Source organism: Daejeonella sp., from assembly GCF_036405355.1.
In the GTDB taxonomy this organism is placed as follows: Bacteria; Bacteroidota; Bacteroidia; order Sphingobacteriales; family Sphingobacteriaceae; genus Daejeonella.
Genome location: NZ_DASWXT010000023.1, coordinates 1 through 51,005, shown reverse-complemented (window position 1 = coordinate 51,005; position 51,005 = coordinate 1). Strand labels below are relative to the sequence as shown.

The following is a 51,005-nucleotide window of genomic DNA, read 5'->3' as shown; positions in this document are numbered from 1 at the left end:
GACAGTTGACAGTTGACAGTTGACAGTTGACAGTTGACAGTTGACAGTTGACAGTTGACAGTTGACAGTTGACAGTTGACAGTTGACAGTGAAAAATGCGTACTCAATATAACACATTTTACTCGAAAACGAAAATCCCTGCTTTTAGCTTTCCACTTTTAGCTTAAAGTTCCGTTTGGTTCAAAAACAAGGCTTTCAACTCCGTGGCATCATGGGCTTTCATCTTTCCAGCAAGGATCAGTCTGAGCTGACGACGTCTCAGGGCTCCGTCAAATAGTTTTTTTTCAGTATCAGTTTCCGGTTCAATTTCGGGAACGGAAATTGGTTTTCCCTCTTTATTAAGCGCAACGAAGGTATAAAAGGCATCATTTGAACGTACTCTTGTTCCGGATGGGATGTTCTCAGCCCAAACGTCCAGACGTACTTCCATGGAGGTGCTGAATGCCCGGGTAACCTTGGCTTCAATGGTGATTACATCGCCCAGTTTTATCGCATGCCTGAAGGATACATTATCAACCGATGCGGTAACGACAATATTATTGCAATGTTTCTGCGCTGAGATGGCTGCTGCGATGTCCATCCAGTGCAATAAACGGCCACCCATCAGGTTGTTTAAGGGATTGGTATCATTTGGAAGTACCAGTTCATTCATGATGGTGAACGACTCTTTAGGGCTTTTGGTAATTGTGCTCATGAGGCAAAGGTAGTGTTTCCGGATCATTCCGGAATGACAATCGGATCGAGTCTGGAATGACTTTATTTAAGTTTTTAGCGTTTTACAGTATTAATCTGACTAAAACCGATCAGTTCTTCCCATCGGCCACCGGGTTTGCGGTAATAGAAAAAGATCTGATAATCGTTTTCGGTTTCATAATGTGAGCCATCGAAGACCACATCATCCCTGGTTTTACCATCTGCACTTACCCAGATGTAATGGTAATCGGTCAATCCCTGCTTAACAAAGATCATCCCGGTAAAGCGCTTACGAACTTCATCGTATTCCAGCTTGTCGCTAAGGCGGTAATCGTTAAACTGCCCGACCACATAGGCATTTCCTCCATCAGATGGTTTCGGAGCATTCAGGGATAAATAGACTGAGGCATAATCTCCATCGGTGCGGTTATCCCTGCCATCGGTATTTCGGATGAAAAAGGCACCGTTCTCATCATAGTTAAACGTATATCCTGGTCTGTTTTCCTCAATATCCTGCTGAAGAATAACTGTATTTGCAGTATCCTGAATAATACGGGCAACTTCCTCGGTTCTGAATCGAAGACTGCGGATATCAAAGCGTCTGAATTCATTGCCACCCTTAAAATCCAATGTCCTCAGGTCATTATAAACCAGCTGGCTTGGACGGATGAAGGTAGGGCGCTTAAGGGTTTGTTCATTGTCAAACCTTCCGTTTTGGAGTACCTTGATCTTCGCATCCAGATAAGGGTTATTGATCTGCACCTGACCGTGGTTGACCAAAACATTTAGTTTCTGCATCTGATCGCGATTAGCCACAGTATTGGATCTGTTGAGTTCTGCCGCAATGCCTACAACCGGGGCAACGACAAAGAATCTTTTGGTGATCAGTATTTTACGCGGATCATTATCTTCATAAACCTTCAGCAGATAATTACCAGAGATCTTGGGCTTGATGGTCAGGTTGGGCAGGCTCAGCTCATAATGAGTGAACTTCTGCAGGGTATTGAATGAATTGCGGTAATCAATGATCCGGTCTTCACTGAATCCGTCTGCAAAATCAAGCGGAGAAAGGCGGCTGCTGTTCCATTCTGAATCACAATGCTCTATGGAATAACTGATATTACGGCTTCCCGTACGCAGGTCGTCAAAGCCAAGGATCAGATTATCCTGACTCCCCAGAATGTAAACAGGAATGGATTGTTCCTTGTTCCGGTTATAAAACTCTACGGATTTAATTTCAGGGATATAAGTGTAATTCTCATACCGGATTGTATTTTGAGGAGCTTCTGCAGGGCGTACACGCACTTTTTTTTGTGCCTGTATGCCAAATGATACCAGTAAAAGATATAGCAGAAACGATAATTTCTTCATACAATGATTTATAATGTCCCTGACTTGAGATGGATGAGGGGTTTTTTATTTCCCCTCAAGCTCCATAATCTCTTCGGCCATGCGTTCCCATTCAGCCTGAGCCTTTAATAAACGCGGACTCAATTGCTGATAACGCCTGTTTGCTTCAGATAGTTTCTCAGGATCGCTATAAATTTCTTCTTTGGATAGTTCTGCTTCAGCATCCTTTACAGATTTTTCAAGTTCAGCAATATCCTCTTCCAGCTTTTGAAGGGTCTGGTTTAGCTTTTTAAGTTCATTTCCCTTATTCTCGATTTGAACTTTAGGCTTTTCTTCCTTTTTCTCTTCTTTTTTAGGAGCCGGGGCTATAACTTTTGGAACATAAACTCTTTTGGAATTCCATTCTTCATATTCAGCATAGGTGCCAGGATATTCTTTAATCTCCTGATCCTCGATAAACCAGATCTTATTGGCAACATTATCCAGTAAATAACGGTCGTGGGAAACTACGATGAAAGTACCTTCATATTGTTTCAAGGCCTGAATCAGAATGTTTACAGATGCAATATCCAGGTGATTGGTGGGCTCATCCAGAATGAGGAAATTCGCGTCTGCGGTTAAGGCTTTAGCCAGTGCAACCCGTGATTTTTCTCCTCCTGAAAGGACCTTGATCTTTTTGAAAACATCATCTCCGGTAAAGAGAAAACATCCCAGAATAGAACGCAGTTCAGTTTCAGTATGCTTGGGAGCAAATGCCTGCAGTTCTTGAATGATGGAATTTTCAAGGTGTAATGCTTCTAACTGATGCTGAGCAAAAAAGGTTTGAGTCACATTATGCCCTGTTTCGCACATACCTGTAAAGTTCTTATCAGCTCCGGCTATGATTCTTAATACTGTTGATTTACCACGCCCGTTGGCACCGATCAGTGCAATTTTATCACCTTTTTCAATCGTTGCGGTTGCATTATGTACGATGGGTACACCCGGATAAGCTTTGGTCAGATCCTCGATTCTGATTACATGCCGTCCTGATTGCTTGCTGAATTTGAAACTGAAATTTACAGATGGATTATCGTCATCCACATCATCCACGCGTTCCATTTTCTCGAGTGCTTTAATACGGGACTGGGCCATCTTGGCTTTACTTGCCTTGGCTCTGAACCGTTCGATTAAACGCTCTTCCTGTTTGATTTTGGCCTGCTGGTTTTTGAACTGACCACTCTGAATCTCTTCCCTTAGTCCTTTTTCCTCTACATAAAAGCTGTAATTTCCGGCATAAGGGATTAATTTACCTTTTCTTGATTCAACGATTTTCTTGACTACCCGATCCAGGAAATACCTGTCGTGAGAAACAATTACAATCGCACCTTCAAAGGCCTGGAGATAGGTTTCCAGCCATTTGATTGAAGGAAGATCCAGGTGGTTGGTAGGCTCATCCAGTAAAAGTATATCAGGACTTTGAAGTAAGATCCGTGCAAGCATAACCCGCATTCTCCATCCCCCAGAAAATTCTGAAAGGGTACGATGGGTATCCGTTTCACTGAAACCGAGTCCGGCCATAATCTCATGGGCACGATATTCAATATTATATCCGTCGAGGGCCTCAAACTCATGCTGTTTGTCGCTTAATTTATTGATTAAGTCGTCGGTATATTCTGTTTCTAATTTCTTTAAAATTGCTTCGATTTCTGTATGCAATTGATTCTGGCGTTCAAATGCCTCCATTGCAACGTGCAAAATACTCTTGTCAGACTGGTAGGAAAGCAGATCCTGATTAAGGTATCCGATCTTGATATCCTTAGCCATTGAAATTGTACCACGGGTTGGTGCATAGTCGCCAACAATTATTTTTAGCAGTGTTGTTTTTCCGGTACCATTCGCACCAATTAAGCCAATTTTTTCTCCTGGCTTTATATGCCAGTTTGCTTCGTCGTATAATGCCCTTGCACCGATCTCGAACGTTAAGTTGTTTATTGCAATCATTTGCCGCAAAAGTACGGAATTATAGATTATATTTATTAAAGCACATACTATCCCTGATAAAATCCTGAATTTTCATTTGAATTAATTAATGGCTTGCCTTTTGATAAGATTATCTGATTACGATTGTTTATATGAAATTAAATTCTGATTGATGTCGCGCTGGTTAAAAATTACTTTAAAAATAGGTGGGCTGATTTTGGGCCTTTTTCTGGTTGCATGGATCGTCCTTGCGGCATATGTTTATACCCATAAGAAAGAAATCCTGACTGCAATTACAACTCAGCTCAATGAGGATCTGAGTGGCAAGCTTACAATAGACCGTATGGAACCCTCTCTGATAAGGGGTTTTCCCGGAATTTCAGTCGCTCTGGAGGATGTACTATTAAGAGATAGTTTATGGTCAGTTCATAAACACGATCTTTTGAAGGCAAAAAATGTATATGTGGCTATCAATGCATTCTCTATCCTTTCGGGTTCAATAAAGATCAGCGATATAGAGCTTAAAAATGCTGAAATTTATCTTCTGACAGATAGTACTGGCTTAAGAAATACCGAAATCTTCAAAAAGAAGAGCGCATCGGATGATAAGGGAGGGCTTAGTAAAAAGATTAGCAGGGTAAATTTAAAGGATGTAAAATTTACAATTGATGATCAGCAAAAGCATAAGTTATTTAAGTTCAGTATCATAAATTTCAAGGGCAGGATTAATCAGAAAATTGGGGGTTGGGAAGGGAATTTGAAATCACTTACACAAGTTGATTTTTTTGCATTCAATTTAAAAAGAGGAAGCTTTCTGAAAGGGAAATTGCTTGAGCTTGACCTCGATATGAAATATACCGATAAAACAGGGCAGTTGGCTATCCCAATGCAGGAGATCATGATCGATAAGGATGATCTTTTAATCGGCGGAAATCTTAATTTCTCATCAGATAATAAAGAATATCTGATTGAAATACAGGCGCCATCCATTCTGTTTAAGGATGCAAAGAGTTTATTATCATCGCATATAATTTCAAAATTACAGCCCTATGATGTTAAGAAGCCTTTAGAAGTTCATGCTTATTTGTCCGGGAAATTTAAGCAAGGTGGAGATCCACTGATTAAGGTGAATTTTAAAGCAAACAATAATATTCTTAGTACACGTGGAGAGACTATAACGGATTGCAGTTTTACAGGGATTTATACCAATGAATGGAAAAAGGGGCTTCCACGAAAAGATCCCAATTCAATGATTGCATTTTATAATTTGGCAGGAAATTTTTATGATATCCCGTTCAAAGCAGATTCAATTCAGATAACTGACTTGAGAAATCCGGTGTTTACAGGAAAGTTTAAGTCTAATTTTCAGCTTGAAAAGCTCAATAAGATATTTGGAGGAAACACTTTTGAATTTACTGCGGGAACAGCAGATTTGAATTTGGTTTATAAGGCTCCTTTCAATCAATTGGATACGGGCAGGCGATACATCTATGGTACGGTCAATGTAGACAAGGGAGCAGCAGCCTATAATCCGAGAAATTTGCTTTTTAAGGATATTAAAATGCTGATGAATTTTAAAGGAGAGGATTTGTTTTTAGAGAACCTGAAGGTTAAAAGCGGAACAACATCATTAGCAATGGAGGCTGTGCTGAAGAATTTCTCAAACTTTTATTATACCGACCCCCAGAAGATTCTGATTGACTGGAAGATTAAGAGTCCGAATGTTAATTTAAATGAATTCCTGGCTTTTCTGGGCAAGAGAAAACGGGGTTCAAATGCTAAAGGTAAACGATTTACAGGCAATCTGGATAAAATGCTCGAACAGGCGAGTATGGTTATGGAAATTGAGGTTGACAGATTGGTTTATAAAAATTTTCAGGGTAAGGATCTGAGATCAAATATTACGCTTAAGCAATCAGGTATTTTGATCAACAGGATGAGTATCAAACAAGGTGGTGGGAGTATGAATATTAATGGCAATATTGATCAAAGTGGCAAGGTGAATCGATTCAATGTGAATTCAAGGATCAATAATGTTAATGTGCAGAATTTGTTTCATGCCTTTGAGAATTTCGGACAGGATGCGATTACCGATAAGAATTTAAGAGGAACATTTTTTGGAAATGCATCGGTCTCTGGTTCTATGCTTCCGACAGGGAAGATTGTTCCACGTTCATTAATCGGGAAAGTTAGCTTTGATATCCGGAATGGTTCTCTTGTTAACTTCGAGCCGATGTACAAAATCGGGAATTTTGCATTTCCGAATCGTGATTTCTCGAATATCACATTTATGAATCTGAAAAATACTTTGAGTATTTCGAGGGACAAAGTGAATATCCCTCCAATGGAGATCAGATCCAGTGTTTTGAATATTTATCTTTCGGGGGTTTATAGCTTCGGAAAAGGTACAGACATCGGAATGCTAATTCCGCTGCGAAATCCCCGCAGGGATGAATTAATAACAGATGCTGATGAGAAAAGGGAGCGGTCATTGAAGGGGATAGTCCTCAACCTCCGGGCGGTAGATGGTGAAGACGGTAAAGTGAAAATTCGCCTGGGGAAAAAATCAGATAAGGCAGAAGAATAAATGCAGGGGAATTTAACCAGGGTCCTGAAGGAGCTTTGTTCTGTATTTTATAAATTTCAAAATGAAATAGGTCAGGACAGAAAATATGCCTAAATATTGAAGGGTTTCATTGATATCAGGTTGTTTTTTGACCAGTTCACCGGCTGCATCAAACAGACAGAAGATGATCAAGAGGGCAGCAAATCCATTTTTTTCCTGACGTAATACTTTTTTCCAGTTAAAACTATATTCAGATTTGACAAATGAGCCGAATCTTGGGACAATTATTGGCGTTTTTTTTGTCCAGTTCAGGTAGGCATCTCCGAATTTATTCTTCAGGAATTCTTCTTCTGTAAAAATAATTCGTTCATAATAGAGAAAATAAAATAGCGTAAAAGCAATAATAAACCAGAAATTACCTGTTAGCATGGCAATTCCAAGCCACATAAAGAAGTTACCGACATAGAGCGGATTTCTGACGACCGAATAAATGCCGGTTGTGTTGAGCTCATCGGCCACTTGTTGTTTTGTGTTCCTTCCCGAAGTGTTTGGGCGGCTATAACCTACTGTGTATATCCGAATAAAGAAACCTATAAACGATACAATGAGGCAGCATAATTCATAAAGATAGTGCTGGATCTCTTCCTTTAGAATCCAGTTCTCCGGACTGGATTCATTCTTTAAAAACAGACCAGCTCCAATCACAAAAACGATAAGTGGTAATACTCCCCGGTGTTTGAATAGCCATGTTCCCTGGCCTTGCATTTGTTCAGTTAAAGCCATCTTTTCTCTGCTATTGCTATAGTGTCATGGTAATGTAAATTATATATGTAGAAATTGCAAGTCTATGTTAAGATTTTGTTAAGTAATTTAATTGTTACAAAGAGTTTTTTACCTAATAGAATTTTTCAGATAGGATTTTTATCAGAAGTACAAGCGTGTTTTTTCGAAGGCCCGAAATGAAAATATAAATCAAACCTGTAACTTCGCTGCATGTACAAGCTGATCAAACCCATTTTATTTCAATTTGACCCTGAAAGTATTCACCATCTGGTGACCGGGGGATTGCGAAGAGTGAATCGAATATGGGGAGTTAAGTCCTTATTGAAATCATCCTTCCGGCTTGAAGATAAGCGTCTGGAAAGAGAGGTAATGGGTTTGAAATTTAAAAATCCGCTTGGATTGGCAGCCGGTTTTGATAAAAATGCTTCCATGGTAGAGGACCTTGCAGAATTTGGTTTTGGTTTTATTGAGATTGGAACAGTAACGCCTTTGCCACAACCAGGTAATGACAAGCCGAGAATGTTCAGATTGCCATCGGATGATGCTCTTATAAACCGGATGGGCTTTAATAATCAAGGGGTTGATGTGGCAGCCGACCGCCTGAAGAGGATTGATAAGAAGGGAATGATTATCGGTGGAAATATCGGGAAGAATAAGCATACGCCCAATGAAGATGCGGTTAATGATTATATAAAATGTTTCGACCGTTTATTCGATGTGGTCGATTATTTTGTTGTCAATGTAAGTTCCCCTAATACACCTGGTTTACGCGAATTACAGGAGAAGGAACCACTTAAAAACATACTGAACACCCTGCAGCAGCGGAACAGAAAGAACGATATATCACGTCCTATTCTGTTAAAAATAGCACCTGATCTTACAAATTCTCAGCTGGATGATATTATTGAGATTGTTAAAGAAACTAAAATTGCGGGTGTGATTGCAACTAACACAACTCTTTCTAGAGATGGATTATCAGCGCCTGAAAGCCTTAAGAATGAAAGTGGAGGACTAAGTGGTAAGCCTTTAACTAAACGATCTACAGAGGTTATACGCTACTTGTCTGAACAATCTGGTAAAAGCTTTGTAATTATTGGAGTAGGGGGGATTCATAGTCCGGAGGATGCTCAGGAAAAGATCAGGGCAGGTGCATCTTTGATTCAGATCTATACTGGGTTTATTTATGAAGGCCCCGGTCTGATTAAAAGGATCCTCAGGAGCTTGTTAACGCAGACAGGGTTCTAATAACGCTGACAGGGTTCAAAACCCTGTCAGCGTTTGACTAATAATAGTTAAAAGGTATAATCGAACCAAAATCAATCTTTTATAAATAACGCTGATAGGGGCCAAAACCCTGTCAGCGTTTCACTAATCAAAATCAAAAGTCATTTTCGAACTAAAATCCAGTGTTTCACACCAGTTATTATGAAAACTGCTGAATAGTTGCGGCCCGCCGAACCAATTCATGACAGTATCGGTTTCCAGAATTTTGCTTTTACCCTGAAGCAATAAATGATATGATGAGTAGAGGTAATTAATATAATCTTTAGTAAAACCGTGTTTAAACGGATTGAGATGGATGTAAGCGATTAGTTGAATTAAGTAGTACTCTTCACTTACTTCGATTCTCCTGAACGGGGTTTCGAATAATCCACCCGTTCTTGAATACCTTTTATTAATAGCCTGCGCATAGCTATTAAATAGGTGACTGAATTGTAAGCTGATTATTTTTTCAGTTGGATACCCTTTTTCTTCAGGGATAATTTTCTTCAATGTTTCTTCCGATCGGGTACGAATCAGAAAATGAAAATGATTTTTTAAAAGACAAAAAGCATAGGTATGGGCAATAGGACTTATAAATTTTAAGTATTTATTCAGGAAATAGGTATAGTTTCTTTTTTCTTTAAAAATAGTCTCCTTATTTATACCCCGGTTGAATATGTGGTAAAAGGTATCAGGTGCCAGAGGTGCGGTATTTTTTTTCATGATGATCCGAATTTATTCCAAAATGTTGTTACTAAAACGCTGACAGGGTTCTAAACCCTGTCAGCGTTAATAGTTTAATTTAACCAGAAAACGGACCGGATTTTGATTTGCTTTGGAAGAATTAGTTAACGGTATAATTGGGCAGATTTACGGATAAATTGAATCCTGAAATGAGTGACCCTATTTTAATTTTTCAAAAAAATTCCCCAAGGCGGACATCCCCAAAAAAAGCAAAACGCTGACAGGGTTTTAAACCCTGTCAGCGTTTAATGAATTTAAACAGAAAAAAAACTGGAGCCTGATTATGCCCGGAAAAATTATTTAACGGTATGATTTTAAAAATTACCGGACAAAAAAAATCCTGATCTGTAAAGACCAGGATTGAATATTTAAAATAAAGCTAATTATTTCTTAGCAGCAGCTTCAATAGCAGCTAGAACCGCATTGTTTTTAGCTATTTGTCCGGTAGCAGATTCTGCTGAACGGCTTCCGGTTTCAATATTCCGGCCTAATTTCAAAAACTGAACTTCTAAACGTGAAGTAGTTTTATTTTTTCTGTCTTTTCTCTTTAAACGTGTAACACCCATGGTTTTAAATTTAATATTTTAATTGAGGTCAGGAGCGGGTTCGAACCGCTGTAAAAGGTTTTGCAGACCTCTGCCTAGCCACTCGGCCACCCGACCTTATGTATTAAGGAATGCAAAAGTAGCAATTAATTATTGCTACCCAACAAAATTTATGATTTTCTTCTTAATTCTGAACAAAATATAGATGCAGAAATAGCAACATTCAGAGATTCAGCTTTCCCATACCTTGGAATCGTAACCGGATAATTAATTTTGCTTTGAAGTTTATCACTAATTCCATTCCCTTCATTCCCTAGTAATATAATTCCTTCCTGTCCGAAATTGGTTTCGTAAATTGACTTCCCATCGAGTAAAGCTCCGTAAACCGGAAGATTGGTCTGATCCAAAAAATCTTCAAGTGCTGTATAGATAATATTCACCCGCGATAATGATCCCATACTGGCCTGCACTACTTTAGGATTATATGCTTCAGCAGTATCCATTGAACATAAAATCGTGTTTAATCCAAACCAATCTGCAGTCCGGATAATCGTACCCAAATTACCCGGATCTTGTATACCATCCAGGGCTATAAGGAATGAGTCAACAAGTTTTTTCGGGTTTAAATCACTTTGTTTGGGTATCTGAACAACTGCAAGTATTGCTTGTGGAGTGCTTAATGCACTTATTCTGGATAGTTCTGATTCAGTAATTTCAACTGACTTTATATTTCGTGATAAATTACCCAACTTTGGCATCAAATTTTCTGTGTAATAGACAGAATCAACAACATAATCAGAATTTATAAATTCCTGAATTGATTTTAGGCCTTCAACAATGAAAAGGCCCTGTTCTTTTCGGATTTTTTTTTGATGTAAAGATTTTATAAAACTTATTTGAGACTTTGAAATCATACTTTATCTACCCTAGTTCCTTACTTACAAGTATACTGCTTTTGATTATATTAATCTTAGGCTCGTGTAATGCAACGCGCTATCTTGCCGAAGATCAGGCTCTTGTGAAAAAGGTTGAACTGACAGGGGTAGATAAGCAATTTAAAGAAACTGCCCTGACTTTTGTGCAAAGTGATATTCGCACAAACTCACGATTGAATCTGGCTCTATATAATACCTTCAATACAAGAAAAGGTAAATACAGAACTGACAAGGTTAAGGCCATTGGAGAAGCCCCGCACCTGCTTGACAGTTCTCTGGTAGAGATATCCAGGGTTCAGATTGAAAAATTTCTTGCAACCAAGGGATTTTTCAATGCCAAAGTTAAGAGTGAAATAGAAGTAAAGGATAAGCATGCAATTATCAAATTTGCAGCTACTCAGGGGCCTGAATTCAAAATCAGAAAAATTGAGTATCAAATTGCGGATTCTGCCGTTTTAGCGATCTATGAAAAAAATCGGGAGAGTTTCAGCCGATTGAGGGAGGGTAATAGGTTCGATTCAGACTCCCTTGCACTGGAACGTGAACAGATCTACCGGATGATGAAGAAAAACGGGTATTTCGACTACGTTCGTCAGTATGTAAGATTTGATGTGGACAGTAATTTATCCGACAGTCAGGCAGATTTGAAGTTATTTCTTAGCAATCCCGAAGGAAAGCAGGCGCACCAGGTTTATACTATTAATAACAGCCAGGTAACCATCCGGACCAGTGAAGGTAAGTTTGAAGGATTAAAGGCAGATACCCTGCAGGTGGACTCACAGTTTCGTTTTATCGATTACTCCGGCAAATTCAACCCGAAACCGATTAAGAAATATATCTTTTTGAAAAAGGATGATATTTATAATATTGAAAATGAAGAGCTTACATACGACAGACTTTATGACCTGAACGTTTTCAGAAATCTTAAAATTGATTATACTAAAGCCAGCGACAGTACTAATAAGCTTAATCCAAGATATGATATTTCACCTCTGAAGCGGATGAGCAATAGAATTGAGGGGGAATATACATTCAACTCGGGGCGGAATGGATTTAATATTGGAAATACCTATACAAACCGAAACCTTTTCGGAGGAGCCGAGCTTCTTGAGGTAAAAGCAAAATACGGGGTTTTATTTGATGCCACCTCAGATAGAAAAATATTAGATCGGGTTTTTAGCAGAGACCTTCAGCTTGGAATTAATCTGATCCTTCCGAAATTGCTCGTCCCATTCAGAATCCCGGATATAGGAAGAAATGGGATGCCTCATACTACAATTTCCAGTAGTATGCAATCTTTTGACCAGCGGTCTGCTTTCAGAAGCAGGGTATTTATAAATTCCATTACTTACGATTGGGTTGAGACCAAGTCCAAACTTCATTCGTATACCCCAATCAATATTGAGTTTAGAAAGGGAGTGCTTGACCCTGTTTTCAGAGATAGTTTATTACAGCGTGGATTTGGTTTGTATGTTAAAACGAATGACCGTCAATTCTTCAATTTAGGGAGTCAATATGCTTTCACTTATAATGCCAACAGACTCGATAATTACAATAATTTCCTGTTTTTCAGGGGGGCGGTTGACTTAGCAGGGAATTCCCTCGGCCTTCTTGATAAGCTGGTCAAATTTAAAAGAGATGCTGATGGATTTAGAACTATTTTCGGTTTACCTTATCAGCAATATGTAAAAACCGAATTGGATATACGGTATTACCGCTATTTCGGTGGCGATAAACAATTAGTTGCACGATTGAATCCGGGAGTTGGACTGGCCCATGGAAATAGTGATCTGCTTACCTTTGAAAAGAACTTTTTTGCCGGTGGATCTAGTGGGGTTAGGGCATGGCAGGCACGTACTTTAGGTCCCGGAAACTATAACAGGGCTGTTTTGGGAACTGATGGCAAAGCAGATACTCTCAGGGCAAACCTTCGGAACCTGGACCAGTTAGGTGAATACAAACTGGAAGGAAATCTTGAGTATAGATTTAAAATTGTCAATAACTTCATGGGCGCTAAGGTAAAAGGTGCCACGTTTACTGATTTTGGAAATATTTGGAGGAGAAAGGCTAGTGTCGAAAATCCTGGTGGTGAATTTAAATTCAATCAATTTTTCAACCAGCTGGCAGTAGGAGTAGGAGCGGGTTTACGTTTTGACCTAAATTATTTTGTTTTCAGACTGGATGCAGGTATTAAAGTAAAAGACCCTCAATTCAATGGTTCAGATCAATATGTCATTAAATATCTTTTCAATAAAACAGAATTCAAAGATAATTATGCCAGCACCCACCGGCCTGATGTTTATCGCTTTGTACAGTATAATTTTGGAATTGGTATGCCGTTTTAAATTGAATATTGGTTAGTTGGATATAAGACAACCTGAGTTTGATATAAATCTTACAGAACTAATTAGATTGGCTGATTCTCTTTTATTTTAGAAAGCAAGGCCTGTGATTCTTCGGTCGCGAAAGCCCCGTGTTCTGCTTAGCTTTTTGCAATAGATTTATTATTCATCATGAAATTCCGTATTGCAAAAAGGCTGCAGCTGTCACCCGGGTTTAATTAAAAATGGCATATGGTCCTAATGCCGGGCTCCTTTTCGATGAAAAACAGCCCCGGCTGAAATAAACCTTGCCGGAGGAGGTATCTTCCGGCTTTTCGTAATTTGAAACAGAACGTGATTTCTTGCCGGAAATACTCCGGAGGAAAGGGCTGAACCAGCATATAACACACAGATATTGATTTCCAAAATCAAATCATTGTGGCTCAAGAACCTTATCTGACCAATTATGGCCGTATTCTTTACCCATCCTTATATCAAACTCAAGTTATGATAGAAAGATTGTATTCTTCTCTAAAACTAATATTGTCTTTTACCTAAAATAAGTTCTTCAGTCCATCGAATACCGTATCAAAAAATGTAGAGATCTTTAGACCATTGCTGGTATTGAAGTAAAACATCACAATAAGCAAGATTCCGGCTATTATTATAAATTTTCTGAACATCATTGCGAGTAGAATAATCAGGGCAGGTACAAGCACCAGTACCAGCCAGCTAATTTTTATGGGATTAAGCATATCATATTTTTTAATCACATAATATAATTTACCCTGATTTCCGGATTCATTTTCATGCCTTACATAGATAAATGTTGATTTACTTATAGGCTGTGGGACAACTGCAGCCCCATTATTGAATTTTAGCTCCTGCTCAAATCCATTGATACTGAACTTAAATGTACCACTCAGGTTTTCAATTGGCTTATCAACCGAATCGGCAGCAATAATCGCTAACTGATTATTCTTATAGAGGTTTTCCTTAACAATAAAATTGTTGATTGTAATCTGCGCTCCTGCAATTGTATTGCTTTGAGCGTATGCTGATTCACAAATTAATAGTATTGAAAGTGAAAACAGTGCAAGTTTGATTAATCTCATTCGAATGATCGTTTATTGTAAATTAAAAATCCGATATGGAACATTAGTCCATATCGTTTTTGCTCCTCAGAATAATGATTGAGGCTTAAACTTAGCGGTCCTGCCAGCGTATTATAAACAAGTCCGGCAGTAGCAGCATAATAGCTTTTTGTAAATATACCAGCATAACTAACTGATTGTAAATTATCTAACTGAAATACTCTGAATGGCTGGAAAATATATCCTTCTGCACGTAGATCAAGTTTTTTATAGAGGTGAAATACATTTTTCATGCCAAAAGCTCCATAAGAATTCGCCCTGAAATTTTCAATGTAAGAGGATTTTGAATCCTGCAGGGGATTGAATGCCGGGGCACTCAATAAGGTTGACTTGTATGTGCTGAATAGCGGTTTATTGCTAAATACTGCTTCTGTTAAGAAGCCTAATGAATAGATTTTTGAGTTTAAAACATAGGATTCCCTGCTGACCATGGCTTTTACCCATTCACGATTGGTTTTTGTGTTCTGTATCCTGGTAAATCCGGGCTCTTCCCTGAATATATTTCCCGGAGAATAGGATTCAGTACCTGAATACATATTAATTCCAACCTGAATAGATGACCCGCTGCTTGCATATTGCCTTCGGTTTAATGAATTCCGGGTATAATTCAATGAACCCATTAAACCATTAAAACTGCTGAAGTCCATGATATCTCCAAAGGTAAAGCGCTGATTAGGGCTGTACTGATCATCGAAATTTATAAATCCTGCCTGAGCCTCCAGTTTCCCGTTTTTAGTAAATGGTATTCCGAGCTTTAATACGATTCTGCGATCTGATTGCTCAATAAATGCGGGTTTTATGTTCTGAATAAAGATCTGGCTTTTGTTAAAATAGTTCCAGTGATTATAGGTCATCTCTGCTTCCAGATATATTGGAAGTTTGCTTGGGAAGTCGACTCGCGCGCTTGTTTGAGCAGATTCATAAAACCCACCTGCATAGAAATTAGCAGAGAAGGTATAGGACTTCTTTCTGAGATAGTTATACTGTAAACCTACATAAGCATTACTGATCGGTCTTGTTGAAATTGCACCGCCAAAATCTATTTTGAAGTTTTTTTCCGGTTGAACCTGTACCTCGAAATTATATAGATTCTTCTTGGGTTCATATTTTATTCTGGGATATACAGTCTCGAAATTATCATCCGCGACTAATTTGTAATATCCTTTTTTAACTTCTTCCAGACTACTAAAAACATCAATAGTATTTTCAATAACGCGCTCAACATAGTCCTTCTGTTTGGAATTTACTCCGCTCGCAATTATATTATTGAACTCCAGAAATCCTAAACGCCCCTTAAAAGCCGCTCTTTTTTTATTCAGCTCATCTTTCGTAATTTCTCTCGAAATTGCTTTTTTTATTGCAGGGATATCCGCCAGAGCTGCTTCATAACCCTTTTTTATAAGTTCTGCTACCGGTGAGAAATTAGTGGTGGAATATTCTTCAAGATCAGGCTGAATATAGGTTCCATTTTTTCCAATAGCAGAAGAATCAGTTTTGGAAAGGAACATGTACACCAGAAAACGGTTCATTAACTTTTCATCATTTTCTTTAGGATATTCGCTGAAGGTTTTTGAAGAAACATTGGTTCCAATAATATAATCAGGCTGGAAATCTTTTTTGAGCACATCCACCGGAAAATTATTGTACAAACCGCCATCAAATACATATTTATCATTCACTTTAACAGGGCGGTAGACAAGCGGGACAGTAAAGGTTCCCCGAATTGCTTCTGCCAGATTTCCATTTGAAACCGGGATCATTTTTTGTGTAAATACATCAGCAACGATGCACCTGAACGGTACAAAAAGATGATTGAAATCGTCTTTTGCGATTGCTGAGGCCTGACCATAAAGCTCGAGCAAGGCAAAATTCAATGGGATATCATTGATCAGGTTGGAACGTAATTTAACCTGAAACCCGGTATCTATCTGCAATTTGGCGGTAATAAATGATGGGTTTTCGGGCTTTTTGTTATAGAAGTAGCGATATTCATTTTGGTAATGACCACTTACCCAGCTCTGGAAATCAGGACCGAGGGCAATGATTTCGATTTCTTCGGGACTATAACCTGATGCATATAAGCCACCTACAATTCCACCCATTGAGGTGCCTACAATATAATCAATTGGGATATTGTTTTCTTCAAGAGCTTTCAGAACTCCAATATGTGCTAATCCTTTTGCACCTCCTCCGCTAAAAACAAGGCCGACCTTTTGGGCGGATGCAGCTAAAGAGAACAGGAAAATAACTAAGAAAGAAATATATTTACTCATGGTTGCCTTAATCAAAATTAAGGATTTTAACCATTAAACAGTTTTTTGTATTTACTTAGTATATCTCAGACAGTATTCCGGAAGAAAAAGAAAATTTAAATGTCATTACTTGTCCTGAACCTGATTCACAAGATTTACTGATCTTAGCTTCGCAAGAAGTTTTACAGCCCTGTTCCTGTGATTGGCTCCTGTAAGTACGATTATGCGTTTACCTTTATTCTTTTTTGCAATTGCTTTGACGTTATCAGCTATTCGCTGATCCCGCATAACCTGAAAATCATCATAATACTGGTAAGGTGTGCCTTGTAGTATTCTGGCCTGCGATACTGTGAATTCTTCTGTTAGGGCATCATATTCACCGGTCATCAATTGGTTTGCACCTAAACCAGCCATCATTTTACCTCTCTTACTGATCAGATCGGGGAGCCCTTTTTCAATTCGGGCTTTGACAATAGCACTATCACGCATTAATTTCTGATTCATTAATCTGAATTTCCCAAACTCATTAACAGTATCTTTCAGGAAGTTTTCAGGCAGTGGTTTGCCTGCAACATCAGCACCCATGAAATCAATTCCGGCCTTTTTTGCTTCAGGAAATTCCTTTAAAAACATGACCATTTCCGGATTATAGAACTTATGGAGATAGATCGTATCCTGATCCAGATCCTCAGGACGAATTTCCAGAGCAATGATATCAGGTTTGAAGTTTTTGATGATGTTTCTTACATGATTAAAATTGTAATTAACATTCTTTTTGTGTCCGCCATGGATTGTTGGCAATATCAGTAGTTCTGTTTTTTGAGCAAAAGACGGACTTATGAGCTGGCTAAGCATTAGCATGGATGCCAGGAATAGTTTTAGTTTCATTGTATTTAGATTTAGAATTTAATAAATGATCAGTCCGTCATGATCAACACTGATATTGCCCGTACTGCCTTCTTCCCTGATAGTTACTAAAAATTGCTTTGAAGTCGCTTCCATGCTTAACAAATTGCTTTTGCCATCGATCTGAATCCCTGATTCAGGAACATTCAAATCTTTCAGACTTTGGGCATATTTTTTATTAAGCTTAAAGAATTCCTTTTGCCTGTAATAGGCAAGCCATAAATATTTTCTTTGTTTTTCTGAATAGGGCAGACTGAATTTTTCTGATTGGGCATCCGGAGCCTTATCAGAAAATACAGTGTAAGCCCATCGCTCAGGGTAATGCATATTAATTATTCCCTGCGATGTAAAACATGAATAATGAGGAGGGAAGGCTTTGCCATTATTGTCCATTGCTTTGGAATAAACTCCGTCCTTTACAACAAAATCAAAATTGGTTCTTAAAAAATTGATTCTGAAGTTGGTGTTTTGTTTGCTATTTAGCGGATCGAACCTTAATGCCGCAAGTGGTATTGCAATTTCTGCAAGCCATCCTTTATCTGTATCGCCCGAATTATTGATCGTTCCTGAAAGTTTTACGCCTGATTTATATCCAATTGGATTCCATCCTGTTACAGGTGTTCCTGCATCTCTGTATGGCTTATTCATGATCAGAAAAAGCATTTTATTCTGAGGATTTATCTGAATCTCAAAATCATCATTCATATTATTATCAGGGTCAATAAAAATTTTGAACACATTATCCCTGAATATGATATCTTTTTCCGGTTGTTTGTTTGCCCATAAATGTGGCTCTTCCATCTCGGCAGCGACGTACAGGTAATTTGCATCCCACAACATTTTCACCCTTGTTTTATAGGCAGGAGCAGGTTTTAAATCGCCCTCTATATCAATAAAGTACTCAGTCCATGGAGCATCTGTCCAGCTTTTTTCATTTAGTTCTCCGTCCATGTTTAATGGAGCAGTCGCGCGAAATAGCGTATAGGATTTTGGCACAGTGAATAGCGATTCAAGTCCGGCGAATGGATTTTGAGCAAATACATTCGATTGAGAGCATACTAATGAAAGCAAGATCAGTATGCTTTTCAGATTGTTCTTAACTGACAATATATTATCTATTTATTGTTAAACCTTGATTGTAGAATCTGACGATAAAACTAGTTTATTCTTATTCAAAAATGCCCGATTAGAAACGTAACAATGCTACTACCGGTAAATGATCTGATGCATAGTGCTCCTGTATTACCCGATGTGAAATCACACTGAAAGGATCTGTTTTCTTAAATGCTATGAAATCAATGGTTCTGTTTGGTGTTACCACTGGAAATGTTGGTTCACACTTACTGCAGGTTCGCATGAATACCTGATCAAGTTTTTGTATCACTGCCGACTCAGTCACCGCATTAAGATCACCTGCGATAATAAATGGGAGTTTTTCTTCAGTTCCTATTTTATTGATCTCCTCAATCTGTATTTCTCTGTTAACCGGATTCCTTAAATGATCAAGATGGGTTGCTCCAAAACGGATATATTTGCCGTTTTTTAATTGAATTTTTGCAGTTGCAATTACTCTGGGTTCTCCGCCACTTCCAGCTACCGTGGTCAGACGGTGGATCTTTGTTTCGCTGATCGGAAATTTAGACAGTAAAGCAACCCCATAATCGCCTCCATCATGGTCGATTGTTTTTGCGAAGAAGAAGTTCATTCCGAGCTTCCTTGCAATGATATCTGCCTGATTTATCTTTCCGGAGCGGGCAGTGTTTACATCCACTTCCTGCAAAGCGATCAGATCAGGATCTTCTGCTTTGATTGCTTTGATAATTGCTTCCATATCAATAAGACCCGGTTTTGAGGGAGGATTACCAATATGGATATTATAACTCATTACCTTTAATTCATTGGTAGTAGATTTTTGGGATGTTTTGGTCTGCTCTCTGGAAACACCGCATGAGCATAGAATTAATAGTGTAAAAGCAAAATAGAGTCGTTTCATTTGAGATGTTTTTTCGGACTGAAAGTAAGCTATTTTCGGAAGAATTTATAAGCTAATTATCAGAGAGCTGTCTCTGTAGAGTATATATTAACATGGGTTCGGTATAATACCTTGCCAGAGGAAGTATCTTCCGGCTATTCGTTGTTTGGACAAGAACGCGATTTCTTGCCGGAAATACTCCGGAGCAAAGGGCTGAATCAGCCTATAATATACTGGTATAGCTTTCCAAAATCTATTCATTGTGCGCCAAATCCTGATCTTAGGAGTTATAAAGTATTTTTTAACCTGCCTTATCGAATTCAGCTTATATTAATGTCTTGCTTAGGTTGATTGGCAGGAATTTGTACATTTAATAAAAATAATTCTATGAATTCGAAGTTAATTACCTTTTTGTTCCTGCTTGTTTCAGTGAACGTATTCGCTCAGCGATCTAATTCGGGCTGGGTTAACCTTTATAATGGGAAAGATCTTAGCGGCTGGAAGCTGCTTGGCGGGAAAGCAACCTATGAAGCCAAAGGGGATGAGATTATTGGAACTACAGTATCCAATACACCCAATTCCTTTCTTGCAAGCGAAAAGGAGTACGGCGATTTCATTCTTGAAGTAGAATTGCTGGCACACCCTCTAATGAATTCAGGAATTCAGTTCAGAAGTCTGAGTAAGTCTGACTATCAGAATGGAAGAGTTCATGGTTATCAGATGGAGATTGATCCCTCGGCAAGAGCCTGGAGCGGTGGCGTTTATGATGAGGGCAGGAGAGGCTGGTTGTATAATCTGGAATTGAATCCTGCAGCTAAAACAGCCTATAAAATTAATGACTGGAATAAGTATCGTATAGAGTGTATCGGGAACAGCATCCGTACCTGGGTGAACGGAATACCGGTTTCCCACCTTATTGATGATATGACCACCAAAGGATTTATTGCGATGCAGGTTCATGCAATTCCTTCAACTGAACCTCAGGGCCGTCAGATCCGGTGGAGAAATATTCGGATTCAAACCGAAAACCTCAAGCCTTCAGCTCCTGCAGATATTTTTGTGGTGAATATGGTCACGAATGATCTGTCTGCACTTGAGAAAAAGCAGGGCTATCGTTTGCTATGGGATGGAAAGTCAACAAAAGGCTGGACAGCAGCAAATGGATCTGCATTCCCTGCTGAAGGCTGGCAAATCCAGGATGGAATTTTAAGTGTTCAGAAAGATATTCCGGGTGAGAAGGCTAAAGGAGGGGATATTGTGACTGAGAAGGAATACTCGGCGTATGAATTGAAGTTTGATTTTAAACTAACAAAGGGAGCAAATAGCGGACTGAAGTATTTTGTTAGTAATTTGGGTGGCTCAATTCTTGGGCTGGAATATCAGATACTGGATGATGAAAACCATCCTGATGCAAAGCTTGGGATTAAAGGTAACCGGACTCAGGCATCATTGTATGATATCCTGTCTGCACAAAAGATTCCATATTCTTTAAAAAAGGTTGGTGAATGGAATCAGGGCATGATCAGGGTTTATCCGGATAATAAAGTGGAGCACTGGTTAAACGGCATCAAAGTACTCGAGTACCAGCGGGGTTCTGCAGATTTTATGCAAAATATAGGCTTAAGCAAGTTTAAAGCAGTCCAGGGCTTTGGAACTGCAGCACAAGGCAAGATTCTTTTGCAGGATCATGGCGATGAAGTTTACTTTAGAAGTATTAAAATAAAAGAGTTGAAATAGAGGGGGGTAAAATTATTGATTCACAAAAAAGCCCCGGAATTAATCCGGGGCTTTTTTGTGTGCCCAGAGGGATTCGAACCCCCATCAGCAGAACCGGAATCTGCAATTCTATCCATTGAACTATGGGCACCTGTTCCGATATTGGAGCAAATATAGTTATTCCACTATTAGCGGCAAGGTCTAAACATTAAATCTGAAATGCATGATATCTCCATCCTGCACGATATAAGTTTTGCCTTCAACACCCAGCTTTCCGGCTTCTTTACAAGCGGCTTCAGAACCAAGGTTTACAAAATCATCATATTTAATAACCTCTGCACGGATAAATCCTTTTTCAAAATCTGAGTGAATAACACCGGCAGCCTGAGGGGCTGTAAAACCCTGTGTAATGGTCCATGCTCTTACTTCCTGCACTCCTGCAGTGAAATAGGTTGCCAGCTTTAATAGTTTATAAGCAGCCCGTATTAACTGGGTTACTCCCGACTCGCTCAGTCCCAGATCTTCAAGGAACATCTGTCTTTCTTCAAAGCTTTCAAGAGAAGCTATTTCGGCCTCAATTTGAGCTGAAATAACCAGAACCTCTGCATTTTCTTCCTTTACTGCTTCGCGAACCTTATCTACGTACTGATTGCCACTGACAACAGATTTCTCATCTACATTACACACATACATTACCGGTTTTTCTGTCAATAAAAACAGGTCGGCGATATATTCTTTGTCTTCTTCACTAATAGGGGCGGTACGTACAGATTTGCCTGATTCAAGGTGTGCTTTAACGATATTGCAAACCTCATAGGTCTTTTTTGCATCCTTATCATTGCCAGTCTTAGCCATTTTCTCAACCTTCTGGATGCGTTTTGAAATAGCATCAAGGTCCTTTAACTGCAATTCAGTATCAATAATTTCTTTATCCCTTATCGGATCAACAGAACCGTCAACATGGATCACATTATCATCATCAAAACAACGCAGAACATGTATGATTGCATTGGTAGCACGTATGTTTCCAAGAAACTGGTTCCCCAATCCTTCACCTTTGCTGGCTCCTTTAACAAGCCCTGCAATATCTACGATTTCAATAGTATTTGGCTGAACCTTAACCGGCTTTACCAGTTCAGCAAGTTTGGTTAAACGGGGATCCGGTACGGTAATCACACCGATATTTGGTTCGATGGTACAGAATGGAAAATTCGCCGCCTGCGCCTTTGCATTCGATAAACAATTAAAAAGTGTAGATTTTCCAACATTTGGTAATCCGACTATACCGCACTGTAATGCCATTTGAGTTGTAAGTTGTAGGTTATAGGTTGTAAGTTTTAGGCTTTGGGCAATGAGCAATGAGCTTTGGGCTCTCAGCCCTTTTCTCATATCTCATATCTCATATCTCATATCTCATATCTCAAAGCCTAAAGTGGCGCAAAGATAGAAATTATGTTCTGAGTTTTTCAGTCACTTGATGAACATAGTGCTGATCCATTATTAGAAATCAATTTGAATTCCCGGTCCGGTTAAAATATGCAGGTATTGGGTTCTGTTCCTCTAACTTTCATCTTTAAAAAGAATACATTTCCGCTTTCCGGGTATTTTTTCAGTTCATCATCATTCAAATCTCCTCTTGCGGTTGTAATGATCAGGTGATCAAGATCTTTACCGGCAAAAGCACATGAAGTTACATGGGGGACGGGTATTTCAATCTTTTCAAGGAGATCCCCATTTAATGGATTCCACCTGTAAACTCCAAAACCTCCCCAATGTGCTACCCATAACATCCCTTCCCGGTCGATACACATTCCATCCGGTGTACCCAATTCTTCAGGAATATGAATGGCATTCTTCTCAAACAGAATATCCCCGCTAACTGGGTCAAAGGAATAGGATTGTACGCTTTGTGTCGGACTATCAATGAAGTACATTCGCTTGTTATCGGCCGTCCAGGCCATTCCGTTAGAAATGGTCAGATTGCTCAGCTTTTTTTTGATACTGAGATTTTTATCAATGGAGTATAATGATGAAGCGCCCGGTTTAAAAGTCATGTCCATCGTGCCAATCCATAACCTGCCTTTACTGTCGCACTTAGCATCATTACAGCGGTTTTCTTTGATCTCTGACTCAATATCCAGCAGCCATTCCAGCTTCTCGGATTTCAGATCAAACCTCGCAATTCCGGCATTTAAACCAAGAATCAGGCAATTTGCTGAGCTAAGGCAAGCCATAGTTAGCCTGCCATCAAATTTCCAGGTTTTGGTTTCCTTGCTGATCCACTGATATTCAAATAACATACCCCGTTCAATGTCCACCCAAAAGCATGAATTTCTTTCGGCATGCCAAAGCGGTCCTTCGCCCAGCAGGCATTGGCTAGGGAAAAGGATAGCTTCTTTCATTGTTTGATTAGGAGTCACTGCTGTCTGCCTAAAATAAAATTGTAGATAAAATAGCCATTTATACGATATGTAATGTTTTTATGTATCCGTTAAAATGTAATACTCACTTTCAGTACAATTTCAATCTTTATATTTTTACTGACTTTAATCCTGCACTGTTTATACCTATAATTGCAGGATTGTTCATAAGCTTTGGCCAAAGCACAAAATCTCCGTTAACGTTTTTTTCCGCCTCAGCTGGTGCGGTAGGCACAAACAAAGCCTTAGCACTAACTTTAGCAGCATCAGGTGCAGCGGCGGCATTTATTCGTTTTGTCAATTGTTTTTAAGGTACTCATGGTCTCGTCGTTCCTCCTCGGCTTGTTACTTTTCTGCTGCAGGAAAAGTAAAGAGAAAAATTAAGAGCCGAGAATATAATCATTACTACTACAATTTCAATTTTCTCTTAAAATTACTGATTAGGATTCCTGAAAATTAAAAAGGAGAGGGACTGATACAAGACCAGCCACCATCAATTACAAGGCATTGCCCTGTGATCTGTTTCGCTTTATCAGATACCAGAAACAGGGCGGCATTGGCGACATCCGTAGTTGTACCCGGTCTGCCCATGGGTGTTAGCTTTGACCAAACTGTCTCATAATCAGGGTCATTAGTAGTTCTTTCTGTTATGGTGGCTCCGGGAGCAATTGTATTTACATTGATTTTATACTCAGAAAGCTCGATCACAAGATTCCTTGCGAGCATGTCCAGGGCTGCCTTGGTCATCGCATAAGCGGCCAGATCTTTATGTGCCTGACGTCCGGTAATTGATGAAGTAAACAGGATTGAACCTCCATCAACTTGCTGCTTCATTTGCTTTGCTGCGGCCTGCGTCAGGAAGAATGTACCTCCCATATTCACATTAAGGACCCTGTTAAATGCCTCCGGACTGTAAGTTAAAAAGTCGCCAAATAAAGTGATACCTGCATTAGCAATCACTATATCCAGTTTCCCGAATTGCCTGACAGCCAGATCGACCATGCTTTGAATGAAGTCCAGATTACTCGAATCGCCAGAAAAGGAAATGCAATTACCATCTTCTTCCCTGATTTTCTTTGCCGCACTCTCGGAAAGATCTGCATCCAGATCGTTTAATATAACCGCAGCTCCTTCTTTTGCCAGTTGTCTGCAAATTTCGAAACCAATTCCCTGACCCGCACCTGTAACGATCGCTACTTTTTTGTCGAAAGACTTATAATTCATATTCTGTGTTGTAATTTTTAATGAGAGTCTCTCGTTACTTCACTGCCCGAGCCTCCTTTTAGGAAACCAAGATCGGCACCCAAATGCGCCTGCTCTACATTATTGATGTACAGACTGGTATAGCCTCTATCTGTAAGTGCCGGCGAAGGTACCCACTTATCTTTTCTGCGCTGAAGCTCTTCTGCACTGAGGTCTACATTCAGCGTGCGGGCATTCAGATCAAGGGTGATCAGGTCTCCGGTTTCAAGCACGCTGAAATTTCCTCCCAGAGTCGCCTCAGGCGAGATGTGCAAAACAACCGTTCCAAAACCCGTTCCACTCATGCGTCCGTCAGAGATCCTGACAATATCTTTAACTCCCTTTTCAAGCAGCTTCAGGGGCAGGGTCATATTCCCCACTTCCGGCATTCCGGGATAACCTTTCGGACCAACATTCTTCAAGACAAGGACACTATTTTCATCCACGGGTAAGTCGGGATCATCAATCCTTAATTTATAATCTTCTATATTTTCAAAAACGACTGCTTTTCCGCTGTGCTGGAACAAATGTGGACTTGCGGCAGTTGGTTTGATTACAGCGCCGTTTTCGCAGATATTTCCATACAGAACTGCTAATGCAGTTGTATTGTTAAATGGTTTATCGATGGATGCAATTACCTCCCGGTTATAGCATTTGGCAGTCTGGTAATTTTCCCTGACTGTTTTTCCGTTCGCGGTAATACAATCTGCATGGAGGAAAGAATCAAGTTCCTTCAGCAGAGCAGGTACTCCGCCGGCATAATACAGATCTTCCATGAAGAACTTTCCTGAAGGCTGAAGATTAGCAAGAAGTGGAATTGAGGCTGAAAGGCGATCAAAATCTTTGATCTCAAGTGGTACGCCAATTCTGCCGGCAATCGCTAATAAGTGAATCACGAAATTTGTAGATCCACCGATTGCGGCATTTACTTTAATCGCATTTTCAAAAGCTTCTCTGGTCAGGATATCGGATAATTTTTGGTCTTCTCTTACCATCTCAACTATTCTTTTGCCGGATAATTGCGCCAGTACTTTTCGTCTTGAATCAGCAGCCGGAATGGCCGCATTCTGAGGCAGGGTAAGTCCCAATGATTCAACCATAGTAGCCATGGTTGAGGCCGTACCCATAACTGCACAATGTCCCTGACTGCGGCATAAACCCGCCTCGGCAATATTAAGCTCTTCTTCAGACATGATACCTGATTTCACATCATCCGTGAATCTCCATACATCACTTGTACCTATATCCCTGCCATTATATTTACCGGTGAGCATCGGTCCGCCGGATACTACGATCGTTGGAATATTAACACTGCAGGCACCCATTACTAACGAAGGTGTAGTTTTATCACATCCGCACAATAAAACAACACCGTCCATTGGATTCGCACGTATCGATTCCTCAACATCCATGCTGGCCAGATTGCGGTAAAGCATGGCTGTTGGTTTGATCAGGGTTTCGCCCAATGACATCACCGGAAACTCTACCGGGAAACCACCAGCTTCAAAGATTCCTCTTTTTACAGACTCTGCCAGTTCTCTGAAATGGGCATTGCAGGGGGTCAGTTCCGACCAGGTATTGCATATTCCGATGATGGGTTTACCTTTGAACTCATAGTCAGGAATGCCCTGGTTTTTCATCCAGGCTCTGTAAATTATTCCATCTTTACCTGTCTTGCCAAACCACTGCTGGCTCCGTAATTTCTTTTCCATTTTTACTCTGTTATTGCGATAAATATTATCGCTTGTCTGTAAAACTTGCTTCAGTTTTATAAATTAAAAGAGAATACGGTTATTCCACTTATGTCAAACTTTATAGTAAGTAAAGTCTATTCGCACTTAAAGGTATTTCGGAATTTCTTTTAAAACAAGTTTTTATCGCTATGATCATTTGTGTTAATTTCATGTTGTACTTATAAATTGGGAATCAGCATATATCTACTTTCCTCCAGTCATTCGAATACACTATTATTCTAAACAAATAAGATAGTGAGAATCAGATAGGAGTATTTTTGTGAATAACCAAAATTAACCAGTTGAGGGTTTATAATATATCATCATATTACCTTGTTTTTAAATAAATTTACCCTAACCTATACCAGCAGATTATAACACTGGAAACATATCGCTTGAAACCATTTTAATTAATATATGTAAGGAAATATTAAACAATGCCAGTTAAGTAATAAACCTCTATAATTAAAAACACCGCAAGCGTTTTGATAATTGTCATTGAAAAAATATCCATGTATGACTGCCGGTGACTTAGTCCCGTGATAGCGAGCAATGTGATGACAGCACCATTATGTGGTAAAGTATCCATACCACCGCTTGCCATTGAAGCGACCCGGTGAAGTACTTCCATTGGGATACCTAATTTAGAGGCTGCAGCAATATATGTTTCGCTCATTGAGGCGAGTGCAATACTCATTCCTCCCGAAGCAGATCCTGTTACTCCGGCTAAAGTGGTTATTGTAACCGCTTCATTAACAAGCGGATCGCTGATTGTAGAAGCCAGACCATCATTCAAAGCCTTAAACCCAGGCAAAGCTGCGATTACACCACCAAAACCATATTCGGAGGCCGTATTTAATGTTGCAAGTAAGGCTCCTCCAATTGACAGATTAATACGGGCATTGAAATTTACTTTAATTCTGCTGTATGCAAGGATCAGAACAGTAATTATACCAATCAATAAGGCAGCTTCCACAGCCCAAATTGCGGCAAGTTTGGGTATTTCTATAGGCGATACTCCAGTGATACCAATTGCCGAAAAATCAAAACTTTTGCCGTAGTTTCTGATTATTAATTCAGTGAATATTCTATTGCAAATACCCACAAGGATTAATGGAAGCAGGGCTGTAAAGGCATTTGGCAGTTTGTCACCGGATAGCTCTTCCGGTTCATTGATATGGCCTTCACCATAACCTTCACCTGCCAATCTTGCACTTTTTCTGCGCCATTCCAGATAAAGCATTCCTACAGACAGCACAAAAATTCCCCCGATTAACCCCAGCCAGGGAGCAGCCCAGGTATTTGTATTAAAGAATGTTGTTGGAATAATGTTTTGAATCTGCGGAGAACCCGGCAATGCGTCCATTGTGAAGGTAAAGGCACCTAAAGCGATGGTGCCCGGAATAAGACGTTTTGGAATATTAGTCTTCTTAAATAGCTCGGATGCAAAGGGATAAAGGGCAAAAGCAACAACGAAAAGGGAGACCCCTCCATAAGTCAATAAGGCTCCAACTAATACTATGGCGAGCATTGACTTGCTTTCACCAATAGCTCTGATCACTAAATGGGCAATTGATTTCGCAAAACCTGATAGTTCAATCACTTTTCCGAAAATAGCACCCAACAAAAAAACCGGGAAGTAGAGTTTTACAAAGCCTGCCATCTTCTCCATAAAAATACCTGAGAAAAAAGCAGGGACCCAGGCTGGATTTATTAAAAGTACTGCCAGTAATGCCGTTAATGGTGCAAAAAGGATAACACTAAAACCCTTGTATGCTGCATACATCAATAATAGGAGTGGTAGTATAACGAAGACGATATCCATTAAAAATTAATTAAGAATGCTAAATATACCTAGGTTCATTGATAAGTTCCTCTGAAACTAATTAGTCCTTTCGGCCCACATTTCATCAATTAATTTAACCGTCCGGTCGACAAGAATTTGTCCGCCCTCAGAACCAACGATATTACTCTGACATACCGCACTGTATCCGCCACCCCGGATTGCTTTTTCTGTCGCGAGATAGGTTCCCGGACCTGCAAGCTGAACCACAAATGTTTGTAATGCCTTGCTGCGTGCCTGAATGCGTATGCCATAATCAGTAAACAGTTCGAATTGATTGGTGCAGATTACAGCGTCCCCAATGCGTAAAACATGTATTTCTGTTTCATAATCCGGATTTGCTTTTTGCTTTTCATACCGTTTTAGAACATCTCCAAACCAGGTCATTTTTGCATACTGCTGGTCGGCAGCTTTCGGGTCCTTTGCAATACGAGCTGCAGCTTCATCCCGCACAATTTTGGATTCTTCGTATTCCTTTTCTGTGATTACCCTTACCGGTAACTTGATCTTTTCAACTTTATGGACCAGTTTAACATTGCGATACTGGTCATCCTTCACTGTTTTATAGCTTTCCTCAACTGCAGATACGACACGTGCTGCGATATCATCCATACGGGTCTTATTACTAAGTTTAAGCATCCGTTCATCGGCTGCCTTGCGGTACATAATATGCGGCGACTGATCTCCGGCAGCACCAATCCAGCCCAGAACAGTTAAATCATCACCAAATTTTTCCTTTAGAGCCATTCGAACCGGATGCCAGTAATCTGCATTTACCTCCGAACGTCTTTCAACCTCCTGTGCCGGACATGCGACATCGATACTCATTGCAATCAGCTTTCCTTCTTTATTCCAGAAGAAAAGGGAATTAATATCATGATCTTCATAACCTTCCAGGTTCCGAAAATCAGGTACATTGGTTTTACCATACATTGTTGTTGTGTTGTTTGCATAAGAAGCACGACGGTTGTATGGGATTGCAGCTCTGTTAAGTCCCCAGCTTACACTACCGGGGCTGCGGCTATTCCAGGCTTTCACGATCGCATCGGCCACATTCTTTACAAATAAAGCTCTGTATGCACTTACCGGACTTACCCCTCCCGGGATTTTGTACAGAAACGAGGATTCATCTAAATTATCTTCCAGAACCGGTGCGGTATGGGTATGTGTAGCATTCAGAATAATTTTATTACCATCGAAACCCGGAAGCTGTTTTGAAACTTCGATCCGAATCATTGTAAGCAATGGTGTAGGGATGTAAACCAGATCGCAGGAAACGAAAATAGCTGCATCCAGAGAGCGTGTGCCTTCTCTTGATTCCAGTGCCACTACATTGGCAGTTATTGGTGTAGCTGCCGTATGTGCAATCCGCAGATTAAACTGACCCATTAAAGCCACTGGAAGGGTAGGGCTTATATCAGCTGTCGACTTCCCAATGTATATTTCTGATGCAGATGAATTTAAAGAGCAGAATAAGGTAAGCGCAATCAAAAGGGTTGAAAATGGAGTGATGACAGGCTTGAATAAGGATTTGATTGAAAATTCAGAACTTTGCCTGTTAAGAACATGAATTTTCTTGGGATTTAAATCCTGGTAATTTCCTCGAATTTGTATTGACTTCATTATCTGATTTTATATAAACTGATGATATAATGTGAGTTCGGTATAACGTCCTAGGCCTCAAGCTGTATCGGCTTATCGCACTTCACCCGGCCTTTAGCACTAAAGTAGACAATCTACTCAGTTGAATGAATTCTCTATTTTAGTTTGGCTAAATTCTGTGGGGGAGGGGGAAGCTTACACATGTTGCTTTTGATCAATACAAAACAGGCAAAAAGCAGAGACTATAATAGTTTCCCTTGTTAGCTGATGCCCTGCTTCCGACCGGTGTTTGTCTGTCGGATTAGGTTTTTCTACTTTTTCTTGTTCAGCTTATTTGTCGTTTTACTTACTTTCTTTTCCTCACTCTCTAATCTGCGTTGCACTTTCTTTACATCTTCCAAAGCAGGTAGATTTTCAGGCTGCACACCTCTTTGCTTGAGCATTTTACGAACAGCCGTATTGTTGTCCACGTGTTCTTTACCAATCTGCTCTTGCCCTTTCAGGTCTTTTTCCACTAAATTGTGGCTGGTCAGTTCGGCAGCAAAGTCTTTCGCTTTTATGGTAAGCGTTGGTAGAAAGTCGGCTAAAGGTTTATTGTCAGGAATTTGCAACTTACGTTTCATATCGTTTGTAGAAAAACCACCAAACAAGGCTTTGTCGCCCATACTGCGGATAATAGCAAAACCTTTATCGTCCACACCGCGTTCGTAAATGATACCTGATAATTTCTTTTCAGATTTGCTTAGTTTTTCTCTTGCTGTTACTCTTGCAACGTCTAAGAGTCGCTGTTCGATAATTTCCTGTTTGCGTGTTTGCACGGCAAAGTAAGTTTGGGCAAAAGCAATTTCGTTTTTGCTAGCATCTCCATTTTGAGCAATTAGATAACAGGCATACCTTGTAAGAGCAATATCGTCTATTTCCCGTTGAGCACCTTTTGCCAAATCTATCATTTTGTTGAAGCCAACAAAATGATTAGAAACAGTCTCTCCTGCAGTTTCACAAGATTTTTTGGCTTTGTCAATGGCTTTTAAAAAATTACGCCAATCTGTATAATTGAATACCTTTTGTAGCTCCCTCGCACTCCAGCATTCAACTCCCTGATACTCGTAAGCTGCTTGTTCAAATTTTTGGAGCAACTCCATAACCAATTCTTTCTTCATCATATTTCTAATGATTTTTTATGGCAATTAAAATTAAAGAATTTGTTTGCCATAAACAGAATTAGGTCATTTTAATATCCTTTGCTTGTTGGCTTCGATCAGGTGCAGATGTTCTGTTCGCTGCTCGCTTAATTTTTGATGCATCGTTCGAAATATGTACATGAAAGGCAAGCCTTGGTTTTATAACGCTTCACTCCAAGCAGCTATTGTCAGCGAATGCTGGAACCCCCACAATCTCAATTTACCCCTTCTGCCCCTTAATATATTTAGCTACAGTTCCAACCGGAGCAATCCATATCCCGTTTGCAGGGTTTTGTGCGTATTCGATCAGCTTTTTCAGCATACTCAATCGGGTGGTTTGATTACCAGATTCACCCATTTCATGACCGGCAAGAACCAGCCAGGCACCTGATTTTTTTGCATTTTCAATCAGCGGTAGAATTTGCTCAAAGTCCTTTCCGTCCATTTCCATTCCGGTTAGCTGCGCAAGATCACAGAATTGAGGTGCATTGGGTCCCTCATCAAGCCAGCCTCTGCCGCTGAGGAATAGTTTTGAAACAACAGGTACATAGCTTTTCGTGTTTTCCCCTCTGCCGATATAGGTTTGTCCGCAAGGATATGCAAAAACCTCAGACTCAACTCCGAGTAATTCCTTAATGTCTTTATTGGCCAGAATTAACTCATTCCGCATTTGCTTTAGGGTATAATTCTCTATGGCCTTTTGTCTAGACCATGGAAAATTACCTGTACAGGGATGGTTGAAAGAATGGTTCCCGATTTCATGACCACTGGCAACTGCTTTCTTCCAGCCCTCCAATCTTTGTTTAACTGAATTTGGAACCACATAAAATGTGCCTTTCACTCCATATTGATCAAGCAGTGCAGTGCCGGCATCTACCTGGCTTGCACGGGCATCATCGAAACTTAAACTGATGGCTATCTGCTTTCCCTCAGGCCAGGCAAATGTTGTTTCAGCTTGTTGTGCCAATAGCATTTCAGCAGAAAGAAAAATTGATAATATTAATAGAAATGTAATCTTGTTTAAGAAAATTAAATCTCTGTTTAGGATTTGGGGAAATGATTTCATTTTGTTTACAGATTGTTTTTTTAATTGACTTTGGTATATAATCCCTCGAAATATTTTTTTCCTGCGATAACTTCCGCAAGGTTGTTTTCCATTTTATGTTCACATTCAACATGAATCACACCCTTAAATTGCTGACGTTTGAATTCATCAATTATAGCAGGGAAATTAATCACACCTTTTCCTATAACAACATCATTTGCATCAGGGTTGTTGGATTGATGGATGTCTTTAAGATGGACTCCAAGGATATTTCCTTCCAGTTTTTTCAGACACTCAACAGGATTTAATCCGCTTCTTTCCCAATGCCCAAGATCGGCGCATACACCAAAGTTTGGATGGTCTTTCATAGCGGCTATTACAGAATCAGGATGCCAGTATTGGCTTTTTCCTTTCGCATGCTCATGAATGGCTATTTTGATTTTGTATACTCCTGCAAGACTATCCAGCATGTCCCATGACTCCTTTTCCGGCTCAGCTACGAGGTGCTGCATATTCATTACTTTAGCCAGCTCAAAATAGTATTTCCAGTCGGCTTCATTTTTCGCACCACTAACATACATAGATTGCATTTCAAGCTTTTTAGCGCTGAGCATTTCCTTCAATTTGCTGATGTCTTCTGGCTTCATCGCAGCCATCGTTTTATCATTGAATTCCTTTCCCATATTATGAAAAGAAAATCCTTCCACATAATTCACTCCGGCACTGTCTGCTTTATCAAGAGCATCAGCAAATGAAAAGCGGTTGAAAGAATACAAGGCTACTCCGATATTCCATTCAGTATTTTGATCCTGAGTTTTTTTGGAACTTTCAGCACATCCAATGAATGAAACAGTGAGAAGGCATAAATACCAGAGACTATTTTTAAATGTTATCATAATTTTATTCGTTTAGAAGTTATATGATTAGCTTTTTTTGACTATTCTTAGTTTTATTTCCCGAAGATCCAGCAGAGCGCCTTTGTCGGAGGGTTTGTTTGATTTGAAAATAATTTTCTGCCTGCCTGCCTTAAGCTTGATTGAGCCTATATTTTTTGATTTGAATGTTTCCCAGGAACCGCTTGGATCAATGATTCCTATAAGTTTTTGTTTACCGGCTTCCAGGAGAAACTGTTTGCCTGCTTCCTCATCTGAAACTGACCAAACAAGCTGCACATTGTATTCACCTGTAACTTCAACATCAACTTCCCATTCTACTCTGTCAGCAGCAGTAAACCAACCATAAGCTATCCAATCGGGCATATACTTGATATTTGGGCCTATAGGTTTACCATTTTGGGAACTAAGCCTAAGCGTACCGTCGGTTTCAGGCTGAACCAGTTTTGGTTTGCTCGTGGTATCGATTTTAGACATGGGGATGCTTTTCAACTCACCTTGTAAATAACCTAATATAGATTCTTTTAAATCTTGCTCTACAGCAGGTGTATAAGGAGAAACAGTTTCAACTTCATATCCGCCATTTTCCCATGCTTTTGCCGTTGGAAGATATCCTAACCATCCATTGGTATAACCATAATAAAACGTAAAAGGGAATGGAGAGCGCTCACGAATTTCGTTAGAAATTTCGCAAAACAGTTCTACAGGTAAACTCCAGATCGCAATATTTTCATTGATCTTTAAAAAACGAGCAGGAAGCTTTACCATATTAACACCTGTACTTGTAGTGCGTGTATATTTGGCCAGGTCATCGGACCAGCCAAGGTTGGCCTTTCTGGGAGTTTCTATGTTTAAAGATCCTGTGAATAAGCTCACAGAATCTGTAGTTGAAAATATATTTTTATTTGCCTCCAGAATCTTATCTCCCAGCAGAACGCGAAATTGCCGCAGTTCATTCTCTTTACTACTATATGGACTCTGAGTTACACTATAAATAGGTGCAATGTTACCTGCTGCCCCATTTATAAATAGTAGCGGAACACCTGTTTTCTGTTCTACATAGCTTGATACTATACCTGGAGCATCACCACTGATCTCCAGATTTGCAGGCCCATAAACGGTTCCGTGGATTGCATAGTTAGCGATTAGAGCAAGCGGATTTCCATTTGCTTTGTCCAGACGCATTAATCCAATGCGACGATCTACTTCTCCATCGGGATTCAAACCAAGTGAAGCTTTGCCATCCACATCAATTGCGCGGCGGTTGATGTTTGCTTGCGAGAATCCCCAACCAACTCCAAGACGGGCAGGTTCCAGTTTGTTTCGGGCTTCAGTAATTCCATCGATGAGTTTTTGTTCTACCATTGAAGTATACTCTTTATCTACTTCATGTTTATAACGTTCCCCCATAAAAACAGCAGGTAAACCCGGTACTCCAACTTCGGGCGCTGAATGTGTATGCGTTAAAGACCACCAGAAGTTTAAAGGGTCAATTCCAAGTTTTTTTTGAAGAAGTAAAGCGACATGATCATATTCTGAAGGGGATATAACGCATATATCTGAAGAAACCAGAAAGAATTGTTTAACACCATCATCCAGGGCAATAATCCGGTGGTAAATCTTGTCATGTACTCCAGTTGATTGTCTGGCAGAGTAGCCAAGCAGCATTTTTGGGCTATTGGGAGTGATGTCGACTGTAACTACTGAAGCACGAAACTGGGCTTTGGATGATATGCTGAAAAACAATATGCTTATAAAGAAAAATAACTGAAATAGTCTCCTGTTAATTTTGAAACCGGTAAAATTATTCATTGTTTTTTGGGCTAAATTCATTGTTTGGATTTCGTTCATGATTTTAAATTTTTATCCTCCGGCTTTTTTTTAAAACCTATAAAAACCAGTTATTTCTAGCTGTTATATCGTAATTTCCCTTTGTAAGCAATTACTTGTTTTGGTATTATTTTTTTTTGAGATTTTCTTTTTGAGGATTTGTAATTGAGTTAACCATTTCATTCTGAAGATAGCTGACTATGGGTTCAGTAAAATCCTTTTCCACCGAAATAGTATATGGAGATACCCTTTCAACTTCATATCCTCCATGCTGCCATTCTTTTTCTGAAGCCAGGTAGCCCAGCCATCCGTTAGTGTAACCATAATAAAAAGTGAAAGGAAATGGTGAACGCTCACGAATTCCATTAGAAATTTCACAAAATAATTCAAGCGGTGCACTCCAAATTGCCACATCTTCATTAATTTTAAAGAACCGGATTGGGAGTTTTACCATTTTAATGCCGCTACTGGTAGTGCGTGTATATTTACCCAGGTCAACAGGCCATGCCAAATTGGGTTTTCTTGGTGTTTCTATTGTTAATGAACCAGTAAATAATTTTATTGCATCGGTGGTTGATACTATCTCTTTATTAGCATCCAGTATTTTATCGCCCAATAATACCCGGAATTGTCCCAGATGGCCTGCTTTTGGATTTGGGTAAACGCTATAGATAGGAGCGAGGTTACCAGCTGCACCATTAATGAAAAGAAGTGGAATCCCCGTTTTTTGCTCAACATATTCCGATACGATGCCCGGAGCATCTCCGCTAATCTCTGTATTTGCCGGACCCAACACAGTTCCATGGATTGCATAATTAGCGATTAGTGCAAGCGGATTACCATCTGCTTTGTCCAGACGCATTAAGCCAATCCGTCTGTCAACAGGCCCGTCGGGGTTCATGCCTCCCGAAGCTTTGCCATCAATATCCCAGGCACGGCGGTTTATATTTGCATTCGAATATCCCCAGCCAACTCCAAGACGGGCAGGTGTCAGCTTATTGCGGGCCTCAATAATACCTTCAATGAGTTTTTTTTCTACCAGAGCAGTGTATGCGGTATCTACTTCATGTTCATATCGTTCACCCATAAAAACAGCTGGTAATCCTGGTACACCAACCTCAGGAGCGGAGTGGGTATGTGTTAAGGACCACCAGAAATTTAATGGGTCAATTCCAAGTTTTTTTTGAAGAAGTGAAGCAACATGGTCATATTCAGAAGGTGAAATAACGCATATATCTGACGAAACCAGAAAGAATTGTTTAACCCCGTCATCCATTGCGATAATTTTATGGAAAATATGGTCATTGACTCCTGTTGATTTCCTTGCACCATAACCTAATAACATTTTGGGTGCATCAGGTGTGATATTTACTTTTACTACCGAAGCCCGGAATTCTCCTGATTGTGTATTATTAATATCGGTATTTTGTTGTGCATAACTTAATTGCACAGATAGGAGAATTAAAACCGGAATAATAAAATTTAATCTTTTGCTGATCATGAATATTGATTTTAGTTTAAAAGACATTCAATTACTATATTAAATTCTGAATATTATTAGTAATGAAACAATAATCAGACTTTCCTTCAGTGCAGAAATGTTATTTAATATTTATTTTTTTGTACCCGGCCTATACGATGAGGGCAACAAATCATGAACAGTAGCTATAATCAGGTCCTCGATTCCTTCCTGGAATCGTCCTGGTTGATTATAGGAGTACATCGATGATTCTACTTCATATCCACCCTCTCTTATTACTCTTTTAGAGGCGATATAACAAGGGACATCATTAGAATATGCATTTACCCATAGACGTCCCGGAGCTAATTCCTTTTTTAGTCTCAGGGAGTAATCTACCACTACTTCTCCAGCAAGAAAAACCATTGCTAAATCATTCCCGAATGTCCAGGTAGTAACTGGATAGGTAAGAGTTTTTGGAATAGCTTCTCCGCGGGCTATTTTATCAAGAGCAAGTTTTGCAAAATAGGCTTTTGCTCCTTTGTCATTGGCTTGTTCTACAAATTCCTGAACACTTGGAATATGTTCAAAAGGCAGTTGTATTACCTTAGATCGGCCTAAAGGTGCGGAAGTTAATGGTTTAAGGTCAGAAGAGAGAAGTGCCTGCACTTCATTAGCAACTTCTTTACCATGTTGAGCAGCATAATCAAGCTGGAGGTTTGTCACTCTTGGTTCAGGATTCGCATCTGCTCCGCAACCAAGGGATACCATTGCAATTGCACCTGGATTTTTTTCCTCAATGAATTTTTGCGCTTCACCGATCCAATCGCCGTGAATTTTATTTATGTCGGGACCTAGTGTAGTACCATGGCATGCGTATGAAACCAATACTGCTCTAAGCTTTCCATCGAGGTCAGTTATACGTAAAATCGGGAGATCGTGGTCAACCGGACCTTCCGGGACTGGACTCATGCCCACCGATTTACCATTTACAACCCTACGGCGGTTCATAGCGAATCCAACTTTACCTTGTCCCCAAGCCACTTTAGCTGGTTTACGGGCATTAAGTGCTTCAATGCTTACTTTTTCTAATTTTTGGGTTAGAATTTCTAAAAAATTGTCAATTCTTCCTATTTCCTCCGGAGGTAATTGTCGGGCGAAGTGATTTAATAAATTGCCAATCTCGGGGCCTGTATGAGTATGAGAAGCACTAATGACAAATCGTGAAGGATCAACGCCAATTTTATCTGAAAGTCGCTTGGCTACTTCTTTGGTCATATAGTATTGTATACCAATCAGATCGACAGTAATTAAGACTGATGGACCTTCACTATCACTTCCAAAAGCAAGAGCTTTGGCTCTAAGTGGTTGAAGAACACCTTCAGATTCTGACTTACGACCACCATAACCTGCCAATAGAATTGGTCCTTCCGGTGTAATGTCTATTACAGCATTACCCACAAGCATCGTTCCTTTTGGAGGAGTTTTTGTTTTGGAGGAGCTGTTTGTTTGTGCAAGCACTTTCACCGAAAAAGACATACCATTCAAAACCATCAAGGTTAATAAAGTAATGGATAAAAATTTGGACCTTATCTGCATGTTTGTTGTTTTAAATATGAGTGTCTAAGTATTGTTTTAATTTTAATTTTTTCGTAAAAAAGCTAGCAGATCTGCCATTTCCTGCTTATTTATCTTCTTTTCAAGACCTGATGGCATTGCTGATTCATTTAGACTTTTTATTGACTTAATATCCTGACGATTGATTGTTTTATCGAGTTTTCCATTATTTCTAAGGGTTAATGCAGTTGAAGTTTCGCTTAAAATAATCCCCTGGGCTAGTTCACCATTCTTTAATTCAACTTCCCATAAATCATAACCACTAGAGATTGAGAGATTAGGATTCAGAATATTGGCCATAATATCTTCGCGTGTCCAGTTATGGACAGTACCCATATCCGGTCCGAATTCAATACCTATCTTTCCTCTAACCTGATGGCATATAGCACAATTCTGAATAAAAACTGATTTTCCATTTGTGACATCTCCCGTGAGTTCCAATGCTTTTTTATATTCTTTGTTAACTTTTTTACCTTCTTCATCATCTTTAGTGAACAGTTTTCTAGCTCGGTTGCGCAGTGTTTTATCCGTATTTTGCATTAGCCCAACACTTCTTCCAAAACTTACACTACTAGCTTGAATTTTATTCGTTTCTATTGCTGTTAAGAGTAGCTCAATCCGATCCTGATTATCCTTTCCAAGGAATGTACCTATTGCTGCTTCTCTTATTTCGGGTGTAAGAACTGGCCATTGTTTTATGACATACTCACTAACTGTAGTATCAGGTATTTTGTTTAAAACTTTTAAAGCTGCTAATTGAATAATTGGTTGTTCTTGTGGAACTATTAATTGTTTCAAAATATTTGAATGGGGGGTAGGATCGGTTAATGAAATGAAATTGATTGATTCTGTTCTTGCTTTATCTGATAAAGTACGATCTGTAGCAATCTTTATAGCTCTTTGAATTGATTTATTTTTAAGCGTTTCATCCTTCAACTCAATTACTCTTAGCATTTCTAATGCTGCTTGTCTAACTTCACTGGTAGGGTGATCAAAAAATGTTGTTACCAATAAACTTTGATTTCCATCAAATGCTAAGATAGACTCCTGTAATTTCAGTTTTCTGGATTCAAGACCATGAGACAGTCCCTCTAACATCGCTCCTTGCCAAGAGTTCCGTTTGCCCATAACCATCGAGGTTGATTGTTTAATGAGTTTATTGATGTCCTCCGGACTGCCGCTAGTACCAACCATTCTCGTCAATCTTTGTACTAATGAAGCAAATTCAGGAACATCAGAACGATAATTGTTGAGTACAACTTTTAATAATGGAGCTGTTTGATCTGCAGGAGCTGATAAAGCGGCAATTTGTACCCACTTATCAGTTACATCCTTGAATAAAAGTTTATTTCTTACAGATGCAGCTTCTGTGCTATTTAAATATCCAAGTGTTAATAATAATTGAAATCTCACTTTTGCGTCAGAGTCATTTTGAAGGGAAAGAAGATTTTTAGCTAATTCAGGTGATTTTGATAAATGTAATTCAGCAAGTTTAATTGCATTGGTACGTACTCCGGGTATCTTATCTTTTAATGCAAGTTGAATAAGTGGAGAGTTAAGTTCTCCCAAACCCTCTAATGTCCATAAAGCGTGAAGACGACCTAAAGGAGATTTTGAATTTCTTACTAATTCAGTTAGGAAAGGGACAGCTGATTTGTCAGCACGATCCACTAATAACCGCTGGGCATTTATTCTCCACCAATAGTTTTTGTTCTCTAATTGCTTTACCAAACCTTCAGTAGACTCATTGCCTAGTTTGAGGCCCTTAGTCCATTCTGCATTTTTTGCATCCTTAGGAGAAATTCGAAAAATACGTCCTTTGTCATGGCCGTCATATAGATCCCCCGCTTTTATTGCTTCTTCAGACATCCACTCAGGGGATTCAATTACCCTTCTGTAATAGTCTAAAACATAAATTGAACCATCAGGACCAACATAAATATTTACAGGTCTGGACCAGGCATCAGTTGAAGTCAGGAACTCCTTATTCTCGAGAACCCGACTAGCTGTGAAGCTTGCTCCATTCTCTTTCAAAACATCTACGTGAACAAGATTACTCACCGATTCAGTAATGAATGTTACATTTTTATTAAATGGATCCGGAAAAGAATCTCCTAAATAGGTTGTTATTCCACAAGCAGAGGTCATAACCCCTACATTGGTTAGTATCTGTCGATCAGGATGGATTGTTGTTGGAAAAACTTCAGGGGCATTTAAATGATCAGACATATTTTGAGTAGACTCAGAAGAAAGTAAGTCGGGATTCCTATCAAAATATCGATTTGGAATTACTTCATGGTAACCCTGATTGGAGTTATTGCAACCAAAAAGATTTCCCCACTCATCAAAAGTGTGCCCAAATTGGGTACGACTTGAGCTCATTTCAAGTTTTCGCTGTTCGGGCTGAAATCTAATAGATCTTCCATTAGCATTTATAGGCAATTTGGGGCTATTAGGGACTCCTGGAAATATTATTTCTGAACCTTCATCTCCAAAGTCTTCTTTGTATTCACGAGTGGTAACAGAGCCCTCATGAGCAACGTAAATCCAATTATCTAATCCATAGACAGGTGTGTTAACATTGTGTTGTGGATTTGACAAAGCAAAACCAGAAAGTAATGTGTCTTTTAAGTTAGCCTTGCCATCATTATCTGTATCTTCAAAGTAAAGAATATGGGGAGCATCCGTTACAATAATCCCTTTTTTCCAGCGCATCACGCTAGTTGGCAAAGTAAGTCCTTCAGCAAAGACCTTTCTTTTATCCATGTTACCATCCCCATCCTCATCCGATAGAAGAATGATATTTCCACTACCAGTTTTAGCATCTAAAGGATATCCATGCATTTCAACAACATACAAACGACCATATTCATCAATTTCCATATCAACCGGATCAGTTATCAATGGTTCTGAAGCAATCATCTCAATTTTAAATCCATCGGCGACGGTAAAGGTAGCAAGTGCGTCTTTTGCTTCTACTGCTGAAGTCAATTGATTGGTTTCAGGCTGTTTATTACAGCCTGAAACACCAATCAATAAAATTATTAAACAATTTAGTACCCTAATTTTATACTTATAAAAAAAAGTCATTTTTTAGTAAATAGATTATAAGTGAATTTATTGTAGATATTCTAATCCGTTAATTAACATCCCACCATATTGGAGTGAACATTTTGTCTTGACCGTTTAGATGCTTAGCCACTGCTTCGCTTACTCCATTTTTACTAGCAACCGTAATGGCTGAAGGATAAGGAATACGCTTAATGAATTCACCATTAGGGACATCTCCACCACTTTTGTTAACAGTTACAGGATATAGTTTAGGATAACCAGTTCTTCTGAATTCCGACCAGGCTTCTTGTCCATCAGGATACATAGCTATCCATTTTTGTGTAATAATACGTTCAAGTTTTTGCGCTGCAGTAGCAGATTCATCCCATTTAACAGTAATTGAAGTAATAGGAGGCATATTATTTAATGCATTGTTTGGATCAACATATGGCAGAGGAGTAGCCGTATTATTATTTATATATTCTTCTGCTCCGGCAACTTTGTTTGAGCTGAAAGATACTCTTATCCCTTCTTCATAAAAATTTTTCGCCGTTCCACCCATATCCCAGCCTTTCAAAGCACCTTCTGATCTTAAAAAATAGCTCTCTGCAACATCCATTACTTTTACAAAAGGATTATCTACAAAATTTACTTGTGAAAAACCAAGGTATGATTTTGCTGGTAGGTCTGCACCAGACCGGATTCCTTTATAAGTACTTCCTAGGCTGGGGTCAGCTGGCAAAGCATACTTTGGCAATCGTGGGTCATTGTAACCTCCAAGTATAGTTTCTACAGCAGCATTAAGCCTGGTTTCTTGCCAATCACGTGTTATGGTTACCAATGGGTGAATGGTTCCAGTCGTCATTTCAAACGACCCTTCTTTAGATGTTAGTAAGCCACCACTATCTTTAACCGCAGCTTCAGCTTCTGTTTTTGCTTTCGACGGGTTAACATTTGAGATACGTAGTGCCAATCGTAGTCGGAGAGTGTTTGCAACTTTTATCCAGGTCGCATAGTTGCCTCCGTAACGTGATTTATCAAATTTGGTGTAACGAATTAAATCAGCTGTTGGGTTTGCTGCTTCTGCTGCTTTCAAGGCAGTTACCGCACTTGTAAGTTCAGTAAAAAATAGGTTGTAAGCTTCCTCCTCAGAATCAAACTTTACATCACTGGCTGTTCCATAAAGTGAATAAGGTATTGGACCAAAGATATCAGTAAGTCTATGTCCAGCAAAAGTTTTAAAAATTAGAGAAATGGCATAAAGGTCAGGATATTTAGTTTCAAACCCTTTTTTTTTCATCATAACCCACTGATCTAGAACTTTACTTGATGGAACCAGCCAAATTTGGTTATTCCAACTATCGACCATTGAATATGTGCCATTATTGACATTGTTATAGAAGGGTGCAGGGAGACTCATGTATCCACCATAATTATCAGCATTTAAATTTTGCTGCATTTCTATTCTCCATGTTGTGAGAACATCTACAATCCCTAGTTGCATACCAGGAAGTGTATATCCACCTTCATTGGCATCTTGCTCAAGCATTTTGTCTGTAATCAGCTTTTTGTTTTCGTTTAACCCTTCCATATCCTTAGTGCAAGATGCAAACACAAAGGATACTAAAGTTAAACTCAATATAAGTTTATGATTTATGTTTTTATATTTAAAATTTTTCATATTTCTATATTTTAGATTTTTTACAACTAGTTTAGAATTTGGCATTTAGGTTTAATCCAAAAGATCGAACTGATGGCATAGTAAATGATGAAATACCTTCGGCAGTTTGCGAAGTACTTGCAGCAATCTCCGGATCAAAAGGAGCATTCTTATAGAAGAAAAACAAGTTTCTTCCAACTAACGAAAGATTTAAATTAACACCTTTGATTTTCGGAAAGTTATAACCAACAGCTAACTCCCTTAAGCGTATATTGGTAACATCATATAAATTCCCCGAAACAGCTCCTCCAGCTCCTGACCCAGTTTGATTCATGTAGAAAGCCTTAGTGTCTATCATTTTACCCTGGAAATTAACGCCGCCATTATCCCTGGCGTCACCGGTTCTCTTTGACAATCCTTTATAATCTAACCATTGTTCAGTTCTATTATAAACCTTTCCTCCAAATCTTCCATCAATTAGGAATGAGGCTGAAACCTTTTTGTATGAAAAACTATTGTTAAATCCTGCTAAGTAATTTGAATTTGCATTTCCAACATAGTTATCAAAATTTGCAGAGACTGTTGGTAATCCGTTTGTTCCAATAATGTAATTGCCACTAGCATCTTTAAGATAAACTTTGCCAAATAAGTCACCATAAGACCCATATTTTCCATTTTTTGGCCGGGTTAAGAAAAGTGAAGCTTCCCTATAGGAACCGCCTAATGCAAAATAATCAGCATTTAGTAAGTCGCTCAATTCTCTTATCTGATTCTTATTGCCAGAGAAATTGATAGATGATGTCCAGTTCACTTGACCAAAATTTGACCTGAGGCTAATGATTCCTTCTACACCTTGATTTCTTATGGTACCACCATTAATCCAGAAATTTGTGGCACCTGCACCTGCTGGGGCTTGGATCTGAAACACTTGGTCAAATGTTGTGGCTCTGTAGTAGGTAAGGTTTACACTTAACCTGTCACCCAGAAATCTTAAATCTGCTCCAAATTCGAATGATTTTGTACGCTCTGGTTGTAGATTTATAGTATCTTTTCCACTAAAATATGGTAATGCGCCCCTGCCTATAATGTTTCCACTGTTATCAAGTGAATAGGGTGGAGCTGAACTCTCTATTCCGAAGGGTAAGGTTTTACCGACTTCAGCATAGGATCCATTGAGTTTTGCAAAGGTTAAACCTTTGGTTTTACTTGATGGTTTATTTAATAGCACATAAGAAAGTCCCGCCGAAGGATAGAAGAATGATTGTGATACCGTTGAACTCCACTCATTTCTTGCTGTAACATCGAGGTATATTTTTTCTTTAAATCCAATTACTGCATTGCCAAATATTGCTTGACTTAATGTACTAATTGAGCTTTCAGATTTATTAAATAGTCCATTTAAAGCAAATATGGAAAAGTAATTAGGATAAGTTAATGATGTTGGTACGGTACTTGAAACTGATAAGCCGGTGGATTTCGTCTTAGTATTACTTGCACCTAAAGTAGTTGTTAAAGAAAATGAATCATTTAAAAGGGTATTGCCTGTTAATAGGAGGTCTGAATAAAAGTACTCATTATCATTTTTTCCTAAGGCATATCCACCATTTGGACCGGCAACAGTAGCTTGTGTGGTTGCATAAGTACGCGACTCAGTGGGATTTGCTATTTTATCGTAAATTCCTCTTCCTTGAACTGTCAGCCAATTATTTATCTTATATTTGGCGGTTAAAGATGAGACTGTCTGATCAATAAAATTATCAGTTAGATTTCTTTTTTGTACCCAATATGGATTTTGATTGGGGAAGGTTTCATTTCTGATATACGGCCAGTTTTGTACATACATTGCTCGTGTTGCATCCCACACTTCGAAATTGCTTCCACTGTATTTGGAGAAATCATCGCCTGTTGGGAATGAATAAATACCAGGAAGGGCACTATAACCACCGGCAGCATTCTGGTTATAAACTTTTTGATTTGTATAATTAACCGACGCGTCAAGAGATAATTTTTTATTTAATAACTGAGTAGTTAATTTAGTAGTTAAATTGTGCCTGTTTAGATCATTATCCGGTAGTATTCCCTTAGCATTTGTGTTAGCATACGATAAATATATTTGAACAAATTCATTGCCATTGGATACAGATAGTGAATTTACTGCAGTGGTTCCAGGCTTGAAAAATTCTTTGAGGTGCTTATCACTGCCATTAGTTATTTTTGGTCCCCAACTATCATTAAACCTGATGTCGGTTTGTCCGTAATTGGTTTGTAATTCTGGTAAATCAATCGCACTTTCTGTCGTAAAGTTTGATGAAAAATCAACTCTTGCAATGCCAGCTTTTCCTTTTTTAGTAGTAACCAAAACCACTCCATTTGCAGCTTGACTTCCATATAAAGCAGCGGCCGATGCACCCTTCATTACCTGGATACTTTCTATATCCTCAGGGTTAATATTTGCAAGGAGATTAGATCCACCAAACATTGGAGCGCCATCTACAACATACAGTGGCTCGCTATTACTTGTAAATGATTTATCACCACGCATAAGGATCTTGGTAGCACTGCCTGGCCCAAAATTGCCCTTAGTAATTACAGCACCTGCCACTTTTCCAGCCAATGAATTTACAAAACTGACATCCTTAACTCTTGTCAGTTCTTCTGCTACAATATTTTGTGTAGCATAGGTAATGCTTTTAGGATCTTTGCCAATTCCTAAAGCAGTTACTACCACTTCGGCCAGACCTCCGACTTCTTCAAGCAAACTAATATCTATTATGCTCTCCTGTCCATCTTTGAGGCTTACCTCTCTCCTTGTCCTGGTAAATCCCAGGTAGGTAAAAGTCAACGAATAATTTCCGGCAGATAAATTGGTAAAGCTATAATTACCATTAGCATCCGTAACGGTGGTTTGTGTTGAAGCTCCTTCCAGTTTTACTGTTACTGCTGGTAATGTTATACCTTTGTTATCACTTACTTTTCCTTTGATGATACCGGGGGGAGCCTGAGTAAGTGATAGAATAATGGGTTTCCGTTGAACTATAACCGTATTGTTTTTTATAGTATAAGTAAAGGGTTGTCCCTTGAGGCATTTCTCAAGGGCTTCTACTAAAGAAGCGTCTTTGACCTGTATATCAATTGGTTGGGCTTCTTTTATAAGATCGGCATCACATAAAATATCGTAACCGGTTTGGCTGCGTATCTGTCTGAAAATCTGTTCAATTGATGCATTCTTTTCAGATAAAGTTATCTTTTGTCCATATCCTGCCAAACTTATCTGAAGAAAGGTTGTGGTTAGGAAAACAATGGTTAGTTTCATTACCAATAGGAATTTTAGTGAAATGCAAGTTTGGCCCCAGCATTTAAACAGAGTATAAAATTTCATACATTTGGAATTGTTAGGTTAATTAATTGATTTATTGCTTGTAAACTGTATTATCAATATGATTAATCCCAACCGGCTTGCGTAGGCAGGCATTTGCCAGGAGTGTTGCGAGCACTCCTGGTTTTTTGGGATTAATTTTTAATTTGTAGTATTTACGGCATCACTATTATCCTCCTTTCTTTTTCTGAGGTATCCCCCGGGATAATTTTAAAATGAACTGATCCCGTCAGTTCGAGCATGTCTGTAAGCTCCGAAAGATTTTTAAAGCGAGATAATGAACCCCATAATGCTTTTTGCGAAATATTCCCCTGGTACTCTATGTCAACATTATACCACCGTGAAACTTTCCTCATAATGCTTTCTATATTTTCATTGTTGAACATGAAATAGCCGTTTTTCCAGGCAATTGCTTCATGGGTATCGACATCAGACACATTAATTATTTCGTTTACTTTAGATTGTTGACCGGGTTTAAGGTGTTTAGAAAGGGTCTTACCCAGCCCCCCCCTGGAAGGAGAGTTGAGTAAAACACGTACACTGCCTTCTAATAGAGTTGTTCTAATAGACGGTTCGTCACTATAAGCATTAATGTTAAAGTGGGTACCCAGTACTTCCACAGTTTGATTGCCTGAAATTACTTTAAAAGGCATAGCCTCAGCGCCCGAATCCGTTTTGGCTCCAGTACGACTTTCTTCAGAATGCAAGGTGATATGTGCGATCTCAAAATACGCTTCGCCACTTAGTTCTACTTTGCGTTCATTTCCAGCAAATTTTGTAGGAAAGCGTAACGATGAAGCGGCGTTTAACCAAACCTTACTGCCATCTGGCAGGTTGATCTGATATTGTCCCCCTTTTGGAGTTTCTATAGTATTATATACTTGCAATTGTCCCACTCCCTCTACAGGTTGTGAGTCCGCTATCGAATAGATTAACTGACCATTGGACGTTTTGGTAATGCTGATGCCAGCCTGTTTGGCAATTTCTCCGTTAGCTACATCACTTAAAGAAATTTTTGATCCGTCTGCTAATGTTAGTATAGCTTTATTACCCCCAGGGGCGATATCACTTTTTTTAGGTTGGGGTTTTTGAGCAGTGATTTGAGAACTTATTGGTTTATTCAGATAGAAATATATACCGCTTGTTAATGCAATCAAGATAATCGCTGCTACCTTTATACCGCGTTTTAGAGTTATTATCCTAATACGGGATGTGGGCTGGTTTAATTTGATTTGTTGATGGATAGTATCGAGGATTTGTGCGGAAAGCTTTCCATCTAAGGAATTTTTCAATTCAGTAAGGTCCAGATTGTATTGTTCAAGGGCAACTTCTCTTAGTTCTTTAAGATCCTTGTTATTCAGATATTGCCTTAACCAAAGGATATCATCTTCAGACCAGTTTTCCGTTTGAAGCAATCGATCCAAACGTTGTTTAGTATTTTCCACTATATAGGGGTGTTTTTTACTAAATACGCAGGGAGTGGACAAACGGGGGGGATCATAAAAATATTTTATGATTGGAGAAAAAAATCAGTAAGACTTGTGATATAGAAACAATCTTTCCTTCAAAATCAATAATAGATTTTTTGAACAGGAGGGAAAAGGCGCTGAAAATCCTCTTTGAATTGAAGACAAAAAAGTGCCAACTTAAAATGTATAGGCTTTACTGCCTTTAATAAAGCCTTTAACTGAAGCCACTGCCAAGGAGAGGTATTCTTTCACTGTATGTTTAGAAATATTCATTTCCTGCGCTGCTGCTTCATAACTTTTCCCTTCCATTTTACACAAGGTAAATACTCTACGTTTCTGGGATGAAAGTTGTAAAATAGCTGATCCTAACAGTTGATACTGATCTTCTAACAAAGCAGATCCGTCATTATCAGACATCTCTGTTAATGCAATAATCGAATCTTCTGCTGATGATTCGCGAAGTTTTTTACGCAAATAATTAACAGACTGGTTAAAACTAATAACAAACAACCAGCCGCTTACCGAGCGCTGACTGTCAATATCCATACGCTTTTCCCATAAAATACTGAATACATCCTGTAAAATATCGCGGGCTGCTTCGGGATCTTTAGTCAATTTTAAGATATTGCGAAATATAGCTTGATGGTACCTCCAATATATCGCATCAAACGCACCAGAGTCATCGTCACGCAATTTAACTATCAAATCAGAGTCTGAGGTCATGTCCATCTAGTTATGAAACCTGTAAACACATTAATTCATTCAGTATATTAGGGATATAATTCATCAATGTATAAAGGTGGTTAAATCAAAACTAATTTTAAATTAGCTTAAATACAATAATTAAATTTATAAGTTTGTGCCATGGTAAAATGTCGTGTAATTACCATTTTCTATTAAGAAATTACCCTTCATTTATATCTTCCCCAGGCAATTTCAGTGTTGATAAGATTATTATATCCATTGTCAGTGATGTTTGAGAAGTACTGTATTTTTTTAATTGATTGTATTATGCAAAAAAGAGGAAAATCCAGAGGCTTCATTCATACTTGTATTTCCTTCTTTAGATTAGCATGTTTACTCTATCCTCCAAATGAAAGTTACACTATCGATAAAAAATGATTGTATTAAGGCTCAGGGAAGGCTATTGAGGATATATAATAATTGGGAAAATCAAACTGGACTTTTAGCCATGCTGCATTTATACTGAAATGGACTCTGGTTAGTATGGTCCTTAAAAACCTTGCAAAAGTGTGAACCGGAATTATAACCGCACATATATGCTATTTCAGAGATGGGTTTATCTAACTCCATTAAAAGCTTGCATGCATGAGTCATCCGCGCGTCAACAAGATACTGGGAAAATTTCATGTTGGTTCTGCTTTTAAAGAATCGACAGAATGATGGTATCGCCATACATGCAACTTCGGCAACTTCCTTCAAGGAAAGTGCTTTATGAAGATTATCATTGACGAATTTGAATACATCAATCAATCTGTCGGAATATTGAACTGAAGGAGTTATAAGTTCATTGTTGTCAATAAAATTTCTGTCTTTTGATATGGAAATGAGATGCATGATTTGTAATAACCCAATTACTTTTTCAAAACCTGTTTTCGAAGTTAGAGCTATCAGCTTTTCTGATATAGCATCCTTTGCTTTACCAAAGATATTGATTCCTTTTGATGCCTGTTGGAACATATCTCTAACTCCATCGAATTCTTTTACAAACGCAAGCATCGGTTCAAAAATCTTTGGATTGATATACATAATAATTACCTTGGAATGAAGGTTTGAATCCTTTTCATAGAATATGGGATCACTCAACCAGAGGTGTGGAACATTGGAACCTATAAATACCATATCTCCAGGTTCATAGAATGACACATTGTTCCCTATTATTCTTTTTCCATATCCTTCTATAATAAATACTAATTCAAGTTCAGGGTGTGAGTGATAGCAAGGCCGACCGTGTAGAGGTGAATATAAGTATGCTTGATCCCTAAACTCTATATGTAGGCTCTTATTGATAAACGGCGTTATTTCCGTTTGTAATAGTTTCATGCTTTAAAAAGTAATTTAGGACTATAGTTATTCATCTTTTATTTACAATTTTAATTAAGGCGTAGTAATATAAGGGAAAACAAATTTATATAGCTGTTATCGCTTTGAAAATCTGATACCTTAATAAGATTCTAAGATATTAAATATAGCAAGTTGTAGAAACATTTCAATGCTTTGACTTATAATCCTTTTGTAGATATTCCATTTGCCAAATGGAATATCTGTTTTTCACATTCAATTTAGTATATTCCTTACAGGCACTTACCTACATTGCTTTACTAGCTCATTGTAGTTTTTTAAGTTTCCATGAAATGAAAATAACCAAAATAAGGCTATCGAAAGATGCATGCTTGCTGTAGAAACACCTGATGAGTGTTCTTTGACCGGATACTGAAGTTTCGAAAAATAAGTATGATGGGATGAGAGTTGGGAATATTATAATCCCTACTTGCACTTTCCACTTCAGCCTTAAATAATCGAACAGAATTACGGTCAGAGCACAGGGAGTATTCAACCCGGAAAACATAAGTGGCAATGTTCCAGTTTGGTTGTTTTGTTTTCTGGTTATGTAGTGATAACTAATTGATTACAAGCTGATTTTATAGTTTCACTCTCAATTCTTATTAGCAATGTTGAAGTGAATAAAGTCTAATTTTCCTGTGTAAATATGGCTAATATGATTCCAAGAAGATGAAACAGAAAAACAATAACAAGCATGTGTTCCTGCCAATGATATCCACAACCATTCTAACTATAATTACTGCAAGTGGGAGACCCAGAAGGCAGTTGACATAATGGTTCCTGATTTTGTGTTGCATTGAATTAAAATTTAGTACCAGATTGTTTGAGATACCTGCATGGATATCAAAAGTTATGGATGGTGCCATTAAGCCAGGCAACTTGCCACAAAAGCTTGTTACCTTGAATAGTTTCATTTTAGAATGTATAATAAAAGTATATTATTATGTTAAAATAAATGGATTAATAATTAAATACCGAGAATTTTTCGGTTAAACTCCTCATTACTTCCGGAGCCTGCAAAATCATCAAATGCCCTTTCAGTCACTCTGATGATATGATCCTTGATGAATGCTGCTCCCTCGCGCGCCCCGTCTTCCGGATGCTTGATGCAGCATTCCCATTCCATTACAGCCCAGCCTTTAAAATCGTATTGTGTCAGTTTGCTGAAGATCCTTTTAAAATCAACCTGACCATCGCCCGGAGAGCGATACCGGCCAGCCCTGTCGGCCCAGTTCTGGTATCCACCAAAGGTGCCCTGCTTGCCAGTTGAATTAAACTCTGCATCTTTCACATGGAATGCTTTGATGCGCTCATGATAATGGTCAATATATTGCACA

General features: G+C 38.9%; 36 protein-coding genes and 2 tRNA genes. 4 read left to right on the top strand and 34 right to left on the bottom strand.

What is annotated here, in order from left to right:
* Positions 1–163: 163 nt before the first annotated feature.
* The 3 genes from VGE44_RS02625 to VGE44_RS02615 form a co-directional block, all read right to left on the bottom strand.
* Positions 164–694: an acyl-CoA thioesterase gene (locus VGE44_RS02625; RefSeq protein WP_331076205.1), complete on the bottom strand. Its 531-nt coding sequence runs from the start codon at positions 692–694 to the stop codon at positions 164–166.
* 74 nt (positions 695–768) lie between these two features.
* Positions 769–2,064: a DUF5103 domain-containing protein gene (locus VGE44_RS02620; protein WP_331076204.1), complete on the bottom strand. Its 1,296-nt coding sequence runs from the start codon at positions 2,062–2,064 to the stop codon at positions 769–771.
* 45 nt (positions 2,065–2,109) lie between these two features.
* The gene (locus VGE44_RS02615) at positions 2,110–4,026 is read right to left on the bottom strand and encodes an ABC-F family ATP-binding cassette domain-containing protein (RefSeq protein ID WP_331076203.1); all 1,917 of its coding nucleotides are present in this window, start codon (positions 4,024–4,026) and stop codon (positions 2,110–2,112) included.
* Positions 4,027–4,177: 151 nt separating this feature from the next.
* On the opposite strand from VGE44_RS02615, the gene VGE44_RS02610 reads away from it, so the two are divergent.
* Positions 4,178–6,592 (top strand): AsmA family protein, encoded by a 2,415-nt coding sequence (locus VGE44_RS02610; RefSeq protein ID WP_331076202.1) that lies wholly within the window; start codon positions 4,178–4,180, stop codon positions 6,590–6,592.
* A 12-nt stretch (positions 6,593–6,604) separates the two neighbouring features.
* Here VGE44_RS02610 and VGE44_RS02605 read toward each other — a convergent pair whose 3' ends face one another.
* Positions 6,605–7,354, bottom strand: coding sequence for an isoprenylcysteine carboxylmethyltransferase family protein (locus tag VGE44_RS02605; protein ID WP_331076201.1), 750 nt, complete (start codon positions 7,352–7,354; stop codon positions 6,605–6,607).
* Positions 7,355–7,564: 210 nt separating this feature from the next.
* Here VGE44_RS02605 and VGE44_RS02600 point away from each other — a divergent pair, with 210 nt between their 5' ends.
* The gene (locus VGE44_RS02600) at positions 7,565–8,599 is read left to right on the top strand and encodes a quinone-dependent dihydroorotate dehydrogenase (protein ID WP_331076200.1); all 1,035 of its coding nucleotides are present in this window, start codon (positions 7,565–7,567) and stop codon (positions 8,597–8,599) included.
* A 123-nt stretch (positions 8,600–8,722) separates the two neighbouring features.
* Here the strand turns inward: VGE44_RS02600 and VGE44_RS02595 are convergent, their stop codons facing one another.
* The 4 genes from VGE44_RS02595 to VGE44_RS02580 form a co-directional block, all read right to left on the bottom strand.
* The gene (locus VGE44_RS02595; protein WP_331076199.1) at positions 8,723–9,340 is read right to left on the bottom strand and encodes a hypothetical protein; all 618 of its coding nucleotides are present in this window, start codon (positions 9,338–9,340) and stop codon (positions 8,723–8,725) included.
* A 404-nt stretch (positions 9,341–9,744) separates the two neighbouring features.
* Positions 9,745–9,927, bottom strand: a complete 183-nt coding sequence (locus VGE44_RS02590; RefSeq protein WP_305363718.1) for a spore protein — start codon at positions 9,925–9,927, stop codon at positions 9,745–9,747.
* A 25-nt stretch (positions 9,928–9,952) separates the two neighbouring features.
* A tRNA-Cys gene (locus VGE44_RS02585) sits at positions 9,953–10,023 on the bottom strand.
* A 53-nt stretch (positions 10,024–10,076) separates the two neighbouring features.
* Complete coding sequence (locus VGE44_RS02580; RefSeq protein ID WP_331076198.1) at positions 10,077–10,820, bottom strand: RNA methyltransferase; 744 nt, start codon at positions 10,818–10,820, stop codon at positions 10,077–10,079.
* A gap of 41 nt (positions 10,821–10,861) precedes the next feature.
* Here VGE44_RS02580 and VGE44_RS02575 point away from each other — a divergent pair, with 41 nt between their 5' ends.
* Complete coding sequence (locus tag VGE44_RS02575) at positions 10,862–13,186, top strand: BamA/TamA family outer membrane protein (protein WP_331076197.1); 2,325 nt, start codon at positions 10,862–10,864, stop codon at positions 13,184–13,186.
* 530 nt (positions 13,187–13,716) lie between these two features.
* Here the strand turns inward: VGE44_RS02575 and VGE44_RS02570 are convergent.
* From VGE44_RS02570 to VGE44_RS02550, 5 genes are all read right to left on the bottom strand, one after another.
* Positions 13,717–14,277 carry a hypothetical protein gene (locus VGE44_RS02570; RefSeq protein WP_331076196.1) on the bottom strand — a complete coding sequence of 187 codons (561 nt, stop codon included), beginning with the start codon at positions 14,275–14,277 and terminating at the stop codon, positions 13,717–13,719.
* On the bottom strand, positions 14,274–16,589 hold the full coding sequence (locus tag VGE44_RS02565) for a patatin-like phospholipase family protein (protein WP_331076195.1): 2,316 nt from the start codon (positions 16,587–16,589) through the stop codon (positions 14,274–14,276). The genes VGE44_RS02570 and VGE44_RS02565 overlap by 4 nt, the downstream gene beginning before the upstream one ends.
* Before the next feature lie 105 nt (positions 16,590–16,694).
* Complete coding sequence (locus VGE44_RS02560) at positions 16,695–17,456, bottom strand: hypothetical protein (RefSeq protein ID WP_331076194.1); 762 nt, start codon at positions 17,454–17,456, stop codon at positions 16,695–16,697.
* 18 nt (positions 17,457–17,474) lie between these two features.
* Complete coding sequence (locus VGE44_RS02555) at positions 17,475–18,581, bottom strand: carbohydrate-binding family 9-like protein (RefSeq protein WP_331076193.1); 1,107 nt, start codon at positions 18,579–18,581, stop codon at positions 17,475–17,477.
* Between the two features lie 79 nt (positions 18,582–18,660).
* On the bottom strand, positions 18,661–19,467 hold the full coding sequence (locus VGE44_RS02550; RefSeq protein WP_331076192.1) for an endonuclease/exonuclease/phosphatase family protein: 807 nt from the start codon (positions 19,465–19,467) through the stop codon (positions 18,661–18,663).
* 366 nt (positions 19,468–19,833) lie between these two features.
* Here VGE44_RS02550 and VGE44_RS02545 point away from each other — a divergent pair, with 366 nt between their 5' ends.
* Positions 19,834–21,183, top strand: a complete 1,350-nt coding sequence (locus tag VGE44_RS02545) for a DUF1080 domain-containing protein (RefSeq protein WP_331076191.1) — start codon at positions 19,834–19,836, stop codon at positions 21,181–21,183.
* 58 nt (positions 21,184–21,241) lie between these two features.
* On the opposite strand, the gene VGE44_RS02540 is transcribed toward VGE44_RS02545, so the two are convergent.
* From VGE44_RS02540 to VGE44_RS02440, 21 genes are all read right to left on the bottom strand, one after another.
* Positions 21,242–21,313, bottom strand: a tRNA-Arg gene (locus VGE44_RS02540).
* Between the two features lie 50 nt (positions 21,314–21,363).
* On the bottom strand, positions 21,364–22,464 hold the full coding sequence (ychF, locus tag VGE44_RS02535) for a redox-regulated ATPase YchF (protein ID WP_324484383.1): 1,101 nt from the start codon (positions 22,462–22,464) through the stop codon (positions 21,364–21,366).
* 227 nt (positions 22,465–22,691) lie between these two features.
* Positions 22,692–23,564 carry an SMP-30/gluconolactonase/LRE family protein gene (locus VGE44_RS02530; RefSeq protein WP_331076190.1) on the bottom strand — a complete coding sequence of 291 codons (873 nt, stop codon included), beginning with the start codon at positions 23,562–23,564 and terminating at the stop codon, positions 22,692–22,694.
* A 127-nt stretch (positions 23,565–23,691) separates the two neighbouring features.
* On the bottom strand, positions 23,692–23,883 hold the full coding sequence (locus tag VGE44_RS02525; protein ID WP_331076189.1) for a hypothetical protein: 192 nt from the start codon (positions 23,881–23,883) through the stop codon (positions 23,692–23,694).
* Between the two features lie 155 nt (positions 23,884–24,038).
* Positions 24,039–24,806, bottom strand: coding sequence for an SDR family oxidoreductase (locus VGE44_RS02520; RefSeq protein ID WP_331076188.1), 768 nt, complete (start codon positions 24,804–24,806; stop codon positions 24,039–24,041).
* 17 nt (positions 24,807–24,823) lie between these two features.
* The gene (locus VGE44_RS02515) at positions 24,824–26,536 is read right to left on the bottom strand and encodes an IlvD/Edd family dehydratase (RefSeq protein ID WP_331076187.1); all 1,713 of its coding nucleotides are present in this window, start codon (positions 26,534–26,536) and stop codon (positions 24,824–24,826) included.
* A gap of 451 nt (positions 26,537–26,987) precedes the next feature.
* Complete coding sequence (locus tag VGE44_RS02510) at positions 26,988–28,382, bottom strand: GntP family permease (protein ID WP_331076186.1); 1,395 nt, start codon at positions 28,380–28,382, stop codon at positions 26,988–26,990.
* A 57-nt stretch (positions 28,383–28,439) separates the two neighbouring features.
* Positions 28,440–30,023 carry a hypothetical protein gene (locus VGE44_RS02505; RefSeq protein ID WP_331076185.1) on the bottom strand — a complete coding sequence of 528 codons (1,584 nt, stop codon included), beginning with the start codon at positions 30,021–30,023 and terminating at the stop codon, positions 28,440–28,442.
* A gap of 290 nt (positions 30,024–30,313) precedes the next feature.
* Complete coding sequence (gene dinD / locus VGE44_RS02500; RefSeq protein WP_331076184.1) at positions 30,314–31,165, bottom strand: DNA damage-inducible protein D; 852 nt, start codon at positions 31,163–31,165, stop codon at positions 30,314–30,316.
* Positions 31,166–31,403: 238 nt separating this feature from the next.
* On the bottom strand, positions 31,404–32,156 hold the full coding sequence (locus tag VGE44_RS02495) for a polysaccharide deacetylase family protein (protein ID WP_331076183.1): 753 nt from the start codon (positions 32,154–32,156) through the stop codon (positions 31,404–31,406).
* A 113-nt stretch (positions 32,157–32,269) separates the two neighbouring features.
* Positions 32,270–33,124: a sugar phosphate isomerase/epimerase gene (locus tag VGE44_RS02490; protein WP_331076182.1), complete on the bottom strand. Its 855-nt coding sequence runs from the start codon at positions 33,122–33,124 to the stop codon at positions 32,270–32,272.
* Between the two features lie 27 nt (positions 33,125–33,151).
* Positions 33,152–34,972, bottom strand: coding sequence for a neutral/alkaline non-lysosomal ceramidase N-terminal domain-containing protein (locus VGE44_RS02485; RefSeq protein WP_331076181.1), 1,821 nt, complete (start codon positions 34,970–34,972; stop codon positions 33,152–33,154).
* A 106-nt stretch (positions 34,973–35,078) separates the two neighbouring features.
* Positions 35,079–36,452, bottom strand: a complete 1,374-nt coding sequence (locus VGE44_RS02480; protein WP_331076180.1) for a neutral/alkaline non-lysosomal ceramidase N-terminal domain-containing protein — start codon at positions 36,450–36,452, stop codon at positions 35,079–35,081.
* 111 nt (positions 36,453–36,563) lie between these two features.
* Entirely contained in the window at positions 36,564–38,009 is a 1,446-nt protein-coding gene (locus tag VGE44_RS02475) for a neutral/alkaline non-lysosomal ceramidase N-terminal domain-containing protein (protein WP_331076179.1), read from the bottom strand.
* Between the two features lie 42 nt (positions 38,010–38,051).
* On the bottom strand, positions 38,052–41,117 hold the full coding sequence (locus VGE44_RS02470; protein WP_331076178.1) for a PVC-type heme-binding CxxCH protein: 3,066 nt from the start codon (positions 41,115–41,117) through the stop codon (positions 38,052–38,054).
* A gap of 49 nt (positions 41,118–41,166) precedes the next feature.
* Positions 41,167–42,759, bottom strand: coding sequence for a SusD/RagB family nutrient-binding outer membrane lipoprotein (locus VGE44_RS02465; RefSeq protein WP_331076177.1), 1,593 nt, complete (start codon positions 42,757–42,759; stop codon positions 41,167–41,169).
* A gap of 31 nt (positions 42,760–42,790) precedes the next feature.
* Complete coding sequence (locus VGE44_RS02460; protein ID WP_331076176.1) at positions 42,791–46,051, bottom strand: SusC/RagA family TonB-linked outer membrane protein; 3,261 nt, start codon at positions 46,049–46,051, stop codon at positions 42,791–42,793.
* 218 nt (positions 46,052–46,269) lie between these two features.
* A complete protein-coding gene (locus VGE44_RS02455; protein ID WP_331076175.1) occupies positions 46,270–47,559 on the bottom strand; it encodes a FecR family protein in 1,290 nt (429 codons plus the stop codon).
* A 201-nt stretch (positions 47,560–47,760) separates the two neighbouring features.
* Complete coding sequence (locus tag VGE44_RS02450; RefSeq protein WP_331076174.1) at positions 47,761–48,306, bottom strand: RNA polymerase sigma factor; 546 nt, start codon at positions 48,304–48,306, stop codon at positions 47,761–47,763.
* Positions 48,307–48,756: 450 nt separating this feature from the next.
* Entirely contained in the window at positions 48,757–49,647 is an 891-nt protein-coding gene (locus VGE44_RS02445) for an AraC family transcriptional regulator (protein ID WP_331076173.1), read from the bottom strand.
* A gap of 988 nt (positions 49,648–50,635) precedes the next feature.
* Positions 50,636–51,005 (bottom strand): sugar phosphate isomerase/epimerase (locus tag VGE44_RS02440; RefSeq protein ID WP_331076172.1); only part of this gene is annotated, 370 nt, incomplete at its 5' end.

What these genes read in the sequence shown, in the direction of transcription:
- VGE44_RS02625 (WP_331076205.1), bottom strand. Translation starts at nt 694, where the DNA reads ATGAGCACAATTACCAAAAGCCCTAAAGAGTCGTTCACCATCATGAAT.
- VGE44_RS02620 (WP_331076204.1), bottom strand. Translation starts at nt 2,064, where the DNA reads ATGAAGAAATTATCGTTTCTGCTATATCTTTTACTGGTATCATTTGGC.
- VGE44_RS02615 (WP_331076203.1), bottom strand. Translation starts at nt 4,026, where the DNA reads ATGATTGCAATAAACAACTTAACGTTCGAGATCGGTGCAAGGGCATTA.
- VGE44_RS02610 (WP_331076202.1), top strand. Translation starts at nt 4,178, where the DNA reads ATGTCGCGCTGGTTAAAAATTACTTTAAAAATAGGTGGGCTGATTTTG.
- VGE44_RS02605 (WP_331076201.1), bottom strand. Translation starts at nt 7,354, where the DNA reads ATGGCTTTAACTGAACAAATGCAAGGCCAGGGAACATGGCTATTCAAA.
- VGE44_RS02600 (WP_331076200.1), top strand. Translation starts at nt 7,565, where the DNA reads ATGTACAAGCTGATCAAACCCATTTTATTTCAATTTGACCCTGAAAGT.
- VGE44_RS02595 (WP_331076199.1), bottom strand. Translation starts at nt 9,340, where the DNA reads ATGAAAAAAAATACCGCACCTCTGGCACCTGATACCTTTTACCACATA.
- VGE44_RS02590 (WP_305363718.1), bottom strand. Translation starts at nt 9,927, where the DNA reads ATGGGTGTTACACGTTTAAAGAGAAAAGACAGAAAAAATAAAACTACT.
- VGE44_RS02580 (WP_331076198.1), bottom strand. Translation starts at nt 10,820, where the DNA reads ATGATTTCAAAGTCTCAAATAAGTTTTATAAAATCTTTACATCAAAAA.
- VGE44_RS02570 (WP_331076196.1), bottom strand. Translation starts at nt 14,277, where the DNA reads ATGAGATTAATCAAACTTGCACTGTTTTCACTTTCAATACTATTAATT.
- VGE44_RS02565 (WP_331076195.1), bottom strand. Translation starts at nt 16,589, where the DNA reads ATGAGTAAATATATTTCTTTCTTAGTTATTTTCCTGTTCTCTTTAGCT.
- VGE44_RS02560 (WP_331076194.1), bottom strand. Translation starts at nt 17,456, where the DNA reads ATGAAACTAAAACTATTCCTGGCATCCATGCTAATGCTTAGCCAGCTC.
- VGE44_RS02550 (WP_331076192.1), bottom strand. Translation starts at nt 19,467, where the DNA reads ATGAAACGACTCTATTTTGCTTTTACACTATTAATTCTATGCTCATGC.
- VGE44_RS02545 (WP_331076191.1), top strand. Translation starts at nt 19,834, where the DNA reads ATGAATTCGAAGTTAATTACCTTTTTGTTCCTGCTTGTTTCAGTGAAC.
- ychF (WP_324484383.1), bottom strand. Translation starts at nt 22,464, where the DNA reads ATGGCATTACAGTGCGGTATAGTCGGATTACCAAATGTTGGAAAATCT.
- VGE44_RS02530 (WP_331076190.1), bottom strand. Translation starts at nt 23,564, where the DNA reads ATGAAAGAAGCTATCCTTTTCCCTAGCCAATGCCTGCTGGGCGAAGGA.
- VGE44_RS02520 (WP_331076188.1), bottom strand. Translation starts at nt 24,806, where the DNA reads ATGAATTATAAGTCTTTCGACAAAAAAGTAGCGATCGTTACAGGTGCG.
- VGE44_RS02515 (WP_331076187.1), bottom strand. Translation starts at nt 26,536, where the DNA reads ATGGAAAAGAAATTACGGAGCCAGCAGTGGTTTGGCAAGACAGGTAAA.
- VGE44_RS02510 (WP_331076186.1), bottom strand. Translation starts at nt 28,382, where the DNA reads ATGGATATCGTCTTCGTTATACTACCACTCCTATTATTGATGTATGCA.
- VGE44_RS02505 (WP_331076185.1), bottom strand. Translation starts at nt 30,023, where the DNA reads ATGAAGTCAATACAAATTCGAGGAAATTACCAGGATTTAAATCCCAAG.
- dinD (WP_331076184.1), bottom strand. Translation starts at nt 31,165, where the DNA reads ATGATGAAGAAAGAATTGGTTATGGAGTTGCTCCAAAAATTTGAACAA.
- VGE44_RS02495 (WP_331076183.1), bottom strand. Translation starts at nt 32,156, where the DNA reads ATGCTATTGGCACAACAAGCTGAAACAACATTTGCCTGGCCTGAGGGA.
- VGE44_RS02490 (WP_331076182.1), bottom strand. Translation starts at nt 33,124, where the DNA reads ATGATAACATTTAAAAATAGTCTCTGGTATTTATGCCTTCTCACTGTT.
- VGE44_RS02485 (WP_331076181.1), bottom strand. Translation starts at nt 34,972, where the DNA reads ATGAACGAAATCCAAACAATGAATTTAGCCCAAAAAACAATGAATAAT.
- VGE44_RS02480 (WP_331076180.1), bottom strand. Translation starts at nt 36,452, where the DNA reads ATGATCAGCAAAAGATTAAATTTTATTATTCCGGTTTTAATTCTCCTA.
- VGE44_RS02475 (WP_331076179.1), bottom strand. Translation starts at nt 38,009, where the DNA reads ATGCAGATAAGGTCCAAATTTTTATCCATTACTTTATTAACCTTGATG.
- VGE44_RS02470 (WP_331076178.1), bottom strand. Translation starts at nt 41,117, where the DNA reads ATGACTTTTTTTTATAAGTATAAAATTAGGGTACTAAATTGTTTAATA.
- VGE44_RS02465 (WP_331076177.1), bottom strand. Translation starts at nt 42,759, where the DNA reads ATGAAAAATTTTAAATATAAAAACATAAATCATAAACTTATATTGAGT.
- VGE44_RS02460 (WP_331076176.1), bottom strand. Translation starts at nt 46,051, where the DNA reads ATGAAACTAACCATTGTTTTCCTAACCACAACCTTTCTTCAGATAAGT.
- VGE44_RS02450 (WP_331076174.1), bottom strand. Translation starts at nt 48,306, where the DNA reads ATGACCTCAGACTCTGATTTGATAGTTAAATTGCGTGACGATGACTCT.
- VGE44_RS02445 (WP_331076173.1), bottom strand. Translation starts at nt 49,647, where the DNA reads ATGAAACTATTACAAACGGAAATAACGCCGTTTATCAATAAGAGCCTA.